Genomic DNA, 54,777 nt, shown 5'->3' on the forward strand with positions numbered 1-54,777 from the left:
AGGACATGCCGCTGACCGAGGCCGCGCAGACCGTGCAGGTGTCGGCCTACCCGGATCACTACGCCCAGTGGGAGCAGCAGGCCGCCGACCTCGTCGCCCAGCACTGGAACAACTGACAGCCTTCCTCCAAGGGGGAACGAAAGGCCGCTGGCCGGCACCCGAAGATCCGGGTGCCGGCCAGCGGCGTCTGTGCGTGCAGGTCTTGGACAGTTACCGTCCCGCCGGAACAGAAACTGTCCACGATTCACGTTGCCGCCCCCGCCCGGGGCGGCGATCGTGCGGTTTCGGTCGGCGCGGAAGGCACAAAAGAGGGCAGGACGACGACACCAAGTGCAAGATCGCGAAGCCGGGCGGGTGCAGCGGCGGGGCGCGGGTGGTGGGGGTCACGGTGGGGTGGGGAAGGCGGGGGAGGGGTAACGTGTTGAGTCGGGTGTCGGTGTGATCAGTGTCCCCGGGCCTCACCTAAATAGCCTTCGCGGAATACCGTTCGGCTGGAGCCGCGTCGCGCCACTCGCCGAGAGGCGACCTGCACACCGACACTCTCGGTGCCGCCCCCGCGCCCCTTCCGGGCCGGGGGCGGCACTGTCCGTACCGCCGGGACGGGGGCGGCGCCGCTCGGTTCGGCTCGCGTACGGCGGTCCGCTCACCTATGTTCGAGGGGTCGGGCTCCGAGGGCCGGGGGAGGTGTCGCGATGGGTCTGCGGACCTTCATCGAGGGGTGGCCGGTCTATCGGCAGCTCACCGGCAGCGACCCGTTGGGCCGGGGTGCCGCCGCGCAGTCGGCCCGCTCGGCGGAGCTGACCGCGCGCACGGAGACCGCCGACGGCGTGGCCCGGTCGGTGTGTCCGTACTGCGCGGTGGGGTGTGGGCAGCGGGTCTTCCACGCCGACAACACGGTCACCCAGATCGAGGGCGACCCGGACAGCCCGATCTCCCGGGGGCGGCTCTGCCCGAAGGGCTCGGCCAGCAAGAGCCTGGTGACCAGTCCGTTGCGACAGACGACGGTGCGCTACCGCCGGCCGTACGCGACGGAGTGGGAGGACCTGGACCTCGACGTCGCGGTGGACATGATCGCCGACCGGATCATCGCCGCGCGGGCGCAGACCTGGGAGGACTCCGACAGCGAGGGCCGGCCGCTGAACCGGACCCTGGGCATCTCCAGCCTGGGCGGGGCGACGCTGGACAACGAGGAGAACTACCTCATCAAGAAGCTGTTCACCGCGATGGGGGCCCTCCAGATCGAGAACCAGGCACGTATTTGACACTCCGCCACCGTCCCCGGTCTGGGGGCCAGCTTCGGTCGCGGTGGCGCGACGGATTTCCAGCAGGACGTCGCCAACGCTGACGTCATCGTCATCCAGGGCTCCAACATGGCCGAGGCCCACCCGGTGGGCTTCCAGTGGGTGATGGAGGCCAAACGGCGCGGCGCCAAGGTGTTCCACGTCGACCCGCGGTTCACCCGAACCAGCGCGGTCGCCGACACGTACCTGCCGATCCGCGCGGGCACCGACATCGCGTTGCTGGGTGGGGTGGTGAACCACATCCTGACCCACGAGCTGGACTTCCGGGAGTACGTGCTGGCGTACACGAACGCGGCGACGATCGTCAGCGAGCGTTTCGCCGACACCGAGGACGGCGACGGTTTCTTCTCCGGGTTCGACCCGGAGACCAACAGCTACGTGCAGGACAGCTGGCAGTACGAGGGCCACGAGGACGACTCGGGCAGCGGGCACACCGCCGACGAGCGGGACAGCGCGGCCGGCATGCGGCACGAGTCGCACGGCGCGCAGGTGGCCGGGCAGGTGCGGCGGGACGAGACGTTGCGGCATCCGCGCTGCGTCTACCAGATCCTGAAGCGGCACTTCGCCCGCTACACGCCCGAGATGGTGGAGCGGGTCTGCGGCATCGACCGGGAGAAGTTCCTGGAACTGGCCCGGGCCTGGACGGAGAACTCCGGCCGGGAGCGGACCGGCTGCCTGATCTACTCGGTGGGCTGGACGCAGCACAGCGTCGGAGTGCAGTACATCCGCACCGGGGCGATCATCCAGTTGCTGCTGGGCAACGTGGGCCGGCCCGGCGGCGGCGTGCTGGCGCTGCGCGGACACGCCAGCATCCAGGGTTCGACGGACATCCCCACCTTGTTCAACCTGCTTCCCGGCTACCTCCCGATGCCGCACCACGCCGACCACCCGACGTTCGACGAGTGGGTGGACAGCATCCGCCATCCCGGCCAGAAGGGGTTCTGGGGCAACGCCCGGGCGTACGCGGCGAGCCTGCTGAAGGCGTACTGGGGTGACGCGGCGACGCCGGAGAACGACTTCTGCTACGGCTACCTGCCCCGGATGACCGGCGACCACGGCACCTACCAGCAGGTGTTGAACATGATCGACGGCAAGGTGAAGGGCTACTTCCTGCTCGGGCAGAACCCGGCGGTCGGCTCGGCGCACGGCCGGGCGCAGCGGCTGGGCATGGCGAACCTCGACTGGTTGGTGGTCCGCGACCTGTTCATGATCGAGTCGGCCACGTTCTGGCGGAACGGCCCCGAGGTGGCCACCGGCGAGATCGTGCCCACCGAGTGCCGGACCGAGGTGTTCTTCCTGCCGGCGGCGTCGCACGTGGAGAAGGAGGGCACCTTCACCCAGACCCAGCGGCTGCTGCAGTGGCGGGAGAAGGCCGTCGACCCGCCGGGCGACGCCCGCTCCGAGCTGTGGTTCTTCTATCACCTGGGCCGCCGGCTGCGGGAGAAGCTGGCCGACTCGGCGCACCCCCGGGACCGGGCGCTGCGCGACCTGGCCTGGGACTACCCCACACACGGTCCGCACGCGGAGCCGCGCGCCGAGGCGGTGCTGCGGGAGATCAACGGGTACGAGGTGGCGACCGGCCGCCCGTTGTCGACGTTCGCCGAGGCGCGCGACGACGGGTCGACCGCGGTCGGTTGCTGGATCTACGCCGGGGTGTACGCCGACGGCGTCAACCAGGCGGCCCGGCGCAAGTCCCGGCACGAGCAGGACTGGGTGGCCGCCGAGTGGGGTTGGGCCTGGCCGGCGAACCGCCGGACGCTCTACAACCGGGCCTCGGCCGACCCGGAGGGCCGCCCGTGGAGCGAGCGCAAGCGCTACGTGTGGTGGGATCCGGAGAAGGCGGAGTGGACCGGGTACGACGTGCCGGACTTCGAGAAGACGAAACCGCCGACGTACCGGCCGCCGGAGGGCGCCGCCGGCCCGGAGGGGATCGCCGGGGACGACCCGTTCGTGATGCAGGGCGACGGGAAGGGCTGGCTGTACGCGCCCAGCGGCGTCCTGGACGGTCCGCTGCCGACGCACTACGAGCCGGCCGAGTCGCCGGTGCGCAACCCGCTGTACCGGCAGCAGGCCAACCCGACCCGCAAGGTGTACGCCCACCCGGTGAACTCGGTGAACCCGAGCCCGCCGCAGGAGCACAGCCAGGTCTTCCCGTACGTGTTCACGGTCAGCCGGCTCACCGAGCACCACACGGCCGGCGGGATGAGCCGCACGGTGCGTCCGCTGGCGGAGTTGCAGCCGGAGATGTTCGTGGAGGTGTCCCCGGAGTTGGCGGCCGAGGTCGGCCTGGCGCAGTTGGGGTGGGCGCACCTGGTCAGCGGCCGGGCCGTCATCGAGGCGCGGGTGCTGGTCACCGACCGGCTCACCCCGCTGCGGGTGGACGGGCGGGTGATCCACCAGGTGTGGCTGCCGTACCACTTCGGTTTCCAGGGGTTGGTCACCGGCGACTCGGCCAACGACCTGTTCGGCATCACCCTGGATCCGAACGTGCTCATCCAGGAGAGCAAGATCGGCACCTGTGACGTGCGGCCCGGCCGCCGCCCGACCGGGCCGGCCCTGCTCGACCTGGTGGCCGACTACCAGCGGCGGGCCGGCATCGTCGCGGGCCGGCCGGGGCCGGCGGTCACCCCGGGCGCGCCGCCCCCCACCCGCGCCGCGGACCCCACCGGGTCCGACCCCACCAGGGCCGACGGCACCGGCACGGACCACGGCGACCGGGAGGGCCGCGATGCTTCCTGACCCGAACAGCCTGTACGGGCCGTTGGACCCGGCGCCGGAGGCCGGCTGGTCCGCCGCGCCGCCCCGGATGGGCTTCTTCACCGACGCCAGCGTCTGCATCGGCTGCAAGGCGTGCGAGGTGGCCTGCAAGGAGTGGAACGGCGTCCCGGATTCGGGCTTCGACCTGCTCGGCATGTCGTACGACAACACCGGCGCGTTGACCGCGAACTCGTGGCGGCACGTGGCGTTCGTCGAGCAGCCCCGCCCGGCCGGGCACCGCACGCCGCCGTTCGCCGGCACCCCGACCGGCGGGTCGGTGAGCGCGGCGTCGGCGGCGGTGGCCGCGGGCACCGCGGGCCCGACCGGTACCGCACCCGGGCTGCTGCCGGGCGCGCCGGAGCCCGCCGCCCGGATGGGCGCCGCCCGCACCGGCGAGGACACGGGGCCGGGCACCGACGACCGGGCGCCGGAGTTCCTCGGCATGCCCGGCGCCGCGCCGCCGGGCCGGGGCACCGGCGCCGAGGGCCGCGCCGACTTCCGCTGGCTGATGATGTCCGACGTGTGCAAGCACTGCACGCACGCGGCGTGCCTGGACGTCTGCCCGACCGGGTCGTTGTTCCGCACCGAGTTCGGCACCGTGGTGGTGCAGGAGGACATCTGCAACGGCTGCGGCTACTGCGTATCCGCCTGCCCGTACGGGGTGATCGACCAGCGGAAGGGCGACGGCCGGGCGTGGAAGTGCACGCTGTGCTACGACCGGCTCGGCGCGGGCATGACACCGGCCTGCGCGCAGGCGTGCCCGACCGAGTCCATCCAGTACGGCGTCGTCGACGAGCTGCGGGAGCGGGCGGCGGCGCGGGTGGCGACCCTGCACGAGCGGGGAGTGCCCGAGGCTCGTCTCTACGGCCACGACCCGAACGACGGCGTCGGTGGTGACGGCGCGTTCTTCCTGCTGCTCGACGAGCCGGAGGTGTACGGCCTGCCGCCCGACCCGGTGGTGACCACCCGGGACCTGCCGAGGATGTGGCGGCGGGCCGGGCTCGCCGCCCTGGCCATGGCGGCGGCGACCGTCGCCGCGTTCGCGGGAGGTTCCTCGTGACCGGCGCGGGCGGCGGGCCGGCCCCGGGTCGGCGCGGCCGTGGCCGGCGCGGGGGCGAGGACCTGGCCGTGCCGGAGGCCGAGTTCACCTCCTACTACGGGCGGCCGATCCTCAAGCCACCGGTGTGGAAGTGGGACATCGCCGCCTACCTGTTCACCGGCGGGCTGGCCGCCGGCTCGTCGCTGCTGGCGGCGGGCGGGCAGCTCACCGGCCGTCCGGCGCTGCGCCGCGCGGGCCGGGCCACCGCGCTGGCCGCGGTGAGCGCCAGCGCGGCCTTCCTGATCCGGGACCTGGGCCGCCCGGAACGCTTCCACCACATGCTGCGGGTCGCCAAGCCGACCTCGCCGATGTCGGTCGGCACGTGGATCCTGTCGGCGTACGGGCCGGCGGCCGGGGTGGCGGCGGTCGCCGAGGCGGCGGTGTGGCTGCCCGAGCGGGGACCGTTCGGCCTCGTCCGGCGAGTGCTGCCGCCGGTGGGGCGGGCCGCCGGGCTGGCCGCCGCGGCCACCGCGCCGGCCCTGGCCACGTACACCGGGGTGCTGCTGGCCAGCACCGCCGTCCCGTCGTGGCACGAGGCGTACCCGGAACTGCCGGTCATCTTCGCGGGCAGCGCGCTGGCCGGCGGCGCCGGTGTGGGTCTGATCGCCGCGCCGTGCGCGCAGGCGGGCCCGGCGCGGCGGATGGCGGTGGCCGGCGCGGCGCTGGAACTCGTCGGGTCACACCGGGTGGAGACCCGGCTGGGGCTGCTCAGCGAGCCCTACCGGGTCGGCACGGCCGGTCGGCTGCTGCGCGCCGGCCGGCTGCTGACCGCCGCCGGGGTGGTCGGTGGGCTGCTCGGCCGGCGCAGCCGCGCGGTGTCGGCGCTGTCCGGGGCGGCGTTGCTGGCGGCGTCGGTGGCCACCCGGTTCGGCATCTTCCACGGGGGGGTCGCCTCGGCGAGGGATCCGAAGTACACGGTGGTCCCGCAACGGCAGCGGCTGGCGGAGCGTCGCGCCGCGGCCTGACCGGCTCCGTGGGCGGGCGCCCCGGCGTTGTGATCCAATGTCGGGCGGAGGCGTTCAGGCGGCTGGTGCCCCTCCCGGTCTTCAACACCGGTGTGGTCCGGGACCCGGGCCAGGCGGGTTCGATTCCCGTCCGTCTCCGCCAACGATGGTGGGGGACACGTGACAGGCGACCCACGGCGGCGGGTGCCGCGCACCGACGGGCTGCTGGCCGAGCCACGGCTCGCCGCCGCCGCGGCCACCCTCGGCCGGGACCGGGTGCGGGCCGCCGTCCGGGCCGCCCAGGACCGCGCGCGACGCGGTGAGATCACCCCGGAGGACGTACGCGACGTCGCGCTGGCCGCCCTGCCCGCGCCGGCGCCCCGGGTGGTGCTCAACGCGACCGGGGTGGTCCTGCACACCAACCTGGGTCGGGCGCCGCTCTCGCCGGCGGCCGTCGCCGCCGTGGTGGCCGCCGCCGGCCACACCGACGTGGAACTCGACCTGCGGACCGGCCGCCGGGCCCGGCGCGGCCGGGACGCCCTCGACGCGCTCGCCGCCGCGGTGCCCGACGCGGGCGCGGTGCACGTGGTCAACAACGGCGCCGCCGCGCTGGTGCTGGCCGCCACCGCCCTGGCCACCGGCCGGGAGATCGTGGTCAGCCGCGGCGAGCTGGTGGAGATCGGCGACGGGTTCCGCCTGCCGGACCTGCTGGAGAGCACCGGGGCCCGGCTGCGCGAGGTGGGCACCACCAACCGCACCACCCTGGACGACTACGCCGCCGCCGTCGGGCCGGGCACCGGTTTCGTGCTGAAGGTCCACCCGTCGAACTTCCGGATCACCGGCTTCACCGCGGCGGTTCCGGTGGCGGCCCTGGCCACCCTCGGCGTGCCGGTGGTGGCGGACATCGGTTCCGGGCTGCTGGTCGCCGACCCGCTGCTGCCCGACGAGCCGGACGCCGCGTCCACCCTGCGGGCCGGGGCGGCCCTGGTCACCGCCAGCGGCGACAAGCTGCTCGGCGGCCCGCAGGCCGGGCTGCTGCTCGGCGCCGCCGACCTGGTGCGGCGCCTGCACCGGCATCCCCTGGCCCGGGCGCTGCGGGTGGACAAGCTGACCCTCGCCGCGTTGGCCGCCACCCTGGCCGACCCGGCCACGCCCACCCGGGCGGCTCTGCACGCCGACGCCGGGCTGCTGCGGGAACGCACCGGACGGCTGCGCGACGCGCTCGCCGCCGACGGGTGCAAGGCCGAGGTGGTGCCCGCGGTGGCCGTCGTCGGTGGCGGTGGCGCGCCCGGGGTGGACCTGGACTCGTGGGCGTTGAGCCTGCCCGAGCGGTACGCCGAGCCGCTGCGCACCGGCGACCCGCCGGTGCTCGGCCGGGTGGCGCGCGGCCGGCTGCTGCTGGACCTGCGGTGCGTGCCGGCCGACGCCGACGCCACTCTGCGGGCGGCGGTGCTCCGGGTGCCCGGGGACGGCTGACGTGCTGGTGGTGGCCACCGCCGGGCACGTGGACCACGGCAAGTCGACGCTGGTCCGCGCCCTCACCGGGATGGAACCGGACCGGTGGGCCGAGGAACGCCGCCGGGGCATGACCATCGACCTCGGGTTCGCCTGGACGCGCCTGCCGTCGGGCGGCACCGTCGCGTTCGTTGACGTGCCGGGGCACGAGCGGTTCGTGCCGAACATGCTCGCCGGTGTCGGGCCGGTGCCCGCCGCGCTCGTGGTGGTCGCCGCCGACGAGGGGTGGATGCCGCAGTCCACCGAGCACCTGGCGGCGCTGGACGCGCTCGGCGTCGCGTACGGGCTGCTGGTGGTGACCCGCGCGGACCTGGCCGATCCCGGCGCGGCGCTGGCGGCCGGCCGGGAGCGGCTGGCGGCCACCACGCTCGGCGCGGTCGACGCCGTCGCGGTGAGCGCGGTGACCGGGGCCGGCCTGCCCGGGCTGCGGGAGGCGCTGGACCGGCTCGCCGCGCGGCTGCCCGCCCCGCCGGTCGACGCGCCGGTGCGGCTGTGGGTGGACCGCGGCTTCACGGTGCGGGGCAGTGGCACCGTGGTGACCGGCACCCTCGGCGTCGGCCGGCTGCGGGTCGACGACGAACTGGAGGTCAGCGGCACCGGGCAGACCGTGCGGGTCCGTGGCCTGCACGCGCTCGGTCGCCCGCACGACGCGGTCGCGGCGGTGGCCCGGGTGGCGGTGAACCTGCGCGGCGTCCCCCGGGACGCGCTCGGGCGCGGTGACGCGCTGCTCAGCCCCGGCCGGTTCGGCCGCGGCGACCTGCTGGACGTCCGGGTGCACGGCGATCCGGTCGGCGACCTGCCGGCCACCCTGATGCTGCACGTCGGCTCGGCGGCCGTGCCGGTGCGGGTGCGACCGCTCGGCGCGGACACCGCCCGGCTGCGGCTGGCCCGGCCGCTGCCGCTGCTGACCGGTGACCGGGTGCTGCTGCGCGACCCCGGGCGGCACCACGTCGCCGGTGCGGCGACCGTGCTGGACGTGGCCCCGCCGCCGCTGACCCGCCGGGGCGCCGCGGCGGCCCGGGCGGCGGTGCTGGCCACCCTGGACGGCCGGCCCGACCTCTCCGGTGAGTTGCGCCGGCGGGGGCTGGCCCGGGCGGCCGACCTGGCCCGGATGGGCGTGCCGGTCAGCGGCGTGCCGGTGGCCGGCGACTGGTACACCGACCCCGGGCACTGGCGTGACCTGGGCGTGCGGCTGACCCGTGAGGTGACCCGGTACGCCCGCGCGCACCCGCTGGAGCACGGTGTGCCGACCGAGGCGTTGCGCCGGCACCTCGACCTGCCCGACCGGGCGCTGGTCGAGGCGCTGGTCCGGCCACCGCTGCGCCTGCACGCCGGCCGGGTCACCGCGACCGCGGGCGACGCGCTGCCCGAACCGGTGGCCCGCGCGGTCGCCCGGATCCGCGCCGCGTACGCCGACCAGCCCTTCCGGGCCCCGGAGGCCGCGCACCTGGCGGACCTGGGGCTCGGTCCCCGGGAGATCGGCGCGGCGGTACGGGCGGGGGCGTTGCTGCGGCTGGCCGACAACGTGGTCCTGCTGCCCGGGGCGGTCGACGACGCGGTCCGCGTCCTCGCCGCGCTGCCGCAACCGTTCACGCTCAGCGCCGCCCGGCAGGCCCTCGGCACCACCCGGCGGGTGGCGGTGCCCCTGCTGGAACTGCTGGACCGGCGCGGCGCCACCCGCCGGTTGCCCGACGACGCCCGCGAGGTGGTGGGCCAGGGGCGACCGACGGTGCGCGGCTCTGCCAGGCTGGGCCCATGACCCTCGATGCCTCACCGCCGTCGCTGTTGTCCCGGGGCCGGGCCGTGCTGGAGATCGCGGTCCGCTTCGGGCTGCCGGTGGTGTGGCTGGTGTGGGCGGTGCTGTCCTGGTGGGTCACGCCCCGCGAGGTCGACACCGCCGACCTGGAACGGGACCTGGCCGCCGATCGGGTGGTGACCTGGCAGCGCGCCGAGGGGTGGAGCGACGACGAGTTCCTCTGGGCCCGCCGGCAACCCGAACCACGACCTTATCCGCGCGGCGACGTGATCGCGTGGACGGCGTCGAACGGGCAGACCCGCTGGACCACCATCGACCCGGTCGTCGGGCCGCTGCCGGACGCCGACCCGTACTCGGCCCGGCTGGCCGACGCCGACCCCTGGTCGACCAGGCAGGGGCTCACCCACCGGCTCACGGCCGTCGTCGGGGGGCTGGGCAGCGTTCTCGCGGTGGTCTGGCTCGCCCTGTTGGTCGGTGGGCCGAAGCCGGCCGCCGGCACCCGCTGGTTCTGGTGGTGGCTGGGGCTGCTGCCGTACGGCCTGGGCATGCTCGCCTGGGTCGACCGCGAGTGGTGGCGGCGGCGGCAGAAGCCGGCGCACGACCGGTACACCGGGTGGTTCGGTCTCGGCTGCCTGGTCGGCGTCTCGATCGTGGTGTCCCTGCTGCTGCTCGCGCTGCGGGCGGTGCTGGGCGGGTGGGTCGTGCCGGTCTAGCCGGCGGCACCGTGCAACCCGCCCCGGTGACCCGGGTCGTCGCCTAGCGTGGCGGGCATGGACCCTTCGGCGGTCTGGCGGGACCGGCAGCACCGGTGGCGGATCGAGGCGTACCGGGCACCGGATCTGCGGTTCGCGATCTTCGCCACCAACGGCACCACCGAGTCGGCGCCGCTGTGGTTGTTCGGGATGTCCGCGCTGGCCCGGTGGCTGATGAGCCACCAGATCTCGCTGGACGACCTGGAGACCGACTGAAGGTGCACCCGGACGGGGGACAGCACCTCAGAACCGCCCCGGCCGGCGCCCGGTGGCCCCTACCGTGCGGTACGTGAGGGACCGAGGCGTACGTACCTTCCTGACCGTGCTGGCCGGGCTCGCGGTGATCTACTTCGGTACCACCGGCCGCAGCCCGGACGAACCCGGCGGCGTGACCGGTGGACTCGTGGTGCTCGCCCTGCTGGCGGCCCTGCTGGTCTGGTACCTGACCAAGCCGGGGGACAAGTCCACCAACTGACTCCTCAGGCGCTGGCGGCGCGGGTGACCTCGCCGGCGGACTCCTCGCCCAGCGCCACCCGCACCAGGGCGGAGGCCAGCCGGCCGAACTCCGCGCCGTCCACCAACCCGGCCAGCCGGTCCGGCGAGCCGGGCAACCCGAGGCGTTTCGCGCCGGCCAGCGCCCGCTTGTCGGCGAATGGGCGTACGTCCGGCCAGACCGACTGCGCCTCGCGCAGGAAGATGTCCGCGCCGGTCGGGCCGATGCCGGGGAACTCGGTCAGCGGGCGGCGCAGCCGGGTCGGCTCGCCACCGGCCTCCCGGTGCAGCCGGCGCAGGTCACCGTGCCAGCGGTCCAGGCACAGCCGGGCCCCGGTGCCGAGCATCGTCGCGGTCCGCTCGTCGTAGCGGCGGTAGTTGCCGCGGCCGAGGGCGTCCACCCGGTCCTGCCAGCTGGCCGCCTCCATCGCCTGTGGCGTGCGGTAACCGGCCGCGAACAGTTCCCGGGCCGCGGCCACCGCGACGCACGCCCGGATCCGGGTGCTCAGCAGGGTGGTGAGCACGAGCAGCTGGTACAGCGGTCCCGGCCGGTCGGCGAGCCGGATCCCCGCCTCCTCGGCGTAGGTCCGTCCCCGCCGCTCCAGCAGCACCCGCGCGGTCGCCCGATCGTTGCCCACGGTCCGGGTGTACCCACCCCGGGCCCGGCTAGCCCTGCCCGCCCGACCCGCATGCGCCCGGCGGCGACGGGTACGCGGCACCGGAGGCGGCGCGCAGCCGCCGGTCACCGGAGGAGGAGACAGCCGTGACGAACCCGCAGCAGCAGGAGTTCCGGCGCAACGCCAAGGGTGCCACCAGCCAGGACAGCAAGGGTCCGAAGCCGACCGGCCACCCGCTCAACCGCGGCAGCTCGCACGGCGACGACGGCCGTCCGGTGCCCCGGGGGCAGGTGTCCCCGTACGGTCCGGCCGGGGAGCCGGTCGCCGAGGACGAAAGCCGGGGCTGACCCGACACGGTGGGCGGGCGCGGCCCGGGGTCGACCCCGGGCCGCGCCCGCCCCGTCGGTCACCGGCGCAACCGGTTCCAGGTGGCCGCGGCGGCCAACCCGTACGCCAGGTGCGGCACCAGGTCGGCCAGCCAGTCGACCCTCCGCCAGGTGCGCGGGTCGGTCACCCCCAGCACCGTCATCGACGCGTCGGTCATCGTCATCACGCCGCCGCCGAGCACCGCGCCGGCCATCGCCAGCGGCATCGGGCGGCCCCGGGTCAGCGCCGCGAAGCCGATCCCAGCGCCGATGCCCAGGCCGTAGCCGAGCAGCGGGCCGAGGCCCGAGCGGCGGGTGGCCGCCCGGTCGGCGGGCCCCAGGTCCACGTGTGCCAGCCGGGCCATCCGGCCGACGGTCTCGTCCGGGGCGCTGCTGGCCGGGCGGGCCCGGGCCACCATGTCGAGGTAGCCGACGATGTTCAGGGCGGTGCTGCCGACCGCGCCGGCGATCACCCCGTCGGTCAGCCGGCCGGCGTTCACTTCGGGTCGCCGGGTTCGCGTTCGCCCTTCGGGCCGTACGTCCGCTCACCACGTACCACGCCCCGCTGGCCCCGGTCCTCCTGGAGGATCCGGTTGGCCACGTCGTCGGCCTTGCCGTCCGGAACCCGCCGTCCCGAGCCGTCGATGGCGTTGCGGATGCGGGCCCGCTGCTTGTCGTACGCGTTGCTGCCCGGCCGTGGTCCTGGCATCACTGCCTCCTCGGTCGCTCACCGTTGACGTACCGGGCCTCGTCTACCCGTGCCGGGGCCGGTCAACCCGCTCCGGCGGGTCACGGGCGCGCGCGGGTGTCAGCTCGGGGCGCGGACCACCGCCACCGGGCAGTCGGCGTGGTGCAGCACCGACTGGCTCACCGACCCCAGCAGCAACCCGGTCAACTCGCCCCGCCCCTGCCCGCCGACCACCACCAGCTGGGCGTCCCGGGAGACGTCGGCGAGCGCCCCGGCCGGCCGGCCGCGCACCGTGCGCCGGTGCACCGGAACGTCCGGCCACCGCTCGGACAGTCCGGCCAGCGACTCGGCCACCAGCCGGTCCTCCTCGTCGCGCAGCTGCGTCTCGTCGTACACCAGGGGTTGCATGTCGCCGGGCCCGCCGGAGCCGGGATGCCGGTAGGCGTGCAGCGCGACCAGTTCCACGCCGCGCAGCGACGCCTCCTCGATGGCGAACTCGGCGGCCAGCCGGGACAGCTCGGAGCCGTCCACCCCGACCACCACCGGCGCACCGGCGCGGTCGGCGCCGCGGGCGACCAGCACCGGACAGTCGGCGTGCGCGGCGACCTGCACCGCGACCGAGCCGACCACCAGGGCGGAGAAGCCACCGAGGCCACGATCGCCGAGGACGATCAGCGCGGCGGTCGGCGTCTCGCCGAGCAGCACCGCCGCGGCCTCGCCGTCGATGATCTCGCCGGTGACCCGGATGCCCGCAACGGTGGCCTCGGCCTCGGCGACCGCCGCGGTGACCACCTGTTCGGCCTGGTGGCGCAGTCCGCCGCCGGGCGGGCCGTCCGGCGGGGGTTCCACCGGCACGCGCAGCAGGGGCCAGATGAAGCCGTGCACGATCCGCAACGGCCGGTTACGGTGGGCGGCTTCGACGGCGGCCAGGCGGACGGCCCGCAGCGCCTGCTCCGAGCCGTCCACGCCGACCACCACCGCCGCGCCGTCCGCCGAGTTCACCGGCCCACCTCCCGCCGCCCAGTATCGCCGCCGCCGGACGTGCGGCGGGGCGATACCGCGCAGGACGCCGGGTCGGTACGCTGGCCCGGAGCCACGCGGAGGGAGCGTTGTCGATGGATGATCCGGCCGCGCCGAGCACCGCACGGATGATCGACTTCTGGTTGGGCGGGGAGCACCACTTCCCGGTCGACGTGGCGGCGGCACACGCGTTCGAGGGGGCGTACGGGCCGTGCGCGCCGGTGTTCCGGGACCTGCGGGCCTTCCTCGGCCGGGCGGTACGGGCGATCGCCGCGCAGGGTGTGGAGAGCTTCCTCGTCTTCGGCGGCGGGGTACCCACGATGGGCAACGTGCACGAGGCGGCTCCGGAGGCGAGGGTCCTCTACACCGACGTGGACCCGGTGACGATCCGGCTCGGGCAGCAGATCCTGGCCGGCAGCGACCGCGCCGGCTACGGCTTCGGTGACGCCACCGACCTCGGCACGATCGATCCCGCGCAACTGCACCGGTTCGTGCCGGGCTGGGGGAGGAGTCCGGTCGGGGTGGTGTTCCTCGGCCTGGCGGCGTTCCTCGACGACCCGACCCTGGCCCGTACGCTGGACGAGTTGTACCAGGCCACCGCGCCGGGCAGCCTGCTCGCGATCGACTTCGACACCGAGGAACTGGCCGGTTGGCCGGCGGCACTGGCGATGATGGGGCCGGCGTTCCGGATGCGGTCGCCGACGGCGTTCCGGCCGCTGCTGGGGCGCTGGACACCGACGGCCGACGGCATCGTCCCGGTCGCCACCTGGCGGCCGGACGGCCCGCCGGCCGAGGTGCCGGACGCCTTCCACGGCGGGCTCGCCGTGCGCGCCGACGACTGAGCCGCCGGCCCGGTCGCGGTCGGTGTTCCTGATGGGGTACGCCTGCGGCGCCCGGACCGGGCCTCCGTATGATGCTTGCCGTACAGCAAGTGTTGTCGGGGGGGAACATGGTGGACGCAACCGGTCAGGTGTCCCGCGCGCTGCGCGCGGCGCCGCCGGACCAGGTGGCGGAGGCCGCCGACCGGGCGATCCGGTCCGTGCTGGGCGCCCTGCGCACGGAGGTGTTCCTCGCCGACTACCGGATCACCGGCCTGTGGCCGGTGCGCGACGGCGGCCTGCCCGACGACGTCCTGCTGGCCTGCCGCGGGGTGGCCCAGCGCTGTTTCTCCAGCCAGCTACCGGTGCGGGAGAGCGTGGCGGGGCGCTGGCGACTGTTCCTGCCGCTGTCGGTGTGGGGGGAGCGGCTCGGCGTGCTGCTGGTCGAGCTTGCCGACGAGCCGGACGACGTGATCATGGGCCAGGCCGCCGACGTCGCCGGGGATCTGGCGATGGCGCTGCGTGCCGCCGACCGGGAGACCGACCGCTACCGGCGGGCCCGCCGCCGGGATCGGCTCAGTATGGCCGCCGAGATGCAGTGGGAACTGCTGCCCGGGCGCGGTGTCACGCTCGGCGCCTTCGAGCTGGCCGGTCAGCTCGAACCGGCGTACACCGTCGGCGGCGACCATTTCGACTGGTCGGTCGACGCCGACCGGCTCACCGTGACCGTCCTCAACGGAGCCGGCATGGGCCTGTCCGCGGCGCTGCTGACCGCCGTCACGGTCAACGCGCTGCGCAACGCCCGCCGGTCCGGAGGCAGCCTGGAGGAGCAGGCCGAGCTGGCCTCGGACACGATTTTCTACCAGCACCGGGGCGAGCGTTTCGTGGCCACGCTGCTGCTGGAGGTGGACACCCGTACCGGCCGGGTGCGGGCCGTGGACGCGGGCTCGCCACGGCTGGTGCGGGTGCGCGGCGGCACGCTGGCACCGATCGAGCTGGAGCAGCAGCTGCCGCTGGGCATGTTCGCCGAGACCCGCTACGACGTGCAGGAGTTCGACCTGGCCCCGGGCGACCGGCTGTTCGTGGTCAGCGACGGGGTGTGGGCGGCCGACCCGGACGGCCGCGGCAGTTACGGCGAGCGGGCGATGGCGCGGGCGATGCGCGCGACGCGGTTGCAGCCGGCCGGCGAGGCGGTTGGTACGGTGATGCGCGAACTGCACGCCTACCATGTGGACACCGATCTGCGCGACGACGCGGTCGTGGTCTGTCTGGACTGGCGTGGTCCCGGCGGACGCGACGACGGGTGATCCCCGCGTTCGGGCCGGCGGCTGATGACGAGCGGGACAAGCGCAGGGGACACCGGGTGGAGCGAGCTGCGAATCTGCCGGCGGCGATCGACGCGGCCGCCGAGGCACTCATCGGCGTGCTGGACTCCGCGGTCTCCCGGCACCAGCTCGCCGTGTCACCGACCCAGTTGCGGGTGCTGTCCCTGCTCAGCGGCCGACCGGAGACGAACGTCAACCGGTTGGCCGAGCTGCTGGATGTCGTACCGTCCTCGGCGAGCCGGCTCTGTGACCGCCTGGAGGCGATCGGGCTGCTGCGCCGGGTGGCGGATCCCCGGGACCGGCGGGAGGTGCGGCTGGTGCCCACCGCCGCCGCCGACGCCCTGCTGCGCGACGTGCGGGAACGGCGGCACGCGGCGTTGCGGGCGGTGCTGGACCGGATGCCCGGTCGCGTGCAACAGGAGCTGCTGCACGCGCTGGTGTCGTTCGGGCGGGCCGCCAGCGACGGCGCCGAGGCACAGCCGGCGTCCCCGGCCCGTACCGCCTGAGCCCGGCCCCGCACTGCCTGAGCCCGGCCCCGCCGATCCCGGTCACTCCTATCACCCGTCTCACCCGTCTGCCCTAGCGTCCTAGGATGCCCTACCGGTGGTGAGCACCAACACCGGAGCCCACCGCACCGGCGCACGAGCACCCAGGTCACCGACGGAAGCCCGATATAGTGGCAGCGCAACTCGTCCCGCCGGTGATCGACTCGATCGCGGGCCGGGTCCGGGGAGGGTCCCGTCCCGGGGCCGCAGGGGGAGCCGGCGCCAGCCGGCAGGACAGTGCGCACATCCCTCCGCCGCGCCCGTCTCGGCCGGGCGCCGGAGCGTGTCGCGGAGGAGGTTCGGTGTCTCGTCGGCCGGCTCGGGAGGAGCGCCCGCAGGCCAGTGGCGAGACCGGTTCCGCACCGGTCGGTGACCAGGTGCTGACCCTGCCGAACGCGATCAGCTTCGTCCGGCTGCTCGGCGTGCCGCTCTTCCTCTATCTCCTGCTCGTCGCCCGCGCCGACGTGGCCGCGATCGTGGTCCTCGCGGTGGGGGGCACCACCGACTGGGTCGACGGCTGGATCGCCCGCCGGCTGCGTCAGGTGAGTCGGTTGGGCGAGTTGCTGGATCCGCTCGCCGACCGGCTCTACATCCTGGCCACCCTGGTCGCGTTCACCGCCCGGGAGGTGGTGCCGTGGCAGTTCACCGTGGCGCTGCTGGCCCGGGAGTTGCTGCTACTCGGCTCGTTGTCGGTGCTGCGCCGGTACGGGTACGGGCCGCCGCCGGTGCACTACGTGGGCAAGACCGCGACGTTCCTGCTGCTGGCGGCCTTCCCGCTGCTGCTGCTCGCGGCGGCGGTTCCCGCGGCGGCCGTGGTGGCCGGCGCGATCGGCTGGGGCCTGGCCTGGTGGGGGCTGGTTCTCTACTGGGTGGCCGGCGCGCTGTACGTGGTGCAGGCTGCCCGGCTGGTGCGCGCGGTGCGCGGGGCGGGGGCGGCGGCATGACGGAGACGCCGGGTGAGGGCCGTGGTCGGAGTGACCGGGTGTACGCGCCGGACTTCCTCACCGAGCTGTTCCGCAACCCGCTGGACCCGGGGTACGCCGACGCGGCTGCCCGTCGGCGGGAGCGGCCGGAGCGCGGGTGGCGACGGTGGTCGGGCCGGCCGCTGAGTCTGGTCGTGCTGGTCGTGCTGGGTTTCCTGTTCGCGGTGGCCTACCGGCAGACGATGGCGGACGAGCCGGGGCGCAGCCAGGTGCGCTCCGGGTTGGTGGCGCAGATCAAGCAGCGGGAGACCGAGACCGACCGGCTGTCCGAGCGGGCCGAGCGGCTGCGCGCGGAGGTGGCCCGGCAGCGGGCCGCGGCGCTGGGTGGCTCGGAGGCGGCGCGGTTGCGCACGCTGGAGGCCGGTACGGGTCTTGGTCGGGTGCGTGGGGACGGTGTGGTGGTGCGGCTGGCCGATGCTCCGCAGGGCCAGGACGTGGTGCAGGGTGGGGATGTGGGGCCGTCCCGGGTGCTGTACAGCGATCTGCAGGTGGTGGCGAACGACCTGTGGAGCGCCGGCGCGGAGGCGATCGCGATCAACGGCCAGCGGTTGACGGCGATGTCGACGATCCGGTCGGCGGGGCAGGCGATCCTGGTGGATTACCGACCGGTGACCGGGCCGTACGAGGTGTCGGCGATCGGGCCGGAGGAGATGCGGGAGCGGTACGACGGCAGTCGCAGTGCGTTGACGATGCGGAAGGTGGCCGAGGAGACGGGGTTGTCGTTCGGTGTGCGGGACGCGGAGGACCTCGCCCTGCCGGCCGCTCCGGAGCCGCGGCTACGCTACGCGGAGCCCTCGGTCAGCCCGAGCCCGTCGCCGTCGGGTGGGGGCCGTTCGGTCAGTCCGGGGCCGTCCCGTTCGGGGACGTCGCCCAGCCCCTCCGGAGGTGGTTGATGATCGCGGTGTTGGCGCTGGTCGCCGGTGTGGCGTTGGGGTTGTGGTTCGACCCCACGGTTCCGGCGGCGTTGCAGCCGTACCTGCCGATCGCGGTGGTGGCCGCGTTGGACGCGGTGTTCGGTGGGGTGCGGGCCAAGCTGGACCGGATCTTCGACGACAAGCAGTTCGTGGTGTCGTTCATCTCGAACGTGCTGGTGGCCGGCCTGATCGTTTATCTGGGTGACCAGTTGGGCGTGGGTGGTCAGTTGTCCACGGGTGTGGTGGTGGTGCTCGGGGTGCGCATCTTCGGCAACGTGGCGGCGATCCGCCGGCACCTGTTCCGGGCGTAGGTTGAGGGTGATGAGCAGCGAGGAGCACACCGAGACGGGTACCGGCTGGCCGCAGCCGGCGGGTCCGGTGCGTCCGTCGGGGCCGGCGGGTGAGCCGGATCCGCGTCCGGACGCGCCGGATCCGGACGAGTTGAGTCCGTTGGCGCCGGAGCGGTCGGAGCCGTCGGAGGCGCCGTCGGGCGATGACGGGGCGACGGTGGATCTGAGTCGGATGGCCGGCGGGTCCGCGGCGCTGTCGCCGGGGTCGGGTCCGGTGGACGCGGACGGGTCGCGTGCGCCGGACGGGCCGGTGGGGTCGGATGAGCCGGTCGACGGTGCGGCGGCCGGGTCGGGTGCGGGGCGGTTCCGGTTGAGTTCGGCCGGGGTGATGATCGCGGTGCTGCTGGCGTTGTTGGGTTTCACGCTGGTGGTGCAGTTGAAGACGACGTCGACGGATCCGACGGCGGTGGCGACGCGGCAGGAGGACCTGGTCCGCATCCTGTACGACCTGAACTCGCGGGAGGTTCGGCTGCGGCAGGACATCTCGGCGCTGGAGGACAGTCAGCGGCAGTTGCAGTCGGGTGAGCAGGGTCGTCAGGCGGCGTTGGAGGAGGCGACCCGGCGGGCGGACGAGTTGGGGATCCTGGCCGGTACGTTGCCGGCGACGGGTCCGGGCTTGGCGGTGCGGTTCGAGGGGGGCGCGAACGGGGTGCCGGCGTCGAAGGTGCTGGACGCGGTGCAGGAGTTGCGGGGCGCGGGCGCGGAGGCGATGCAGATCTCCGGTGGGGATCGGGCGTCGGTGCGGATCGTGGCGTCGACCTACTTCCTGGACGGTGCGGACCGGTCGTTGGTGGTGGACGGGCGTCGGCTGACGGGTCCGTTCACGATCACGGTGATCGGTGATCCGGCGACGATGCGTACGGCGCTCAACATTCCGGGCGGGGTGGTCGCGTCGGTGGCGGGCGTCGGCGGTACGGTGATCGTCGAGGATCGTGAGGTGGCCGAGGTTTCGGCGCTGCACGCGCCGATAAAGCTGGAACACGCCCGTCCGGTCTCCTGACCGGCGCGGCCGGCACCGGTGTGGTTTCGCCGGTGCACCGATGGATGAAGGACGCGTCTGGTGATTCCTGAGGATCTGCGGTACACCGCCGAGCACGAGTGGGTGACCGGTGGCGACGGTGGCACTGTCCGGGTGGGCATCACGCATTTCGCGCAGGACGCCCTGGGTGACATCGTGTTCGTGCAGTTGCCGGACGTCGGTGCGGTGGTGGCGGCTGGTGAGTCGTTGGGTGAGATCGAGTCGACCAAGAGTGTGTCGGAGATCTACGCCCCGTTGGCTGGGACGGTGTCGGCGCGCAACGAGGCGCTCGGCGACGCTCCCGAGGTGATCAACACGGATCCGTACGGTGCGGGTTGGTTGGTGGAGATCACGCCGGATGACCCGACGGCGGTCGATGGGTTGTTGTCCGCGGGTGCGTACCGGGAGCTCACCGAGAGCTGACGTGTCCCGCTTCCGGTGCGGGGGGTGTTCCCGCGCGTCCGGTTGCCCTGCATTTCGGCGCTGGCTAGGCTCGCCCAGTCGACCGAGAAAACCATGTGTGTTGTGCGTTGCGGAATTGCCTTCCCTGGCACGGGGAGCCAGCCGCCGGGTGGTGTGCCCGGCGGCCATACCCGCCATTGTCCCGACGCCGACCGAAAAGATCCGTGAGGTGGTCCCATGACGCGCCCAGGCGACGAGTTCCCCCCGCTCGACGTCACTTCGACGCTCAATCTCGGTTCGCTGGACGAAGTGCTGGAGGGGCCGGACACCGATGTGGTGCCGAGCCGGATGTCCGGTTCTTTGCCGCCGGGTATGGCGTTGCTGGTGGTTCGCCGGGGCCCGAACGCGGGTGCCCGGTTCCTGTTGGACCATGATGTGACGACCAGTGGCCGGCACCCGGACAGTGACATTTTCCTGGATGACGTGACGGTGTCGCGGCGGCACGCGGAGTTCCATCGGGATGGTGGGACGTTCACGGTGCGGGACGTGGGGAGCCTGAACGGGACCTACGTGAACCGGGAGCGGGTCGAGGCGGCCACGTTGAGCAATGGTGACGAGGTTCAGATCGGTAAGTTCCGAGTGGTGTTCATCGCCGGTCCGCGCCCGGAGGAGGAGGCCGGCCGGGGGTGAACGAGCCTGCGGCGTCCACTCCGCCGGGTTCGGCCCGGGTGCGTCCGCTGATGAGTATCGGCGAGGTGCTGGCCGAGTTGCGGGTGGATTTTCCGGACACGACGATTTCGAAGTTGCGGTTCCTTGAGGCCGAGGGTCTGGTGGAGCCGCAGCGGACGGCGGCGGGTTATCGGAAGTACTCGTGGGATGACGTGGCGCGGTTGCGGTTCGTGCTGTCCGCGCAGCGGGATCAGTATCTGCCGTTGCGGGTGATCCGTGAGCAGTTGGCGGATTGGGACGCGGCGGGGGAGTCGTCGGCGGGTCGGCAGCGGCCGATGTTGGTGGCGGTGGGTCCCGCTGGTGAGGTGCCGGGGCGGTCGGCGGAGGAGTCGGCCGAGTCGTCGGAGGTGCGGCTCGGCCGGGCTGATCTGGTGGCGCGTAGTGGTGTGGACTCGGCGACGTTGGGGGAGTTGGAGCGGCTCGGTGTGGTGGTGGCGGATCCGCCGGGTTGGTACGACGCGGATGCGTTGATCATCGCGCGGGCGGTGGCGGGTCTGGCGGCGTACGGGTTGGAGCCGCGGCATCTGCGGGGTTATCGGACGGCGGCGGATCGGGAGGTCGGTCTGTTCGCGCAGTTGGTGGCGCCGTTGGTGCGGCAGAGTGATCCGGCTGCGCGGGCGCGGGCGGCGGAGACGGCGCGGGAGTTGGTGGCGTTGTCGCAGCAGTTGCACGCGGCGTTGGTGCGGGTGGGGTTGCGGTCGACGTTGGGCCGGTGAGGTCGGTGTCGAGTGGAAAGATCTGCTCCGGGAAGCGTGCCGTAGGCTTGCCGGGGTAACCCCTTTCTGGCGCGGGCGTGGTGCAGGTAGCGCATGGGACGGCCGTGTCGCGGTCCGTGTACCGTGCAGGGAAAGGGCGCGGTGCGTAGGTTGACGACGACACGGAGGCGGCGGTGCGCGAGCTGAGCGTGGTCGGAGTTCGGGTGGAGCTGCCCAGCAACCAGCCGATCGTCCTGCTCAGGGAGGTCGAGGGCGACCGCTATCTGCCGATCTGGATCGGGGCGGTGGAGGCGACGGCGATCGCCTACGAGCAGCAGGGGGTCAAGCCGGCCCGGCCGTTGACTCATGATCTGCTGCGGGACGTGTTGGCGGCGTTGAAGGCGCCGTTGCGGGCGGTGGAGATCACCGAGTTGAAGGAGAACGTGTTCTACGCGGACCTGTTGATCGGTGACGGGGTGCGGGTGTCGGCGCGGCCGAGTGATTCGATCGCGTTGGCGTTGCGGGTCGGTGCGCCGATTCGTTGTGCCGAGGAGGTCCTCAGTGAGGCGGGGATCGTGATTCCCGATGAGCAGGAGGACGAGGTGGAGAAGTTCCGGGAGTTCCTGGATCAGGTTCGTCCGGAGGATTTCGCGGGCTGAGTGGTCGCCCGGTTCGTCGGGTGATCTTCGCTCGTGCTCCACGGCGTGTCGTGTCTGTTCCTCCGCGGTAACGAGTGAGGGCGGCGATAGTGTTGCCGTGTCGAGGGGTGCACGTCCCGGAAACGACGTGTCACCGCACGGGCGGGGAGGTTGTCCGGATGCACGAGCCGCGAGATCCGGGTGTGGGCTGGGACGGTGCCGGTGTGTCGCCGGGTGCGTCGACCGGTGCCGATGATGTGGGTTACCGGGGTGTGACGGCTTGCCACGCGGTGGGGATCTCCTACCGGCAGTTGGACTACTGGGCGCGTACGGCGTTGGTGGTGCCGAGTGTGCGGGACGCCTCGGGTTCGGGGACGCAGCGGTTGTACTCGTTCCGGGACCTGGTGGTGTTGAAGGTCGTGAAGCGTCTTCTGGACGCGGGGGTGTCGTTGCAGAACATCCGCAAGGCGATCGAGGCGTTGCGGTCGCGTGGGGTGGAGGATCTGGCCGGCATCACGTTGATCTCCGATGGCACGACGGTGTACGAGTGCCGGTCGCCGGAGGAGGTGGTGGACCTGTTGCAGGGGGGCCAGGGGGTGTTCGGCATCGCCATCGGTGGAGCGTTCAAGGAGATTCAGGGTTCGTTGTCGCATCTACCGTCGGAGCCGGCGGCGGCGCCGGCGGTCGAGCCGGTGGCGGAGTCGGTGGGTGACGAGTTGGCGGCGCGTCGGGCGCGGCGTCGGGCGGGCTGATCGTCGGTTGGTCCATCAGCCGGGCGCGGACGCGCCCGGCTTTTTGGTGTGTCGGGGATGACGGTGTGTGGTGCCGTGGTGTGGGTGTGGTGGTGTCCGGGTGTGGTGGGTGGGCTGGTGGGTGGCCGGTCGTGGTGGGGGTGTGGTGGTGTCGTCGCTGGTGGTCACAGCCTGCCCAGCGATGGGATTCCCGCGTCCGGGGTAGGTGTCCATCGGGGACGGTGCGCTCGGCCGGGTGGGGGTGACAATCACCGAGGGTGTTCCTGGGGTCGCCGAAGGTCGACAGTGGTCGTCCACGTTATCACTCTTCGTGTTGGACCGTTGTCGGGAAGCCGATAGGGCGGTCATGCCTGCCGGCGGCGGACACGCTATGGTCCGACACGCGGTCGCCTCGGTGCCGGCGTTTGCCCGGTGTGCCGTCAGGCCGCACACCCCTCCCGCGCCGACCCCGCGCGCCCCCTTCACCCCGGAAGGAACGACCGTGACGGTTACCGAAGAAACCGCCCCCCTCTCCCACTTCGAGCGCATCGGTGGCACCAAGTCGGTCAAGGCGGCCGTGGACCTGTTCTACGACAAGGTCCTGGCCGACCCGGAGCTGGCCGGCTACTTCACCAGTGTGGACATGGCCGGTCAGCGCCGGCACATGGTGCTGATGCTGACGGTGGTGCTGGGCGGCCCGAACGAGTACACCGGTCGGTCTCTGGCCGAGGCGCACCAGCCGTTGAACATCCCGCTGGAGCACTACGTGAAGGTGGGTGGGCACCTGACCGCCACGCTGACCGAGTTGGACGTGCCGGCGGACATCCTCGCCGACGTGCAGGCGGTGCTCGGGCAGGTGCAGGACCAGGTGGTGTCCGGCGGGGACCCGGCAGGCGTCTGAGCGTGGACGTCGCCCGGCTCAAGCAGAGCTGGTCCCTGGTCGCCGAGCACGGCGACCAGGTGCCGCTCTACTTCTACTCGACGCTGTTCCTCGCCCATCCCGAGACCCGGCAGATGTTCCCCACGAACATGGCCGGTCAGCGGGACCGGCTGGTCACCGCGCTCGGGCACATCGTGTCGAACGTGGACCAGGTGGACCGGCTGGTGGGGTTCCTGCAGGACCTCGGCGCCGACCACCGCAAGTTCGCCGTCCGGGCGGAGCACTACCCGGCGGTGGGTGAGGCGTTGCTGGCCACGTTGCGGCATTTCCTGGCCGAGCAGTGGACCGACGAGCTGGCGCAGGACTGGGCCGCCGCGTACGGGCTGGTGGCGCAGGTGATGACCGAGGGCGCGGCGGCCGCTGAGGCGGTCAATCCACCGTGGTGGGTGGCGGAGATCGTCGGGCACGAGCGGCGCGGTTTCGACGTGGCGGTGCTGACGTTGCGGCCGCAGTACCTGTTGCCGTTCGCGCCGGGCCAGTCGGTGGGCGTGTCGCACCCGTCGGTGCGGTCGTGGCGGTACTACTCGCCGGCCAACGCGCCGCGTGCGGACGGGACGCTGGAGCTGCACGTGCGGTCCGCGCCGGGTGGCGTGGTGTCGTCGCGCCTGGTGTACGGCAGCGCGGTCGGTGACCAGCTGCACCTGTCGGCGCCGGTGGGTGACCGTCTGACGTTGCGTTCGGCGGGACCGGAGGATCTGTTGCTGCTGGCCGCCGGCACCGGCTGGGCGCCGGTGAAGGCGCTGGTGGAGCAGGTCGCGGCGGAGGGTTCCCGGCGGGCGGTGGATCTGTATCTGGGTGCCCGGTCGCGTGGGGAGTTCTACGACGACGAGGCGGTGGACAAGTTGGCGTCGTCGTACCCGTGGTTGACGGTGACCCGGGTGGTGGGCGCGGACCTGAACCGGCCGGGGGAGTTCACGCACGCGGTGGACCGGGCGTTGGTCGACGGGGACTGGCGGTCGCGGCACGTGTACGTGTGCGGTTCCGACGACATGGTGTCGCATGCGGTGGCGGCGCTGAACCGGGCCGGCTACCACGCCGGTCAGCTGCATTTCGAGGGCCTGGGCAAGCACTGGTACGGGCCGGCGTGGCGTACGGCGGTGCAGCAGGCCGCCCTGGACAACAACCCCGGAGGTAACCGGTGAGCGGCAACGAAGGGCAGGCCAGATGAGCGCGGCCCCGATCGGTCGGTATGACGGGATCCCGGTTGCCGGTGGCGTCCAGGTGCGGATGACCGCCGACCGGGTCCGGCGGTGGGAGTTCGGTGCCGCGTCGTTCACGCGGCGTGGCTACGACCCCAACGACGTGGACCGGTTCCGGATGCAGGTCGCCGACGAGTTCGACCTGATGGCCGCGCAGGTCGGTGGGCTGCGGGCGGAGAACGAGCGGCTCAACAACCAGTTGGAGCTGCACCGTCACGGTGTGCTGCCCAGCGCGCCGGCGGCGTCGATGCCGGCGGCGAAGGAGGTCAACCTGCTGTCGGCGGCGCAGCGGGAGGCCGAGCAGATCATCGCGCAGGCGCACGACTATGCGCGGCGGGTCGCCGAGTACGCGCGGGTGCAGTACGAGAGCTACGTGCGGGCGGCGGCCGAGGAGGCGCGGCAGGAGGCGGAGCGGGCGGTGCAGGAGTACCGCAGCAGCGCCGGGCCGGCGTTCGACGACGGGGTGGCCGCGCGGGAGGCGCTGCGGATCTACGGCGAGATGATGATCTCGCACATGCAGGCCGCGGCCCGGCACCTGGACGACGGCAGTGAGCACCTGTCGCGGACGATGGAACGGTTGAGCCGGGAAACCGCCACCGCCGCGCCGGCGGTGGCCGGTGCGGCGCAGGGCGCGCTGCCCCGGCACGGTCAGCGCTGACCCGCCGGCCGCCTGAGCCCCGTCCGGCCACCGGCGGGGCTCAGGCGGCGGTGACGGCGGCGGCGATGGGGGTGTTCCCGCCGACGAGTTCCAGGGTCTGTCCGGCGGTGTCCGGGGCGTACAGCAGGGCCACCAGGACCCGGGCGACGTCGGCGCGGGTGACCGCGCCGGGGGTGACGGCGGGGGCCAGGGTGATCCGGCCGGTGGGGTCGTCGTCGGTGAGCCGGCCGGGCCGCAGGACCGTCCAGCGCAGGTCCGCGCGGCCGGTGAGGTCGTCCTCGGCGGCCTTCTTGGCCCGCAGGTACGCCGCCCACGCCTCGTCGGTGCCGGCGGCCGGTGGCTGGTCCACGCCCATCGAGGAGATCAGCAGGTAGCGGTGGACACCGGCGGCGCGGGCGGCGTCGGCGAGCAGCGCGGCGGCGCCCCGGTCGACGCTGTCCTTGCGGTCCGCGCCGCTGCCCGGGCCGGCGCCGGCGGCGAACACCACCGCGTCGGCCCCGGCGAGGTGGCCGGCGACCTCGTCGACGGTGGCGTGTTCCAGGTCGCAGACGACCGGGTGGGCGCCGGCGGCGGTGAGCGCGGCGGCGTGGTCGGGGTTGCGGATCAGGCCGACGGCGGTGTCGCCCCGGCCGGCGAGTTCCCGGTGCAGCAGTCGGGCGATCTTGCCGTGTCCTCCGGCGATGACGACGCGCATGCCGTCAACCTAGCCCGGTGGCACCCGGTCCACCCGGCGAACGCCAGGGGCGTCCGGCTACCCGGCCCGCCCGGTGCGGGCTTGCGGCAACCGGGCCCGGTCCCCGCTGGTCGCGCCGCCGGCGGGCGGACCGGCAATCCGGTCCGGGGAGCCCGGTGGGGCCGGTGTTCGCCGACGGGGGTGTCGGTGAGGCAGCATGGGTCGGGTGACGGAGACGATCGACGCGCTGGCCGGCCTGGTCGCGGGCGGCGGCGCGGTCGTGTTGAGCGGGGCGGGCCTGTCCACCGAGTCGGGCATTCCGGACTACCGGGGGCCGAGCGGGGCGGCGCGGCGACACACCCCGATGACGTATCAGGCGTTCACCAGGGACGCCGACGCGCGGCGTCGCTACTGGGCGCGCAGCCACCTGGGCTGGCGGTTGATCGCGCGGGCGGCGCCGAACGACGGGCACCGGGCGGTGGCCCGGTTGCAGCAGGGCGGCCTGGTCGACGGGGTCATCACGCAGAACGTCGACGGGCTGCACACCGCCGCCGGCAGCGCCGGGGTGGTGGAGTTGCACGGCCGGCTCGACGAGGTGGTGTGTCTGGACTGTGGCAACGGCACCTCGCGGGAGGAGTTGGACCGGCGGCTGCGGGAGGCCAACCCCGGGTTCGAGGGTCACGTCGACGCGGTCAATCCCGATGGTGACGTGGATCTCGCCGACGAGGCGGTGGCCCGGTTCCGGACGGTGGACTGCACGTTCTGCCGGACGGGGATGCTGAAACCGGACGTGGTGTTCTTCGGCGAGACGGTGCCCGCGCCCCGGGTGTCGCGCTGCTTCGCGATGGTGGAGCGGGCGCGGCTGCTGCTGGTGCTCGGGTCGTCGTTGACGGTGATGTCGGGTCGCCGGTTCGTGCTGCGGGCGGCGAAGCGGGGCATTCCGGTGGTGATCGTCAACCAGGGGCCGACCCGCGGTGACGGGTACGCGGCGTTGACCGTGGACGCGCCGCTGGGTGAGTTGTTGCCGGAGTTGGCCGACCGGGTGGTCGGGTCCGCCGCGGCCTGCCCGGCCGGGGCGGGCGTGGTGCCGGCCGCCGCGAGCACGGTCGCCGGGTAGCGCACGGGGGACGACGAGCGCGGGAATCCCGGTCGCTGGTAGCGTTGACGCCGCCGGTATCACCCACGTGGGAGAGACCACCCCCGTCGCCGGGGGCGGCGCCGAAGGGGCAAATCCTCCCCGGAACCTCTCAGGCAAAAGGACCTCGTGGGCAGGCACTGTGGAGCGCCCCGGCGCGACAGAGGGGGAGGCCGACCGTGTCGACCTCGCCCCCGCAGGAGCGCCGCTGATGACCACTGAGCAGTTCGCCGCCCGCCACATCGGGCCCGACCCGGCCGACGAGCGCCGGATGCTGGAGGCGGTCGGCTACGGCTCGGTCGACGAGCTGATGGACGCCGCGATCCCCGAGGTGATCCGCTGGCACGGCACCCTGGACCTGCCAGCGCCGGCCACCGAGCAGGAGGCCCTGGCGGAGCTGCGGGCGCTGGCCGACCGCAACACGGTGGCCGTGTCGATGATCGGCCTGGGTTACCACGGCACGCACACCCCGGCGGTGATCCGCCGTAACGTGCTGGAGAACCCGGCCTGGTACACGGCGTACACGCCGTACCAGCCGGAGATCAGCCAGGGCCGGCTGGAGGCGCTGCTGAACTTCCAGACGATGGTCACCGACCTGACCGGGCTGGCCACCGCGAACGCCTCGATGCTCGACGAGGGCACCGCGGCGGCCGAGGCGATGACCCTGGCCCGCCGCGCGTCGAAGAGCAGGAGCCCGGTGTACGTGGTCGACGCCGACGCCCTGCCGCAGACGATCGCGGTGATCCGCAGCCGGGCCGAGCCGCTGGGCATCGACGTGCGGGTGCTCGACACCGGGCGCGACGCGCTGCCGGCGGAGTTCTTCGGGCTGCACGTGCAGTACCCGGGGGCGTCCGGTGCGGTACGCGACCACACCGCGCTGGTGGCGGCCGCGCACGCCGCCGGTGCGCTGGTGACGGTCGCGGCGGACCTGCTGGCCCTGACCCTGCTGCGACCGCCGGGGGAGATCGGTGCCGACATCGCCGCGGGCACCACCCAGCGGTTCGGGGTGCCGATGGGCTTCGGCGGGCCGCACGCCGGCTACCTGGCGGTGCGCTCGGGCCTGGAGCGGATGCTGCCCGGCCGGCTGGTCGGGGTGTCCCGCGACGCCGACGGCAACCCGGCGTACCGGTTGGCGTTGCAGACCCGGGAGCAGCACATCCGGCGGGAGAAGGCCACCAGCAACATCTGCACCGCGCAGGTGCTGCTGGCGGTGATGGCCGGCATGTACGCCGTGTACCACGGCCCGGACGGGCTGCGCGGGATCGCGGAGCGTACGCACCGGATGGCGGCGCGGCTCGCGGCCGGGCTGCGCGTCGGTGGCGTCGAGGTCGCGGACGTCGCGTTCTTCGACACCGTCGCGGCGACGGTGCCGGGGCGGGCGGCCGAGGTGGTCGCGCGGGCCGCGCGGCGGGGGGTGAACCTGCGGCTGGTCGACGCCGACCGGGTGGGGATCTCCTGCGACGAGACCACCACGGCGGCGCACCTGGAGGCGGTGTGGGCGGCGTTCGGCGTCGAGGTCTTCCACGGCGACGCGGATGTGACGTTGCCGGCGGGGCTTCGGCGCGGCAGTGACTTCCTGACCCACCCGGTGTTCGGTACGCACCACTCGGAGACGGCGATGCTGCGGTACCTGCGGCGGCTGGCGGACTTCGACTACGCCCTGGACCGGGGCATGATCCCGTTGGGGTCGTGCACGATGAAGCTGAACGCGACCACCGAGATGGAGCCGGTCAGCTGGGCGCAGTTCGCGCACGTGCACCCGTTCGCGCCGGCGGAGCAGACCGCCGGTTACCGGGAGCTGATCGCCCAGTTGGAGGGGTGGCTGGCCGAGGTGACCGGCTACGACGCGGTCAGCGTGCAGCCCAACGCCGGGTCGCAGGGTGAACTGGCCGGGCTGCTGGCCATCCGGGCGTACCACCGCAGCCGCGGGCAGGAGCACCGGGACGTGTGCCTGATCCCGTCGTCGGCGCACGGCACCAACGCCGCCAGCGCGGTGATGGCCGGCATGCGGGTGGTCGTGGTGGGTTGCGACGTCGACGGCGACATCGACCTGGCCGACCTCGACGCGAAGATCGACAAGCATCGGGACGCGCTGGCCGCGATCATGGTGACGTACCCGTCGACGCACGGCGTGTACGAGGCCGGCATCGCGTCGCTGTGCGCGAAGGTCCACGACGCCGGCGGGCAGGTGTACGTCGACGGGGCGAACCTCAACGCGTTGGTCGGGTTCGCCAAGCCCGGCCAGTTCGGGGCCGACGTGTCGCACCTGAACCTGCACAAGACGTTCTGCATTCCGCACGGCGGTGGCGGGCCGGGGGTCGGGCCGGTGGCGGTGCGGGCGCACCTTCAGCCGTTCCTGCCCGGTGACCCGGGTGCGGGGCACGACGACGACCGGCCGGTGATCTCCGCGGCCCGGCACGGTTCGGCGGGGATCCTGCCGATCCCGTGGGCGTACCTGCGGATGATGGGCGCCGAGGGGCTGACCCGGGCGACCGGGGTGGCGGTGCTCGCGGCGAACTACGTGGCGGCGCGGCTGCGGTCGCACTTCCCGGTGCTGTACGCGGGCAACAAGGGCCTGGTCGCGCACGAGTGCATCCTGGACCTGCGTCCGTTGACCAGGGCGACCGGGGTGAGCGTGGACGACGTCGCCAAGCGGTTGATCGACTACGGGTTCCACGCGCCGACGATGTCGTTCCCGGTGGCCGGGACGCTGATGGTGGAGCCGACGGAGAGCGAGGACCTGGCCGAGCTGGACCGGTTCTGCGACGCCATGATCGCGATCCGGGCGGAGATCGACCAGGTGGGGTCGGGGCAGTGGCCGGCGGGGGACAACCCGCTGTCCAACGCGCCGCACACCGCGGCTCTGGTGACCGCCGACGAGTGGCCGCATCCGTACCCGCGGTCGGTGGGCGCGTACCCGGCCGGGGTCGACCGGGCCGGGAAGTACTGGCCGCCGGTGCGTCGCGTCGACGGGGCGTACGGGGACCGGAACCTGGTCTGCTCCTGTCCCGCGCCGGAGGCGTTCGAGGACTGAACGGCGGTGTCGTGGCGCCGGGGCGGGCGGTGGTGCCGCCCCGGCGTGACGTCGACCTGCGGATGGGCCGTCCCGACCGGGGGACTAGCCTGTGGTCGACGCGAACATTCGCTGACGCTGCGTGGTGGCTCAGGCGACCAGAGCGTGGCGGGCGGGCCCGCGGTGCGGGGCGATGGTCCGGCCGTCGGGGAGCAGTTCGCCGGTGTCCTCGAAGGCGATGACACCGTTGCAGAGCAGGCTCCAGCCCTGCTCAGGGAAGCAGGCCAGGACGCGGGCGGCTTCCCGGTCGGTGGATTCGGCGGAGGGGCAGGTGGGTTGGTGCTGGCACATCGGGTTCTCCGGACTGTGGGGGCACTGTGTCATGGTTCACATGACCAGTGACGCACAGTACCAAGCGAAGGCGTGCCGCATCGACCACGTGTACGGGTGGTTCGGGGGAAATCCACTGAACGGACGAGGGAGAATGGGCCAGACGGCGTGGAAACGCTCCCAAAGGTCGTGACCGAGGTGCCGGCGGCACCCGCGCGCTGTCGCCGGGGGCTCGTCGAGCGGGCCCGCCTGCAGTGGCGGCCGGCCGACGGCGGTGATCCCGCCGTGCACGTGCAGGAGTTCCTGGCCGCCCACGGCCTGCCGCTGCACGACCTCGCCCGCCCGGCCGGCCGGCACGACCCGACCGGGCCCTGCGGCGCGTCGGTGTACGTCTCCGCCGCCGCCGGGGCGGCCCTGGCCGGCGGCCCGGCCGGCGCGCCGAGCCCGGTGCCGGCGCTACCCGAGGTCGCCGTCGTCGTCTACGGCCACGCCGACGCGCCCGCGCCGGGCACCGCCGCCGGCGGCTGGTGGCTCGGCGACTGGACCGAGAGCTGGACCCCGGCGCAGCACGCCGACGCCGTCCGCGCGGTACGCGAGGCCATCGGCCGCGGAGACGTCTACCAGGTCAACGTCGTGGGGCACGCCGCCGCCCGGTACACCGGCGACCCGCTGCCCGCCCTGGCCCGCCTCGGCGCGCTGCCCGGCGCCCGCTACGGCGGCACCCTCACCGGCGCCGGTTGGGCCATCGGCTGCGCCTCCCCGGAGACCCTCGTCGAGGTGCGCGCCGGGCGGCTGGTCACCCGGCCGATCAAGGGCACCCGCCCGGCCACCCCCGCCGGCCGCGGCGAACTGCTCGCCTCGGCCAAGGAACGCGCCGAACACGTGATGATCGTCGACCTGGAACGCAACGACCTCGCCCGCGTCGCCCGCACCGGCTCGGTACGGGTCGACGAGCTGTTCGCCGTCCGCCGCTGGTGCGACCTGTGGCAGGCCGAGTCGACCGTCTCGGCGACCGTCGCCGACGGCCTCGGACTGGCCGACCTGCTGCGCGCGGTCTGCCCCGGCGGGTCGGTCACCGGCGCGCCGAAACTCGCCGCGCTGGACCGGATCGCCGCCGCCGAACCGGTCGGTCGGGGCGCCAGCATGGGTGCGCTGGGCTGGGTGTCACCCGGTCACGTCGACCTCGGCCTGACCATCCGCACCGCCGCCGCCGACGGCGACCGCCTGCACGTGTGGGCCGGCGGCGGCATCACCTGGGGCAGCGACCCCGACGCCGAGGTCGCCGAGGCGGCCGCGAAGAGCGCCCCGATCCGCGCCGCCCTGCGCACCCCCCGCTGACCCGACCCCTGCGCGCGATCGCGGCGCGGGGGTCAGCGGTGGCCGGCGAAGCCGGCCACCGCGGCTCGGACGCGTGCGGCCATGCCGTGGCCGCTGCCGTGGCCGGCGGCCTCCAGCAGTTCCAGGCGCGCGTCGGGCCACGCCTGGGCGAGCCGCCACGGCACGTCGACCGGGCTGGAGATGTCCCGCCGGCCGTGCAGGAGCACGCCCGGCACACCGGCCAGGCCGGCGGCGCCGCGCAGCAGCTCCCCGTCGGGCAGGAACCCGGCGTGCCGCCAGTAGTGGGTGACCAGCCGCGCCGAGGTCATCCGGAACACCGGATCGGCGAAGCGGGGGTCGGGCCGGTGACCGGGGACGGTGCCGACGTGGGTGTCGTCCCAGGCGCACCAGTCGCGGGCCGCCCGTTCGCGGACCGCCGGGTCGGGGTCGTGCAGCAACCGGGCGTAGGCCGACACCAGATCACCGTCGCGGTCGGCGGGCGCGACGCCGTCGCGGAACCGGGCCCACTCGGCGGGGAACAACCGCCCCATGTCCCGGGTGATCCACTGGACCTCGCGGCGGGTGGTGGTGACCACGCTGAACAACACCAGCGCGCTGACCCGGCCGGGGTGGCGTTGGGCGTAGGCCAGGCCGAGGGTGGAACCCCAGGACGCGCCGAGCACCAGCCACCGGTCGACGCCCAGGTGCACGCGCAGCCGTTCCACGTCGGCGACCAGGTGCCCGGTGGTGTTGGTGGCGAGGCTGACCGCCGGGTCGGCGACGTGCGGGCGGCTGCGACCGCACCCACGCTGGTCGAACAGCACCACCCGGTCCCGGGTGAGGTCGAACGGGGCCAGCCAGCCGGGTCCGCAGCCGGAGCCGGGGCCGCCGTGCAGCACCACCGCCGGCCGACCGGCCGGGTTGCCCCAGCTCTCCCAGTAGACCTGCTGGCCGTCGCCGACGTCGAGCAGGCCGTGCGCGTAGGGCCGGGCCATGGCGGTGTCCTCCCCGCGAACCGGATACAACAGCGCTGTTACATTAGCGCGGTGCGCGACGAGCAGCCGGCGGGGGAGGCGGTGGGGACGCTGCTGCGGCACGTCCTGGAGGTCCTGGACCGGGACGTGGCCGCCGTCTACGCCGAGCGGGGCCTGCCCGACTACCGGCCGCGGTTCTCCCCGCCGCTGCGCGCCCTGGACGCCGCCGGGCCACTGCCGATCCGGGACCTCGCGGCCCGGATCGGGGTGACCCACTCCGCGGCGAGCCAGACCGTCGCCCAGCTGGCCCGCGCCGGCCTGGTGGAGCTGCGCGCCGGCGCCGACGCCCGGCAGCGCGTCGTGCACCTGACCGGTCGGGCGCACGCGCTGCTGCCGCTGGTACGCCAGGAGTGGGCGGCCACCGCGATCGCGATGCGCGAGCTGGACGACGAGCTTCCCGCCGCGCTGGCCGACGTGCTGCACGCCGTGCTCGACGCGGTGGCCCGCCGGCCGCTGCGTACCCGGATCGCCGACGCCGGCCTGCCGACCCACGGCCACCACCGGTGACCGGGGCGCGGGGTCATCCGGCGAGGTGCCGGTAGCGGCGCACCGACAGCGGCAGGAACACCGCGACCAGCAGCAGCGGCCACGCCACCGCCAGGATCACCGCGTGCTCGGCGGCGAACGACCCACCACCCGAGCCGGGGTTGCCGAACAGCTCCCGGCAGGCGGTCACGGTCGCCGACAGCGGGTTCCACCCGGCGACCGCACCGAGCCAGCCGGGCATGCTCTCGGAGGCGACGAACGCGCTGGAGGTGAACCCGAGCGGCCAGACGAGGATCTGCAGCACCACCACCGACTCGGGTCGGCGCAGCACCAGCGCCAGGTGGATCCCGACCCAGATCAGCGCGAAGCGCAGCAACAGGAGCAGCCCCACCGCGCCGGCCGCCGCCGGCAACCCGGCCCGCGGGTGCCAGCCGACGGCCCACCCGCAGGCGAGCATCACCGCCAGCGCCACGGCGGCGTGCAGCAGGTCCGCGGCGGCACGCCCGGTCAACACCGCCGACGACGCCATCGGCAGCGACCGGAACCGGTCGGTCACCCCACGGGCGAGATCGGTGGCCACCGCCGCGTAGGTGGCCTCGACGCCGAACACCATCGTCATGGCGAACATGCCGGGCAGCAGGAACTCCCGGTAGTCGCCACCGCCGGGCACGGTCATCGCGCCGCCGAGCAGATAGCCGAACATGACCACCAGCAGCACCGGGAACAACAACCCGACCAGCACCTGCGCGGGCTGACGCACCCAGTGCGCGAGGGCCCGCCCGGTCAGCACGACACCGTCGGCCATCGCCCACCGCCACCGGCTCACATCGCCAGGCGCCGCGCTGCCGAGCTGGACGGTCCGCTCGCTCACGCCGCCACCTCGCCGCGCTCGGCGCCGGTCAGGCGCAGGAAGACCTCGTCCAGGGTGGGGCGGCGCAGCACCACGTCGGTCGCGGCGATGCCGGCGTCGGCCAGTGCCGGCAGGATCGCCGCCAGCGCCCCCACCCGGTCCTGCACCGGGACGCTGACCCGCAGCGTCGCGGCGTCGACCGCCGCGGCGGCCCCGGCGGCGGCTCCGGCCACCCGGGCCGCGGCATCCAGGTCGGCGGCGCGGGCCAACGCCACGTCCACCCGGTCGCCGCGCAGGGCGGCCTTCAGCTCGTCCGGGGTGCCGGCGGCCACGACCCGCCCGGCGGCGACGACCGCCAGCCGGTCGGCCAGCTGGTCGGCCTCCTCCAGGTACTGGGTGGTCAGCAGGACGGTGGTGCCGGCGGCGGACAGCTCCCGTACGTAGTCCCACACCTCGGCCCGGGCACGCGGGTCCAGCCCGGTGGTGGGCTCGTCCAGGAAGAGCACCGGCGGGTCGTGCACCAGGCCGGCGGCCAGGTCGAGGCGACGGCGCATCCCACCGGAGTACGTGCCGGCGGGCCGGTCGGCGGCCTCGGCCAGGCCGAACCGGTCCAGCAGTCCCGCCGCCACCCGCCGGGCCCGCGCGGCGTCCAGGTGGTGCAGCCGGCCGAACAGCACCAGGTTCTGCCGGCCGCTGAGCACCTCGTCCACCGCGGCGTGCTGACCCACCAGGCCGATGCGCGCCCGGACCCGGTCCGGCTGCCGGCCCACGTCGAACCCGGCCACCCGCGCCCGGCCGGCGTCGGCGCGCAGCAGGGTGGTGAGGATCCGCACCGCGGTGGTCTTGCCCGCCCCGTTGGCGCCCAGCAGCCCGCACACGCTGCCGGGCGGGACCCGTAGGTCCAGTCCGGCCAGCGCCACCGTCGCGCCGAAGCGCCGCCGCAACCCGTCGGCCTCGATCATCGTGCCCACCCCCCAGAAAGAACGTACGTCGTACCGTACACCGTACGGTACGACGGACGGTAGGGTGAGCCCGTGACGACCGAGTACAGCGGCACCGGCGACCCCGCCCGCAGCCTCGCCCTGCTCTGGCGCACCCGCGAACGCACCAGCCGCAAGGGCCGCCCCGACCTGTCGGTCGACCGGATCGTCCGCGCCGCCATCGACGTCGCCGACACCGAGGGCCTCGCCGCGCTGTCCATGCGCCGCGTCGCCGAACGCCTCGGCGTCGGCACCATGAGCCTCTACACCTACGTGCCCGGCAAGGGCGAACTGCTCGACGTCATGCTCGACACCGTCCACGGCGAGGACCCACCGGAGGACACCCCGGCCACCGGCGGCTGGCGACAACGCCTCGAAGTGATCGCCCGACAGAACTGGGACCGCTACCTGCGCCACCCCTGGCTGCTACAGGTCGCCACCACCCGCCCACCACTGGGCCCCCACCTCATCGCCCGCTACGAACACGAACTGCGCGCCGTCGACGGCATCGGCCTGACCGACCTGGAGATGGACGCCATCGTCACCCTCGTCGGCGGGTTCGTCCACGGCGCCGTACGCAGCGCCGTCGAGGCCGCCCAGGCCGCCGCCCGCACGGGCATGACCGAACAACAGTGGTGGCAGGCCCACGCCCCGTACCTGGAGAAGGCCCTGGACCCCCGCCGGTTCCCCCTGGCCGCCCGCGTCGGCACCACCGCCGGGCAGGAATACCAGGCCGCCGCCGACCCCGACCGCGCCTTCACCTTCGGCCTCGCCCGCATCCTCGACGGCATCGAAACCCTCATCGGCGACCGCGCGCACCACCGCGGGACGGAACGATAATCTTGCCGGCATGACCATGCGGCCCATCAGGATCATCGGCGACCCGGTCCTGCGCACCCCCACCGAACCCGTGACCACCTTCGACGCCGAGCTGCGCGCCCTGGTCACCGACCTGATGGACACCCTGCTCGGCGCACCCGGCCGGGCCGGCGTCGCCGCACCACAGATCGGCGTCAGCGCCCAGGTGTTCGTCTACGACGCCGACGGCCACCGCGGCCACATGGTCAACCCGACGCTGGAGCTGTCCGACGACCTCGACGACGACGACGAGGGCTGCCTGTCCATCCCCGGGCTCTACTTCCCGACCCGCCGCGCCCTGCACGCCACCGCCCACGGCTTCGACCAGCACGGCGAACCCCTCACCATCGCCGGCAGCGGGTTCCTCGCCCGCGCCCTGCAACACGAGACCGACCACCTGCACGGCCGGCTCTACGTCGACACCCTGCGCGGCGACGTACGCCGCAAGGCCCTCCGGGAAATCCGCGCCGGCCGCTTCGACTCACCCAGCAGACCCCGCTGACCCCACCGCTCACCCGTCGAGAGGTTCGATGACCCGTCTGCAGGCCGGCCGCGCCGCGCACTCGACCCCGGCAGCCGCGGCCCGGTACCGCACCGACCACCGTACGCGCGGCGGCCACCGCCGCCCGACCCCCCACGGCCGGTGACCGCCGTGACCCGCGACGACCGGCAGCACCCGCCCGCACCACCGGACACCTCCGGCGGGGTACGGGCGAGCTACGACGCGGTGGCGGCCCAGTACGCCGCGCGACTCGGCGACGAACTCGGCCACAAGGCACTGGACCGCGGCCTACTGCACGCCTTCCTCGACCTGACCAGCGGGGGACCGATCGCCGACCTGGGCTGCGGACCGGGCCACATCACCCGCTACCTGGCCGCCCGACACCCTGACGTCACCGGCATCGACGTGTCACCACACATGATCGACATCGCTCGCGCGGCAGCACCGGACGTCACCTTCACCGTCGCGACGCTGCTCGACCTGCCCGCCGTCGACGGAGCCTTCGACGGTCTGGTCGCCCTGTACTCGATCATCCACCTCACCGACGCCGACCGGAACGCGGCCTTCCACGAATTCGCCCGCACACTGCGCCCCGGCGGCTGGCTACTCCTCGCCTTCCACACCGACGCACCCGGATTCCCCAGCGGGACCGCCAACCACCTCACGACGCTGTTCGACACCGCCGTGGACCTCACCTTCCGATTCCTCACCCCCGACACGGTCGTCGACGGCCTGGCGACCGCCGGCTTCACCATCGCCGCGACCACCATCCGGCAACCAGTCCCCACCGAATACCCCAGTCGCCGCTGCTACCTGCTCGCCCAGCGACACCAGTGACCACACCACGTGACCGGCACCCGACCCCACCGGCCCGGCCGCGCCGCACCGCTCACCCGGCCAGCCACTGGTCGTAGCCCAACCTGCCCACCAACGCGAACACCACCACCAGCAGCACCACCCGCACGAAACCCGCCCCCCGGCGCAACGCCATCCGCGCCCCCAACGCCGCACCCGCCACGTTGCACACCGCCATCGCCAGACCCAACCACCACCACACGTGACCCGCCGCCGCGAACACCACCAGCGCCCCCAGGTTCGTGCCCGCGTTGACCACCTTCGCCATCGCCGAACCCCGCACGAAGTCCGCGCCCACCAGCGCCGTGAACGCCACCACCAGGAACGTGCCGGTACCCGGCCCGATCAACCCGTCGTACAGCGCGATCACCACCCCGGCCAACGCCACCACCGCGACCATCCGCCACCGGGTCCGCCGCCACGGCATCGCCACCACCCCCAGCCGGGGCCGCAACACCACGAACAGCGCCACCGCCACCAACACACCCAACACCACCGGCCGGTACGCCGACGCCGGCACCGCACCGGCCAACGCCGCACCCACCCCCGCGCAGCACACCGCCAACCCCGCCGACGGCCCGGCCACCGCCCAGTCCAGCCGGGTACGCCGCGCATACGTCACCGCCGCCGTCGACGTCCCCGCGATCGCCGCCAGCTTGTTCGTGCCCAACGCGGTCGCCACCGGCATCCCCGGCGCCGCCACCAGCAACGCCGGCAGCAGCAACAGACCACCACCACCGACCACCGCGTCGACCCAACCGGCCAACGCGGCGGCAGCGAGCAGGGTGGTCAGCGAGAACGGGTCCACGGGCGGCCATTCTTCCCACCCCCACCACACCCGCGAGACGTCCTGTGGCCAGCCTCACCGGCCCCGACGCCGCCGCAACCACACCCCGATGCCACCGACGGCGACGAACACCAACATCGAACACAGCAGCACCCTCACCATCCGGCAACCATGCCACGGCGACGTAAGGTGACACGGTGCGCCTGGCCACGTTCAACCTGCTGCACGGCCGATCCCTCACCGACGGCCTGGTGGACCCCGACCGGCTCGCCACCGCCGTCACCGCCCTGGACGCCGACGTCCTCGCCCTCCAGGAGGTCGACCGCGACCAGAGCCGCAGCGGCGGACTCGACCTGACCGCCATCGCCGCCCGCGCCCTCGGCGCAGGCGAACACCGCTTCGCCGCCGCCGTCGTCGGCACCCCCGGCGTACGCTTCCGCCCCCTGCGCCACGACGACGACGGCCACGGCGAACCCTGCTACGGCATCGGCCTGGTCACCCGCCACAAGGTCACCTCCTGGCAGGTCACCCGCCTGCGACCGGCACCGGTCCGCTCCCCGGTCTACGTACCCGGCCCCGGCGGCGGCCTCATCCTCCTGCGCGACGAACCCCGCGTGGTCCTCGCCGCCGTCCTGGACACCCCCCGCGGCCCGCTGACCGTCGCCGCCACCCACCTGTCCTTCGTGCCCGGCTGGAACGTCCACCAACTCCGCCAGACCGTCCGCGCGCTACGCACCCTGCCCGCCCCACGGATCCTGCTCGGCGACCTGAACCTGCCCGCCGGACCGGCCAGCCTGGTCAGCGGCTGGCACCCACTGGGCCGCCGCCCCACCTACCCCGCCGGACAACCCCGCGTGCAACTCGACCACATCCTGGCCGACCGCCACGGCCTCGACCAGCTCCCACCGGTCACCGCCGTACGCACCCCGCTGTCCACCATCTCCGACCACCGGCCCCTACTGGTCGACCTCGGCTGACCCCACCGCCCGCCGCGCCGCCCGCACCGCGTTCCGGAACAACATCGCCACCGTCGTCGGACCCACCCCACCGACCCGCGGCGTGATCGCACCCGCCACCCGCGCACACGACTCGTCCACATCAGGCAGCAACCGCCGGCCCGCGTACCGCACCCCACCACCGACGACCACCGCTCCCGGACGCACATGCTCCGGCCGCACGATCCCCGGCACCCCGGCCGCCGCCACCAGAACCTCCGCCCGCCGCGTGTACCGCGGCCAGTCCGCCACCCCGGTGTGCACCACCGTCACCGCCGCGTTCGCCGTCGGCCGCTTCTGCGCCAACAACATCGCCAACGGCCGACCCAACGTCGCACCCCGCCCCAGCACGACCACCTCCCGACCGGACAACGGCACCCCGTGGTACGCCAACAACGCCTCGATCCCCGCCGGGGTGCACGGCAACGGCCCCGGCAACCCCAACGCCAACCGCCCCATGTTCACCGGGTGCATCCCGTCGACGTCCTTGTCCGGATCCAGCACCTGCAACGCCCGGTCGTAGTCCAGACCCACCGGAACCGGATGCTGCACCAGCACCGCGTGCACCCCCGCGTCGGCGTTGAAGTCCGCCAACACCCGGCACAGATCCGCCTGCGACGCCGACGCGGGCAGGCGCACGTGCGGGGACGCGAAACCCAACTCCGCCGCCTGCCGCTGCTTGATCCGGATGTACCCGGCACTCGCGTCGTCGTCGCCCACCAGCACCGTGGCCAGCGCGGGAACCACCCCGGACGCCCGCAACGCCGCCACCTCGTCGGCCACCTCGGCCAGGATCTGCCGCGCCACCGGCGCACCGGGCAACAACCGGGCCCCGGACCGCGCCACCGTCGTCGAATCGGAAACAGACATGCCACCACCTCGCACGCGGGAGACCCAGGCGGTCGACCTCCCGCGACGAGCTCCCCGATGGTGGTCGCCATCCCCGTGCCGCCAGTCGCGCGCACCCCCAGCCTGCCACGCCCACCGCCCACCCGGCCCGCCCGACACCCGGCGCGGGCCGGAACTCAGCCCGGAGGACCGACCGACAGCACCGCCCGCAACACCGCGTCGCGGGCCCCGAGGAACCGCCGTACCCGCGCCAACCGGCCCGCCCGCGCCGCCATCGCCGCCATCCGCTGCGTCGGCCGCCGCCGCAACCGGTCGTAGTCGGCCAACGCCGACGGCACATCCGCCGACCGTGTCAACGCGTCCACCAACGCCACCGCGTCGATCAACGCCTGACACGCGCCCTGCCCCAGATCCGGCGTCATCGCGTGCGCCGCGTCACCCAGCAACACCGACCGACCCCGCACGTACGACGGCAACGGCGTCACCATGTGCACGTCGTGGTGCAGCACCCCCGCCGCGTCCACCCGCTCCAGCAACGCGGGGATCGGATCGTGCCAGTCACCGAACCACCGCCGCAACGCCACCAGATCACCCTCCGCCGGCCGGAACCCCTCCGGCGCGGCCACCGCCGCGTACCAGTTCGTCACCCCGGACGCCTGCGGCGTCAACCCGAACTTGCGCCCCCGACCCCACGTCTCGCCGCCGGCCGGCACGTCCATCGCCACCGTGCCCCGCCACGCCGTCACCCCCGCGTAGCGCAACGGAAACCGGTCACCGAACATCGCCGCCCGGGTCGCGCTGCGGATGCCGTCCGCGCCGACCACCACGTCGTACGCCGGCAGCAACGCCGCCGGATCAGCCACCGTCGCACCGAACCGCACCACACCGGCCGGCAGCGCCTCGGCCAGCAACCCCAACAGCGCCGGCCGGGACAGCAGCCGTACCCCCTCGCCATGGCGGCGGCGCATCCGCTGCACGTCGATCGTGCCGATCACCGAACCGTCCGGCCGGCGCATCGCACCGTCGGCCTGCGGAAGCCCCCGCTCCCGCGCGACGTCACCCAGCCCCAGCCGGTCCAACGCCCGCAACGCCGACGGCCAGATCCCCAACCCGGTGCCGACCGCGGGCAGCGCGTCCGCCCGCTCGAACACCGTGACCGCCCACCCGGCCCGGTGCAGCCCACCGGCCAGGGCGAGCCCACCGACACCGCCGCCCACGATCGCCACAGAACCACGCATGACCCCACCGTACTACGCCTGTAGTCCAGAAAACTACTGCTGTAGTGTCCGATGCGTGGACGACCGCCAACGACAGATCCTCGACGCCGCCATCACCGTCCTGGGCACCCGCGGCCCCCGACACCTCACCCACCGCGCCGTCGACGACCAGGCCGGCCTGCCCACCGGCTCCACCTCCAACCGCTACCGCACCCGCGAAGCCCTCCTCGCCGGCGTCCTGGACCGCGTCCTCGACGCCGAGGCCGCCACCTGGAACCGCCTCGCCACCGACCTGCACCACCCGATCCACCCGGACACCTTCGCCACCGTCGTCGGCGCCCTCGTGCACCACCTCGCCCACGACGGCCGCGTCCTCACCCTCGCCCGCCTCGCCATCTTCGGCGAAGCCGCCCACCAACCCGCCCTGCAACGACGGATCGCCCACGGCCAGGCCACCCTCGCCACCTGGGCCACCCCCGTCCTGGCCTCCCTCGGCGCCCACCACCCCACCCGAGCCCTACGCCTGCTGCTCGCCCTCATCGACGGCCTGCTCAACAACCAACTCGCCAACCCCGACCCCGCGTTCGACCCCACCACCGCGATCGGCACCGTGCTCCCGGCCATCCTCACCGGTCACGAAACCTGACCAGCCCCCAACAACCCCGCCAACACCCGATGTGTACGGTTCGACCGCACCGCCGCCCGCTGCTGAACCGCCGTCACCTCGATGTACGTCTGCGACGACGCCAACGACGCGTGCCCCAACAGCCGCATGATCTCCGCCGCGCTCGCCCCGTCCTCGGCCAATCGGGTCGCGAACGTGTGCCGCAACGCGTGCAACCGCGCACCGGCCGGCACCCGGTCGGAGATGCCCGCCCGCCGGTAACAGGAATCCACCAGGTACTGCAAACCACCCCGACGCAACGGCTCGCCCCGCCGGTCCACCAACAACGGCGAAGCCGGCCGTACGCTGCGCGCGGAGAACCGCCGCGCCCGACTGTCCAGGTACGACGCCAGCACCCGGTCCAGCTCCGGCTCCACCGGCACCACCCTCGGCCGCCCGCCCTTACCGGCCACCTCCACCCGCCGCTCACCGGCCCGACCGCCCAGCGACGACACCCGCAACGCCAACAACTCCGACAGGCGCAACCCCGCGCACAACGCCAACGCCAGCACCGCCACGTCCCGCTCCGGCCACGGATCGCGCTGCCGACCGTCCTCCCGGGCGACCGCGGCGAGCAGCCGCTCCGGAGTGTCCGCCCCCCGCAACGGCTTGGGCTGGGGGAGCGGGGCACGCGGGCGCCCCACCGCCGGCATCGGATTGCCGGCGACCACCCCGTCGGCCACCAGGAACGAGAAGAAGCTGTTCCACGTCGACCACGCCCGGTGCACCGACGCCGCCGCCCGGGTCGCGGCGAAACGGGCGAACGCGGCGCGGAGAACCCGGGGGGACAGGGCGTGCACCGCCAGCGCGTCGAGGGGGAGGGGAGGGGTGGTCTCCTCCGCCGCCAGGCCGGCGACGATCCGCAGGTCCCGCCGGTAGGCCGCGACGGTGTGCGGGGAGGGCTTCCGGGTGGCCAGGGAGGTCAGGAACTCCTCGATCAGTCCGCCTACCGATTCGTCCTGTTTGTCATGCATAAGGGATATTATGCATGATTCTCAGGTATGCGGGCCGGTGGCGGGGGAGGACGGGTCCTGCGATCGTCGGTGCATGTCGACGCCCGTGCACATCGTGGACCACGACCCCCGCTGGTTCGCGGAGTTCCGTGACCTGGGCGCGTGTCTCCGGGCAGCGCTCGGCGACGTCGCCCTCCGGATCGACCACATCGGCTCCACGTCGATCGCCGGTCTGGCCGCCAAGCCGGTGATCGACGTGCAGGTATCGGTGCGGTCGTTGGCGCCGGTCGACGCGTACCGCCCGGCGCTGCTGGCCCTCGGCCTGATCCACCGGGCGGACAATCCCGACCGGACCCGGCGCTACTTCCGGGAGGCACCGGGCGCGCGGCGCACCCATCTGCACGTACGCCAACTCGGCAGCTTCGGACAGCAGATCCCGTTGCTGTTCCGCGACTACCTGCGCGGCCATCCCGCGGCGGCCGGCGAGTACGCCACGGTCAAGCGGCGTTGCGCCGCGGAGTTCCGGCACGACCGCGGCGGATACGTCCAGGCCAAGGCGTCCTTCGTGTGGGAGGTCATCCGCCGCGCGGACGGCTGGGCGCAGCGTGTCGGTTGGACACCGGGTCCCAGCGACGCCTGACCCCCGATCGGGGACGGGCGAGTGACGCTACTTTACATAATGTGCATTATCGAACCTTGCGATGAGTCGAAGTAGACGAGAAGACTCATCGGAGTTGTGTGATTCCAGAGCCAGTAAGGGTTGCGCGGTCTGCGGTGCCGGCGCCGGACTTACCGGCTGTTCGTTCTCATCAGATGAACGATTCGTTCGTCGTGGAGGGATCGCGGTGGCCGGTGGCAGCAACGTGGCAGGAGTCGCTTCCCAGTTGTTCGTGGTCGGCACGTCTGGCCCTGCTGCGGCCTGACGAACAGATGTTTGAAGGGGTGTCACTTCTTGATCCGCGAGGCATCATAAGACGTGTCTGACCAACCTGGTCCAACGCGGCCAGATCCAGTTCTCTACCCTGACGTCGCTCGCGCGGGCAGCCTAAACCACATCCTGCAAGCCGAGTTCGATGGAATTGCCCCGCTCCTGCGAGCACTTCCCGAATCGTCACCCGGTTGGCGGTTCGTGGGAGCGAGAGTGAAGGACGGCGAGCGCAGCGCCACGGCACTCGTGGGCAGTCGTGAGCGGGTCTTCCTCATGCAGTTCTGGGCACGCGGAGTCTGCATGGCGCGGGGCAACACCGACGACCTGCACGCGGTCGCCGGCGCGATGCGGACCTGGCAGTCCGGGGCGCGAGTCCGGGAACTTGGTTCCGAGTGGCCGTTTGTTACATTCAGCCCCCTCGCCGCGGCCCACGAACGCGGTGAGGCAGCCGAGTGCACCTGGCGGCGGTACCACGAAAACGCCCGTCGGGCTCCGCAACTGCTCCGCCTGCACTCCTTCATCACCGTGGCCATTCACGAGCCGCGACTGCGCCAACTGATGCCCTTCACTAGCCACTGGAACCTCGGCTTCAGCAGAACCGTTGGCTATCCCTATAGCGGCGATTGCCCCTGGGTCGAACCACTGGACGGCGATCGGTACCGGGTAACGGCAGCAGACCGCCGACGCGAGTTGGGAACCGCTGATGCTGCCCGCAGCGTCGCCCTGGTCCTGGCTGAGCTGCCGGATCGATGACCGAGGACAGCCGCCGAGTGGATTCAGAAGATCGTCCTGCCCGCAACCACTACATTCATCGAGCTTCAATGCATCGGGTTACCAGTTCGCCGGAGCCGATGCCGGTGCACGGTGGCCGAGGTTCCGGGCAGTGACGATCGCGGTGTGACTGCCGGCGCGGGGCGCGCGGGAAACCGTGGCTCACCAGAACGGACCGGCCACTGTCTCGGTGGATGAACGGCTTCGGCTGGCCGTACCCGGATCGGCACCGCCCCCGCCGATGAGCGACTCGATGTCGGCGACGTCGGATTGTCGGCGCGGGACGGCGCGATGTAGACGACGATGTGGCGAGCGTGCGGCGCCGCTACTCCCCTGCGCCGACGTAGGCCGCCAGGTGCTGTCCGGTGAGGGTGGAGCGGGCGGCGACGAGATCGTGCGGGGTGCCCTCGAAGACGATCCGGCCGCCGTCGTGGCCGGCGCCGGGGCCGAGGTCGATGATCCAGTCGGCGTGTGCCATGACCGCTTGGTGGTGTTCGATGACGATGACCGATTTGCCGGATTCGACGAGCCGGTCGAGCAGGCCGAGCAGTTGTTCGACGTCGGCCAGGTGCAGGCCGGTGGTGGGTTCGTCGAGGACGTACACGCCGCCGTCGGTGCCCATGTGGGTGGCCAGCTTGAGCCGCTGCCGCTCGCCGCCGGAGAGGGTGGTCAGCGGCTGGCCGAGGCTGAGGTAGCCGAGGCCGACGTCGGCGAGTCGGTGCAGGACGGCGTGGGCGGCCGGGGTGCGGGCGTCGCCGGTGCCGAAGAACGTTTCGGCCTCGGTCACCGACATGGCGAGTACCTGGCTGATGTCGCGGCCGCCGAGGTGGTATTCCAGCACCGATGCCTGGAAGCGTCTGCCCTCGCACTCCTCGCATGCGGTGGCGACGCCGGCCATCATGGCCAGGTCGGTGTAGATGACGCCGGCGCCGTTGCAGGTGGGGCAGGCGCCTTCGGAGTTGGCGCTGAACAGGGCCGGTTTCACGCCGTTGGCCTTGGCGAAGGCCTTGCGGATCGGGTCGAGCAGTCCGGTGTAGGTGGCCGGGTTGCTGCGCCGTGAGCCGCGGATCGCCGCCTGGTCGATCGAGACGACGTCCGCGCCGGCGGGGATGGATCCGTGTACGAGTGAGCTCTTGCCGGAGCCGGCCACGCCGGTGATCACGCAGAGCACCCCGAGGGGGATGTCGACGTCGACGTTCTGGAGGTTGTTGGTGGTGGCGCCGCGGATCTCCAGGGTGCCGGTGGGTTTGCGTACGGTGTCCTTGAGGGCGGCCCGGTCGTCGAGGTGGCGGCCGGTGGTGGTGTCGCTGGTGCGGAGTCCTTCGACGGTGCCCTCGAAGCAGACGGTGCCGCCGGCGGTGCCGGCCCCGGGGCCGAGGTCGACGACGTGGTCGGCGATCGCGATGGTTTCCGGTTTGTGTTCCACGACGAGCACCGTGTTGCCCTTGTCGCGCAGCCGCAGCAGCAGGTTGTTCATGCGTTGGATGTCGTGCGGGTGCAGGCCGATGGTGGGTTCGTCGAAGACGTAGGTGACGTCGGTGAGTGAGGATCCGAGGTGGCGGATCATCTTGGTGCGTTGTGCCTCGCCGCCGGAGAGGGTGCCGGAGGGCCGGTCGAGGGAGAGGTAGCCGAGTCCGATCTCGACGAACGAGTCGAGGGTGTGGCGCAGCGAGGTCAGCAGTGGCGCGACGGAGGGCTCGTCGAGGTCGCCGACCCATCGGGCGAGGTCGTTGATCTGCATGGCGCAGGCGTCGGCGATGCTGATGCCGTCGATCTTGGAGGATCGGGCGGCCTCGCTGAGTCGGGTGCCGTCGCACTCGGGGCAGGTGGTGAAGGTGACCGCGCGGTCGACGAACGCCCGGATGTGTGGTTGCAGGGCTTCCTTGTCCTTGGCGAGGAAGGACTTCTGGATCTTGGGGATGAGTCCCTCGTACGTGAGGTTGACGCCGTCGACCTTGACCTTGACCGGTTCCTTGTAGAGGAAGTCGTGCAGTTCCTTCTTGGTGTACCTGCGGATCGGTTTGTTCGGGTCGACGAAGCCGGACTCGGCGTAGACCCGGACGGTCCAGAAGCTGTCGGACTTCCAGCCGGGGATGGTGAAGGCGCCCTCGGCGAGGGACTTCGTGTCGTCGTACAGCTGGGTGAGGTCGATGTCGGTGACGGCTCCGCGGCCTTCGCAGCGGGGGCACATGCCGCCGGTGATGCTGAAGCTGCGGCGTTCCTTGACGGTCTGGCCGCCGCGTTCGATGGTGACGGCGCCCGCTCCGCTGAGCGAGGCGACGTTGAAGGAGAACGCCTGGGGTGAGCCGATGTGCGGCTTGCCGAGCCGGCTGAACAGGATGCGCAGCATGGCGTTGGCGTCGGTGGCGGTGCCGACGGTGGAGCGTGGGTCGGTGCCCAGTCGTTGCTGGTCGACGATGATGGCGGTGGTGAGCCCGTCGAGGACGTCGGCCTCGGGGCGGGCCAGCGTCGGCATGAAGCCCTGGACGAAGGCGCTGTAGGTTTCGTTGATCATCCGTTGGGATTCGGCGGCGATGGTGCTGAACACCAGGGAGCTCTTGCCGGACCCGGAGACGCCGGTGAAGACCGTCAGGCGGCGCTTGGGCAGCTCGATGCTGACGTCCTTGAGGTTGTTGACGCGCGCGCCGTGTACGCGGATCAGGTCGTGGCGGTCGGCGGCGTGCGGCTCGGGCGTCGGGGCGGTGCTCACTGGTGTCTCCGTTCCACGCGGTGCGTGTGGTCGTTCGTCGCTTCGTCCCCGGTGAGGGGGTCAGTCCCGCCAGCGGCCGTCGCGCATCAGGTCGCGGTCGGGTATCTCGTTGACCTCGCGCCAGGCCTGGATGCGGCGTGGGTGGATGCGGAACCAGCGGTAGGGGGTGGTCAGCTCGCGGGGGTCGAAGCCGGTGTGGGTGGCGAAGAGGTCCCCCCGCTCCCGCGGGAGCGCGTCGATGTCGAGGACCTCGACGTCGCCTTCGATCATCGTCACGTCGCGGGTGTGGCCCAGGGCCAGCCGGGTGGTCCCGGTGGCGGCCAGGTTCCGGCCGGTGGGGCTGTCGGCGGGCGTGGCCGCCAGCAGCGTCGCGCCGTCCCAGTGGAAGGACAGCGGTACCAGGTACGGCGTGCCGTCGGTGGCGGCGCTGGCGACCCAGGCGTCGATGTCGTGGGTGAGTCGGTGCTCGGTGTCGTGGCGGCGTTCGGCGCGGGAGCGGGGGGCGGCACTCATCGGTGGGCCGTCAGCGCTTTTCCTGGATGCGGATCATGTTGCCGGCGGGGTCGCGGAAGGCGCAGTCGCGGATGCCGTACGGCTGTTCGGTGGGTTCCTGGACGACCTCGGCGCCGCTGGCCTCGATCTTGGTAAAGGTGCCGTCGAGGTCGGTGGTGGCGAGGTTGATGCCGCCGTAGCTGCCCTTGGCGATCAGTTCGAGGATGGTCTGGCGTTCGGCGTCGGTGATGCCGGGGTCGGCGGCGGGCGGGTGCAGGACGATGGCGGTGTCCGGTTGGTCGGCGGGGCCGACGGTCAGCCAGCGCATCCCCTGGTATCCGACGTCGTTGCGGACGTCGAAGCCGAGGGTGTCGCGGTAGAAGGCCAGGGAGGCCTCCGGGTCGGTGTGCGGGAGGTAGCTGGAGTGAATGGTGATGTCCATGGCGTTCACGCTAGTTGCGGCCGGGTGACCCGGGCTTCTTGATTCCTGACCGGTCGGGTGACCTGCTTGGCCAGGCAGGATGGCATTTCGGGGGCCGCGGCGGCGGTGCGGGCCCGGTAGGTGCTGGGTGGTACGCCGACCAGTTCGGTGAAGCGGGTGCTGAAGGTGCCCAGCGACGCGCAGCCGACCGCGAAGCAGACTTCGGTGACGCTGAGGTCGCCGCGGCGCAGCAGGGCCATGGCGCGTTCGATGCGGCGGGTCATCAGGTAGCGGTAGGGCGATTCGCCGTAGGCGAGGCGGAACTGGCGGCTGAGGTGCCCGGCGGACATGTTCACGCCGCGGGCGAGGGCCTCGACGTCCAGGGGGCGGGCGTACTCGCGGTCGATCCGGTCGCGGACGCGGCGGAGCCGGGCGAGGTCGCGCAGGTGTTGGTCGGCGGCGGTGGGGCTGCTCACCTGGGCGATGCTGCCACGTCGGGGTGGGGTTTCCCAGCGTCGCGGCCGGCCGGGGCGCTGGGGGCGGTGGTGGTTGTCCTAGGTTGGGGCGATGACAGGCGGTGTGATGATCACGACTGCGCGGTTGTCGTTGCGCCGGCCGGGCGGCGCGGACGTGGGTCTGATCTACGCGTTGCACACCGACCCGCTGGCGTGCGCGCACAATCCGGGTGATCTGCTGGCTACCCGTGCGGAGGCGGTGGGTCGGTATCGGGCGTGGGACGCGCACTGGCGGCGGTACGGGTTCGGTTACTGGTCGGTGCTGCGGGATGGGGCGGCGGTCGGGTTCTGCGGGGTGAAGGTGGTGCCGTGGGACTCCGGTGAGGCGCTGAACCTGTTCTACCGGTTCGATCCGGCGGTGTGGGGTGGTGGTCTGGCCTCGGAGGCGGCCACGGCGGTGGTCGGGTGGGTGGCGGCGGGGGTGTCGGGGCGGCCGGTGGTGGCCCGCGTCCGGCCGGACAATGTCGCGTCGGCGCGGGTGGCGGTGCGGGCCGGGCTGCGGCGCGCGCGGTGGCTGGACCGGTACGGCGAGGACGGCCTGGACTGGATCTTCACGTCCGGGTGACCGGGTCGGTGCGCAGGCGGGCGTGCCGGTGCATGTCGTGCCAGCCGTCGGTGTGGTGTCCCTCGCCGCGGGCGGTGCCCTCGGCGGGCCAGCCGGCGCCCTGCGCGACGCGGCAGGAGGCGGGGTTGGCGGTGGAGTGGGACAGTTCCAGGCGGTGCAGCCCGAGGACGTCGAAGGACCAGGTGGTGAGGGCGGTGAGGGCGCGGGTGGCGACGCGGTGGCCGCGGGCGTGGGGCAGCACCCAGTACGCCACCTCGGCGAGTGCGTCGGCGAGGACGATCCGGCGCAGGTTGATCTGGCCGAGTACGCCGGTGTGGTCGGTGACGGCCCAGCCGGCGCCGGTCTCGGCGTGCCAGCGTCGGGGCCAGTCGTCGATCGCCGATTGTCGCGGCCCGCTCCCCCGCCCGTCGGCCCTGAGGTGGTCCGGTCGGCGGGGCGGTGGCGGTGCCGTGGTCTACAGGCCGCCGGCGACGCGTAGGACGGTGCCGGTGGTGTAGCTGGCGTCGGGGCTGAGCAGCCAGGCGATGGCGGCAGCGACCTCGTCGGGTTCGCCGGGGCGGCCCAGGGGGATACGGCCGGCGATGCGCTCGGGGCGGTCGGGTTGGCCGGACAGGGCGTGGATGTCGGTGCGGATGGTGCCGGGGGCCACGGCGTTGACCCGGATGCCGTGCGGGGCGAGTTCCTTGGCCAGGCCGATGGTGAGGCTGTCGGTGGCGGCTTTGACGGCGGCGTAGTGGATGTACTCCCCTGGGCTGCCGAGGGTGGCGGCGGCGGAGGAGACGTTGACGATGGCGGCGCCGGTGTTCATCCGGCGGGCGGCCTGTTGGGCGGCCAGGACGTAGCCGATGAGGTTGACGTCGACCACGTGGCGCAGGTCGGTGGGGTCGAGGTCGACGAACGCGCCGATGGGGCTGGTGACGCCGGCGTTGTTGACCAGTCCGGTGATCTCGCCGAGGGTGGCGGCGGTGTCGAACAAGGTGGTGATCTGGTCGGGTTCGCGGGTGTCGGTGGCGACGGCGACGGCGCGTACGCCGGTGGTGCGCAGGTCCGCCAGGACGGCCTGCGCGGCGGCGTGGTCGCGGCGGTAGGCGATGGCGATGTGGTGGCCGGCGGCGGCCAGCCGGCGGGCGGTGGCCGCGCCGATGCCGCGGCTGCCACCGGTGATGACGGTGACCTGCGTCAATGCGCTCCCCCGTTCCGTCGTGCCGGTCGCGACGTTACCGTGGCCGGCACGGCGGGCGGCAGACGGGAGTGGCCGATGACACGGGCGTTGGTGCTGGGCGGTGGCGGGGTGACCGGGGTGGCCTGGGAGTTGGGGGTGCTGTACGGGTTGGCGGCGCGGGGGGTGGACCTGACCGGCGCGGACCTGGTGGTGGGGACGTCCGCGGGGTCGGTGGTGGGTGCGCAGGTGTGTTCGGGCGTTGCGGTGGCGCAGTTGTATCAGGCGCAGCTGCGGGATCCCGGTGGTGAGGTGGCGGCCCGGTTGGGGTGGCGGGTGGTGGCGCGTTTGCTGCGGGCTGGTGGGTTGACCCGGGACGGGGCGCGGGCTCGGGCGCGGATCGGGGCGATGGCGGTGGCGGCGCGTACGCCGTCGGAGGAGTCGCGGCGGGCCGTGATCGAGGCGCGGTTGCCGGTGCGGCAGTGGCCGGCGCGGCGGTTGCTGGTGACGGCGGTGGACGCGGCCACGGGTGGTTTCGTGGTGTTCGAGGCGGGCTCGGGGGTGTCGTTGGTGGACGCGGTGGGTGCCAGTTGCGCGGTGCCCGGGGTGTGGCCGCCGGTGACGGTGGGCGACCGGCGGTTCATCGACGGGGGGATGCGCTCGGCGGTGAACGCGGACCTGGCGGCGGGCGCGGAGGCGGTGGTGGTGCTGGCGCCGACGTCGGTGGCGTTCGGGCCGATGCCGCGGCTGGCGGCGCAGGTGGCGGCGTTGCGGTCGGCGGGTTCGCGGGTGGTGGTGGTCGCGCCGGACTCGGCGGCGCGGGCGGCGATCGGTCGTAACGTGCTGGACCCGGCGCGGCGGGCGGGCGCGGCGCGGGCCGGGCGGGCGCAGGCCGACGCGGTGGCCGAGCAGGTGGCGGCGGTGTGGGGGTGATCGCCTAGGCTCGCCGCAGCCGATGACGAGGGTGGGGTGGCCGATGCTGGGCGTGGGTGACGTGGTCGAGGACTTCGAACTGCCGGACGAGACGGGGACACCGCGGCGGCTGTCGCAGTTGCTGGCGTCGGGGCCGGTGGTGTTGTTCTTCTACCCGGCGGCGATGACCCGCGGGTGCACGGCGGAGAGTTGCCATTTCCGGGATCTGGCGGCGGAGTTCGCGGCGGTGGGCGCGCAGCGGGTGGGGATCAGCCGGGATCCGGTGGCCAAGCAGGCGGAGTTCTCCCGGCTGCACGGGTTTGACTATCCGCTGCTGTCCGACGTGGACGGTGCGGTGTCGTCCCGGCTCGGGGTGCGGCGGCGGTTGCCGTTGGGGCCGTTGAGCACGAAGCGGGTGACGTTCGTGATCGGCGCCGACGCGCGGGTGGTCGAGGTGATCCACTCCGAAGTGAGCATGAACGAGCACGCCGACCGGGCATTGCGGGCACTGGGGGGTTGATCTTCGCGCTGTCGGTGCCGGCTGGTATCAAGGCAGTAATCAAACAGGTGTACGGAAGAGGGCTGTGATGGCGGGTCAGGGTTTGTCCACCGAAGACGTGACCGGGATCCGGGAGGCCCTTGCGGCGGGGCGTAAGCCGAAGGTGGTGTTCACCTCCTCGGCCGGTCAGATGGCCGGGCAGGTGGGGCAGGTGGTGCAGCTGACCGACCCGGCGGTGTCCGACGAGTACGTGGTGGTGCGGTTCGGCCGCGACGAGTTGCCGTTCTCCCCCGCCGATGTGGCGGTCGCGCCACGTGGTGCGGGGCGCCGGCCGGCCGAGCCGAAGCCGGTGGAGCCCGCGCCGGCCGCGTCGGCGCCGCCGGCGGAGCCGGAGTTCGTGCTGGACCGGGCGCCGGTGCCGGCGCCGCGTCGGGAGGAACCGCCGGTGCCGCAGCAGGCGGAGGCCAAGCCGGCGCGCCGGCCGGTGAAGGCGGCGAAACCGAAGGGGCCGGCGGGTCTGACGGTGACCCTGACGTACGCCGAGGGTGAGTGGACGGTGGCCGCGCAGCAGGGCACCAAGGCGCTGGCGAAGCCGTACGTGGTGAAGCCGGCCGAGGCGCTGCGGATGGTGGCGCTGGTGGACGTGCCGGGTGTGCACGAGGCGGTGGAGCAGATCCTGGCCGCCGAGCGGGCCGAGGCGGAGCAGCAGGCGCAGAAACTGCGGGCGGAGTTGGCGGAGGTGGAGGCCCGGCTGGCGGAGCTGCGCGAGGCCGGCTGAGCGCCCGGGTGCGGCAGGTCGGCTACCGGGTGAAGTAGGCGGCGCTCTGCGGGTCGGCCGGGTAGTAGGACTCGATCGCGATCTCGTCGATCGTGATGTCCATCGGGGTGCCGAAGGTGGTGATGGTCGAGAACAGCCGCAGTTCTCGTCCGCCGATGCGCAGGATCATCGGGATCACCACGTCGGCGTCGACCCGCTGGCCGGTGGTGTCCTCGGGCGCGGGGCCCAGCAGTTCCTCGTAGAGGGCGGTGAGTTCCGGGTCGGGAGCGGCGGCGAGCTGTCGGGAGATCCGGCTGCGGAACACCGCGCGCACGTCGGCCAGGTTGACGACCAGGGGGGCGAGGCCGCGCGGGTCCAGGCCCAGCCGGACCAGGTTGACCGGTGGCCGCAGCAGGTCGGGTGCGACCTGTGCGAAGAACGGGTCGATGGCGCGGTTGGTCAGCACGATGTTCCACCGTCGGTCGAAGACCAACGCCGGATACGGTTCGTGGGCCCGTAGGACCCTGCGGACCGCGTCGAGGGCGGCCGACAGGGCGGAGTCGTCGAGTGGACGCTGTGGGTACCGGGGCGCGAAGCCGGCGGCGAGCAACAGCCGGTTGCGATCCCGCAGTGGCACGTGCAGTTGGTCGGCGAGCCGGAGGATCATGTCGGGGCTCGGCGTGGACTTGCCGGTCTCGACCAGGCTGACGTGCCGGGCCGAGACGTCAGCGGCGATCGACAGGTCGAGTTGGCTGAGTCCCCGGCGCTGCCGCCACTGCCGCAGGAGTTCCCCGACCGTGTGCATGATCATGAGGGTACTCGTTGTCGCGGCGGACGCCATGAAGTGCCAGTTCATCGACAAGCGCACGGGTCGCGGGAGAGGCTTCGGCCCATGAGCACTGCGAACAAGAGCATCGTCCAACGTGCGCTGGGAGGGCTGGTCGCGACGGGCGACGTCGATGCCCTGGCCGCGTTCCTCAGCGACGACTTCGTCCACCACCGCACCGATTCGACGACCTCGACCAGGGCGGAGTGGCTCGCCGCAGTCGGCGCCGCGCTGGGCCCGACCACCGGCATGCGGGTGGAGATCCTGCACCTGCTGGCCGACGGTGACCACGTGGTGGTGCACTCGCGACGCCGGCTGCCCGACCCGGGACCGGAGATCGTGGTCGTCGACATCCTGCGGATCGCCGACGGGCTCATCGCGGAGGCCTGGGAGATCATCGAACCGGTCGCCCAGGCGTCGGCGAACATGACGTGGTGGGAATCCACCCACCACTGACCGGGTCACCCACGGCGCCGGATGAAGGTGGTCGGTTCCGCGGCGGGCGTGCGCTGCCGCGGGACCGGCCGGTCAGAAATAGTCGTGCAGGTGCGCCGGTCCCCCGGCGGCGAGCAGGTCCGCCGCGCGCGGGTCGGCGCCCGGGGTGGGGTGCAGCAGTCCGGCCTCGGCGACGGCGGTCGCGGTCGCGGCGCCGGCGTAGAGCAGCGCGAAGCCGCGCACGCTCAGGCGCAGGTCGGTCTCGCCGTGCCAGCGGCGCAGCTCGCCGTGGCCGTCGGCGACGTCCAGGCGCCAGGTGCCGGTGTTCCATTCGGCGAGCGGGTCGTCGAGGTCGAAGGTGACGGTGCCGCGCGCGTACGGCGGCCAGCCCCGGTCGGCGACGGCGCGGGTGACCTCGACCGGGCGGTGCATCCAGGTGTCCTGCTCGTGCTCGCGGGCGTTCTCCAGCGGCAGGTGGGCGGCGACGGCGTCGCCGGGCAGCAGCGTCAGGCGCAGGGTGGGGGCGACGCTGTGCCAGCTGGCCAGGACACCGACCAGTGCCCGGGAGGCGTCGGCGGTGGTGGCCAGGACGTCCTCGACGGTCAGGACGCTGTCGCTGCCGTAGCCGCGGCCGCGTTGCCAGCCGGCGTAGCCGACCAGGTGGCCGTCGTGTTCGACCAGGGTGAGCCCGTCGTAGGGCAGCTCGTCGCCGTGGTCGAACAGCGGGCCGCGTCGGGTGAGCAGGCCGCAGCGGTGCCGGGTGACCTGCTCGTAGAGGGCGGCGGTGGCGGGCAGGTCGGCGGTCCGGCCGGAGCGGACCGTCAGGTGCGCGGCCGGCCGGTGTCGGGGCAGCGCGGCGGTCGGCAGGTCGACGGTACGCAGGACGCCGGCGACCTCCCAGCCGCAGGCGCGGTAGGGGGCGCCGACGGTGGGGAACAGGGCGCTGACGGCGGCGCCGCGCTCGTGGGCGCCGCGCAGCAGCGCGCCCAGCAGCGCGCGGGCGACGCCCCGGCCGCGCGCCTCGGGGGCCACCGCGAC

General features: G+C 73.3%; 59 protein-coding genes, 1 tRNA gene, 2 pseudogenes and 2 riboswitches (1 of these 64 only partly in view). Of the genes and pseudogenes, 41 read left to right on the plus strand and 21 right to left on the minus strand.

All coding sequences use genetic code 11. The annotated features are described in order from the left end of the window. Window positions 1–692: 692 nt before the first annotated feature. The 9 genes and pseudogenes from fdh to D7223_RS23825 form a co-directional block, all read left to right on the plus strand. Window positions 693–3,939: pseudogene (fdh, locus tag D7223_RS23790) on the plus strand (formate dehydrogenase); the annotation flags it as partial. 90 nt (window positions 3,940–4,029) lie between these two features. Next, window positions 4,030–5,118, plus strand: a complete 1,089-nt coding sequence (locus tag D7223_RS23795) for a 4Fe-4S dicluster domain-containing protein (protein ID WP_120730667.1) — start codon at window positions 4,030–4,032, stop codon at window positions 5,116–5,118. Beyond that, window positions 5,115–6,122: an NrfD/PsrC family molybdoenzyme membrane anchor subunit gene (nrfD, locus tag D7223_RS23800; RefSeq protein WP_238162184.1), complete on the plus strand. Its 1,008-nt coding sequence runs from the start codon at window positions 5,115–5,117 to the stop codon at window positions 6,120–6,122. The genes D7223_RS23795 and nrfD overlap by 4 nt, the downstream gene beginning before the upstream one ends. Before the next feature lie 46 nt (window positions 6,123–6,168). Then, window positions 6,169–6,264 (plus strand) — tRNA-Sec (locus D7223_RS32865). A gap of 17 nt (window positions 6,265–6,281) precedes the next feature. After that, window positions 6,282–7,577, plus strand: coding sequence for an L-seryl-tRNA(Sec) selenium transferase (gene selA, locus D7223_RS23805; RefSeq protein ID WP_120730669.1), 1,296 nt, complete (start codon window positions 6,282–6,284; stop codon window positions 7,575–7,577). A gap of 1 nt (window position 7,578) precedes the next feature. Continuing rightward, entirely contained in the window at window positions 7,579–9,375 is a 1,797-nt protein-coding gene (selB, locus tag D7223_RS23810) for a selenocysteine-specific translation elongation factor (RefSeq protein ID WP_120730670.1), read from the plus strand. Then, window positions 9,372–10,085: a hypothetical protein gene (locus tag D7223_RS23815; RefSeq protein WP_120730671.1), complete on the plus strand. Its 714-nt coding sequence runs from the start codon at window positions 9,372–9,374 to the stop codon at window positions 10,083–10,085. The genes selB and D7223_RS23815 overlap by 4 nt, the downstream gene beginning before the upstream one ends. A gap of 57 nt (window positions 10,086–10,142) precedes the next feature. Then, window positions 10,143–10,340: a hypothetical protein gene (locus tag D7223_RS23820; protein ID WP_120730672.1), complete on the plus strand. Its 198-nt coding sequence runs from the start codon at window positions 10,143–10,145 to the stop codon at window positions 10,338–10,340. 100 nt (window positions 10,341–10,440) lie between these two features. After that, a complete protein-coding gene (locus D7223_RS23825; RefSeq protein ID WP_120730834.1) occupies window positions 10,441–10,599 on the plus strand; it encodes an amidophosphoribosyltransferase in 159 nt (52 codons plus the stop codon). Between the two features lie 4 nt (window positions 10,600–10,603). On the opposite strand, the gene D7223_RS23830 is transcribed toward D7223_RS23825, so the two are convergent. After that, window positions 10,604–11,254, minus strand: a complete 651-nt coding sequence (locus D7223_RS23830; protein WP_120730673.1) for a hypothetical protein — start codon at window positions 11,252–11,254, stop codon at window positions 10,604–10,606. A 125-nt stretch (window positions 11,255–11,379) separates the two neighbouring features. Between D7223_RS23830 and D7223_RS23835 the strand changes: the two genes are divergently transcribed. Next, entirely contained in the window at window positions 11,380–11,580 is a 201-nt protein-coding gene (locus tag D7223_RS23835; RefSeq protein ID WP_120730674.1) for a hypothetical protein, read from the plus strand. A 59-nt stretch (window positions 11,581–11,639) separates the two neighbouring features. Here D7223_RS23835 and D7223_RS23840 read toward each other — a convergent pair whose 3' ends face one another. From D7223_RS23840 to D7223_RS23850, 3 genes are all read right to left on the minus strand, one after another. Beyond that, the gene (locus D7223_RS23840) at window positions 11,640–12,098 is read right to left on the minus strand and encodes a hypothetical protein (protein ID WP_120730675.1); all 459 of its coding nucleotides are present in this window, start codon (window positions 12,096–12,098) and stop codon (window positions 11,640–11,642) included. After that, window positions 12,095–12,307 carry a phosphatidylethanolamine-binding protein gene (locus tag D7223_RS23845; RefSeq protein ID WP_120730676.1) on the minus strand — a complete coding sequence of 71 codons (213 nt, stop codon included), beginning with the start codon at window positions 12,305–12,307 and terminating at the stop codon, window positions 12,095–12,097. Before D7223_RS23845 ends, D7223_RS23840 begins: the two co-directional genes overlap by 4 nt. 99 nt (window positions 12,308–12,406) lie before the next feature. After that, window positions 12,407–13,288 carry a universal stress protein gene (locus D7223_RS23850; protein ID WP_120730677.1) on the minus strand — a complete coding sequence of 294 codons (882 nt, stop codon included), beginning with the start codon at window positions 13,286–13,288 and terminating at the stop codon, window positions 12,407–12,409. A 113-nt stretch (window positions 13,289–13,401) separates the two neighbouring features. Between D7223_RS23850 and D7223_RS23855 the strand changes: the two genes are divergently transcribed. The 15 genes from D7223_RS23855 (at window position 13,402) to D7223_RS23925 (ending at window position 25,251) form a co-directional block, all read left to right on the plus strand. Beyond that, window positions 13,402–14,148 (plus strand): SAM-dependent methyltransferase, encoded by a 747-nt coding sequence (locus D7223_RS23855; RefSeq protein WP_120730678.1) that lies wholly within the window; start codon window positions 13,402–13,404, stop codon window positions 14,146–14,148. 107 nt (window positions 14,149–14,255) lie between these two features. After that, window positions 14,256–15,431: a PP2C family protein-serine/threonine phosphatase gene (locus D7223_RS23860; RefSeq protein WP_120730679.1), complete on the plus strand. Its 1,176-nt coding sequence runs from the start codon at window positions 14,256–14,258 to the stop codon at window positions 15,429–15,431. 56 nt (window positions 15,432–15,487) lie between these two features. Beyond that, window positions 15,488–15,955 (plus strand): MarR family winged helix-turn-helix transcriptional regulator, encoded by a 468-nt coding sequence (locus D7223_RS23865; protein ID WP_120730680.1) that lies wholly within the window; start codon window positions 15,488–15,490, stop codon window positions 15,953–15,955. Between the two features lie 341 nt (window positions 15,956–16,296). Then, complete coding sequence (clsA, locus tag D7223_RS23870; protein WP_120730681.1) at window positions 16,297–16,938, plus strand: cardiolipin synthase ClsA; 642 nt, start codon at window positions 16,297–16,299, stop codon at window positions 16,936–16,938. Next, entirely contained in the window at window positions 16,935–17,870 is a 936-nt protein-coding gene (locus D7223_RS23875; protein ID WP_120730682.1) for a DUF881 domain-containing protein, read from the plus strand. Before clsA ends, D7223_RS23875 begins: the two co-directional genes overlap by 4 nt. Continuing rightward, window positions 17,870–18,202 (plus strand): small basic family protein, encoded by a 333-nt coding sequence (locus D7223_RS23880; protein ID WP_120730683.1) that lies wholly within the window; start codon window positions 17,870–17,872, stop codon window positions 18,200–18,202. The genes D7223_RS23875 and D7223_RS23880 overlap by 1 nt, the downstream gene beginning before the upstream one ends. Window positions 18,203–18,212: 10 nt before the next feature. Beyond that, window positions 18,213–19,241, plus strand: coding sequence for a DUF881 domain-containing protein (locus D7223_RS23885; RefSeq protein WP_120730684.1), 1,029 nt, complete (start codon window positions 18,213–18,215; stop codon window positions 19,239–19,241). A gap of 60 nt (window positions 19,242–19,301) precedes the next feature. Further along, window positions 19,302–19,682, plus strand: a complete 381-nt coding sequence (gcvH, locus tag D7223_RS23890; protein WP_120730685.1) for a glycine cleavage system protein GcvH — start codon at window positions 19,302–19,304, stop codon at window positions 19,680–19,682. Between the two features lie 216 nt (window positions 19,683–19,898). Further along, the gene (odhI, locus tag D7223_RS23895) at window positions 19,899–20,351 is read left to right on the plus strand and encodes an oxoglutarate dehydrogenase inhibitor Odhl (RefSeq protein ID WP_088962138.1); all 453 of its coding nucleotides are present in this window, start codon (window positions 19,899–19,901) and stop codon (window positions 20,349–20,351) included. Window positions 20,352–20,401: 50 nt separating this feature from the next. Next, on the plus strand, window positions 20,402–21,106 hold the full coding sequence (gene ftsR / locus D7223_RS23900) for a transcriptional regulator FtsR (protein WP_186832389.1): 705 nt from the start codon (window positions 20,402–20,404) through the stop codon (window positions 21,104–21,106). A gap of 173 nt (window positions 21,107–21,279) precedes the next feature. Beyond that, on the plus strand, window positions 21,280–21,744 hold the full coding sequence (locus tag D7223_RS23905) for a bifunctional nuclease family protein (RefSeq protein WP_120730687.1): 465 nt from the start codon (window positions 21,280–21,282) through the stop codon (window positions 21,742–21,744). A 158-nt stretch (window positions 21,745–21,902) separates the two neighbouring features. Continuing rightward, a complete protein-coding gene (locus D7223_RS23910) occupies window positions 21,903–22,475 on the plus strand; it encodes a MerR family transcriptional regulator (protein ID WP_120730688.1) in 573 nt (190 codons plus the stop codon). A 481-nt stretch (window positions 22,476–22,956) separates the two neighbouring features. Next, the gene (locus D7223_RS23915; protein WP_120730689.1) at window positions 22,957–23,355 is read left to right on the plus strand and encodes a group I truncated hemoglobin; all 399 of its coding nucleotides are present in this window, start codon (window positions 22,957–22,959) and stop codon (window positions 23,353–23,355) included. Between the two features lie 2 nt (window positions 23,356–23,357). Further along, window positions 23,358–24,536 (plus strand): globin domain-containing protein, encoded by a 1,179-nt coding sequence (locus D7223_RS23920; RefSeq protein ID WP_120730690.1) that lies wholly within the window; start codon window positions 23,358–23,360, stop codon window positions 24,534–24,536. Between the two features lie 22 nt (window positions 24,537–24,558). Continuing rightward, window positions 24,559–25,251, plus strand: coding sequence for a DivIVA domain-containing protein (locus tag D7223_RS23925; RefSeq protein WP_120730691.1), 693 nt, complete (start codon window positions 24,559–24,561; stop codon window positions 25,249–25,251). Between the two features lie 40 nt (window positions 25,252–25,291). Here D7223_RS23925 and D7223_RS23930 read toward each other — a convergent pair whose 3' ends face one another. Beyond that, complete coding sequence (locus D7223_RS23930) at window positions 25,292–25,945, minus strand: NAD(P)H-binding protein (protein WP_120730692.1); 654 nt, start codon at window positions 25,943–25,945, stop codon at window positions 25,292–25,294. Window positions 25,946–26,141: 196 nt separating this feature from the next. Between D7223_RS23930 and D7223_RS23935 the strand changes: the two genes are divergently transcribed. After that, window positions 26,142–27,041 (plus strand): NAD-dependent protein deacetylase, encoded by a 900-nt coding sequence (locus tag D7223_RS23935; RefSeq protein WP_120730693.1) that lies wholly within the window; start codon window positions 26,142–26,144, stop codon window positions 27,039–27,041. A 58-nt stretch (window positions 27,042–27,099) separates the two neighbouring features. Next, window positions 27,100–27,197, plus strand: a riboswitch (glycine riboswitch). A gap of 73 nt (window positions 27,198–27,270) precedes the next feature. After that, complete coding sequence (gene gcvP / locus D7223_RS23940) at window positions 27,271–30,093, plus strand: aminomethyl-transferring glycine dehydrogenase (RefSeq protein WP_120730694.1); 2,823 nt, start codon at window positions 27,271–27,273, stop codon at window positions 30,091–30,093. 129 nt (window positions 30,094–30,222) lie between these two features. On the opposite strand, the gene D7223_RS23945 is transcribed toward gcvP, so the two are convergent. After that, on the minus strand, window positions 30,223–30,423 hold the full coding sequence (locus D7223_RS23945) for a DUF5999 family protein (RefSeq protein WP_120730695.1): 201 nt from the start codon (window positions 30,421–30,423) through the stop codon (window positions 30,223–30,225). Window positions 30,424–30,519: 96 nt separating this feature from the next. On the opposite strand from D7223_RS23945, the gene D7223_RS23950 reads away from it, so the two are divergent. Next, window positions 30,520–31,740: a chorismate-binding protein gene (locus D7223_RS23950; RefSeq protein ID WP_120730696.1), complete on the plus strand. Its 1,221-nt coding sequence runs from the start codon at window positions 30,520–30,522 to the stop codon at window positions 31,738–31,740. Window positions 31,741–31,772: 32 nt separating this feature from the next. Here D7223_RS23950 and pip read toward each other — a convergent pair whose 3' ends face one another. Then, window positions 31,773–32,714, minus strand: a complete 942-nt coding sequence (gene pip / locus D7223_RS23955) for a prolyl aminopeptidase (protein ID WP_120730697.1) — start codon at window positions 32,712–32,714, stop codon at window positions 31,773–31,775. A gap of 51 nt (window positions 32,715–32,765) precedes the next feature. On the opposite strand from pip, the gene D7223_RS23960 reads away from it, so the two are divergent. Continuing rightward, window positions 32,766–33,260, plus strand: a complete 495-nt coding sequence (locus D7223_RS23960; RefSeq protein ID WP_202864689.1) for a MarR family winged helix-turn-helix transcriptional regulator — start codon at window positions 32,766–32,768, stop codon at window positions 33,258–33,260. Window positions 33,261–33,273: 13 nt separating this feature from the next. Here the strand turns inward: D7223_RS23960 and D7223_RS23965 are convergent, their stop codons facing one another. Together D7223_RS23965 and D7223_RS23970 are read right to left on the minus strand one after the other, a co-directional pair. Beyond that, complete coding sequence (locus tag D7223_RS23965) at window positions 33,274–34,044, minus strand: ABC transporter permease (protein WP_186832390.1); 771 nt, start codon at window positions 34,042–34,044, stop codon at window positions 33,274–33,276. Window positions 34,045–34,106: 62 nt separating this feature from the next. Continuing rightward, window positions 34,107–35,051, minus strand: a complete 945-nt coding sequence (locus D7223_RS23970; protein ID WP_120730836.1) for an ATP-binding cassette domain-containing protein — start codon at window positions 35,049–35,051, stop codon at window positions 34,107–34,109. Window positions 35,052–35,123: 72 nt separating this feature from the next. On the opposite strand from D7223_RS23970, the gene D7223_RS23975 reads away from it, so the two are divergent. The 3 genes from D7223_RS23975 to D7223_RS23985 all read left to right on the plus strand — a co-directional run bounded on the left by D7223_RS23975 (window position 35,124) and on the right by D7223_RS23985 (window position 37,266). Then, the gene (locus D7223_RS23975; protein ID WP_120730699.1) at window positions 35,124–35,909 is read left to right on the plus strand and encodes a TetR/AcrR family transcriptional regulator; all 786 of its coding nucleotides are present in this window, start codon (window positions 35,124–35,126) and stop codon (window positions 35,907–35,909) included. Window positions 35,910–35,919: 10 nt separating this feature from the next. Next, window positions 35,920–36,429: a peptide deformylase gene (locus tag D7223_RS23980; RefSeq protein ID WP_120730700.1), complete on the plus strand. Its 510-nt coding sequence runs from the start codon at window positions 35,920–35,922 to the stop codon at window positions 36,427–36,429. A 150-nt stretch (window positions 36,430–36,579) separates the two neighbouring features. Continuing rightward, window positions 36,580–37,266, plus strand: a complete 687-nt coding sequence (locus D7223_RS23985; RefSeq protein WP_120730837.1) for a class I SAM-dependent methyltransferase — start codon at window positions 36,580–36,582, stop codon at window positions 37,264–37,266. Between the two features lie 52 nt (window positions 37,267–37,318). Here D7223_RS23985 and D7223_RS23990 read toward each other — a convergent pair whose 3' ends face one another. Continuing rightward, entirely contained in the window at window positions 37,319–38,092 is a 774-nt protein-coding gene (locus tag D7223_RS23990; protein ID WP_120730701.1) for a sulfite exporter TauE/SafE family protein, read from the minus strand. A gap of 176 nt (window positions 38,093–38,268) precedes the next feature. On the opposite strand from D7223_RS23990, the gene D7223_RS23995 reads away from it, so the two are divergent. Next, a complete protein-coding gene (locus D7223_RS23995) occupies window positions 38,269–39,048 on the plus strand; it encodes an endonuclease/exonuclease/phosphatase family protein (protein ID WP_120730702.1) in 780 nt (259 codons plus the stop codon). Here the strand turns inward: D7223_RS23995 and D7223_RS24000 are convergent. After that, entirely contained in the window at window positions 39,028–39,936 is a 909-nt protein-coding gene (locus tag D7223_RS24000) for a bifunctional 5,10-methylenetetrahydrofolate dehydrogenase/5,10-methenyltetrahydrofolate cyclohydrolase (protein ID WP_120730703.1), read from the minus strand. The genes D7223_RS23995 and D7223_RS24000 overlap by 21 nt on opposite strands. Before the next feature lie 15 nt (window positions 39,937–39,951). Next, a riboswitch (ZMP/ZTP riboswitch) is annotated at window positions 39,952–40,030 on the minus strand. A gap of 61 nt (window positions 40,031–40,091) precedes the next feature. After that, window positions 40,092–41,153 carry an FAD-dependent monooxygenase gene (locus D7223_RS24005; protein WP_120730704.1) on the minus strand — a complete coding sequence of 354 codons (1,062 nt, stop codon included), beginning with the start codon at window positions 41,151–41,153 and terminating at the stop codon, window positions 40,092–40,094. A 55-nt stretch (window positions 41,154–41,208) separates the two neighbouring features. Here D7223_RS24005 and D7223_RS24010 point away from each other — a divergent pair, with 55 nt between their 5' ends. Further along, window positions 41,209–41,778 (plus strand): TetR/AcrR family transcriptional regulator, encoded by a 570-nt coding sequence (locus D7223_RS24010; RefSeq protein WP_120730705.1) that lies wholly within the window; start codon window positions 41,209–41,211, stop codon window positions 41,776–41,778. Here the strand turns inward: D7223_RS24010 and D7223_RS24015 are convergent. Continuing rightward, a complete protein-coding gene (locus tag D7223_RS24015; protein WP_120730706.1) occupies window positions 41,766–42,770 on the minus strand; it encodes a tyrosine-type recombinase/integrase in 1,005 nt (334 codons plus the stop codon). The genes D7223_RS24010 and D7223_RS24015 overlap by 13 nt on opposite strands. Window positions 42,771–42,843: 73 nt before the next feature. Between D7223_RS24015 and D7223_RS24020 the strand changes: the two genes are divergently transcribed. Together D7223_RS24020 and D7223_RS24025 are read left to right on the plus strand one after the other, a co-directional pair. Next, window positions 42,844–43,389, plus strand: a complete 546-nt coding sequence (locus tag D7223_RS24020) for a GrpB family protein (protein WP_120730707.1) — start codon at window positions 42,844–42,846, stop codon at window positions 43,387–43,389. Window positions 43,390–43,890: 501 nt separating this feature from the next. Next, entirely contained in the window at window positions 43,891–44,430 is a 540-nt protein-coding gene (locus D7223_RS24025) for a DUF6193 family natural product biosynthesis protein (RefSeq protein ID WP_120730708.1), read from the plus strand. Window positions 44,431–44,773: 343 nt separating this feature from the next. On the opposite strand, the gene D7223_RS24030 is transcribed toward D7223_RS24025, so the two are convergent. From D7223_RS24030 to D7223_RS24045, 4 genes are read right to left on the minus strand one after another with little or no spacing between them, the layout of a single operon-like run. Then, the gene (locus D7223_RS24030; RefSeq protein ID WP_120730709.1) at window positions 44,774–47,158 is read right to left on the minus strand and encodes an ATP-binding cassette domain-containing protein; all 2,385 of its coding nucleotides are present in this window, start codon (window positions 47,156–47,158) and stop codon (window positions 44,774–44,776) included. 60 nt (window positions 47,159–47,218) lie between these two features. Next, complete coding sequence (locus D7223_RS24035; protein WP_120730710.1) at window positions 47,219–47,671, minus strand: pyridoxamine 5'-phosphate oxidase family protein; 453 nt, start codon at window positions 47,669–47,671, stop codon at window positions 47,219–47,221. A gap of 10 nt (window positions 47,672–47,681) precedes the next feature. Then, window positions 47,682–48,092 carry a VOC family protein gene (locus tag D7223_RS24040; RefSeq protein ID WP_120730838.1) on the minus strand — a complete coding sequence of 137 codons (411 nt, stop codon included), beginning with the start codon at window positions 48,090–48,092 and terminating at the stop codon, window positions 47,682–47,684. A 5-nt stretch (window positions 48,093–48,097) separates the two neighbouring features. Next, the gene (locus tag D7223_RS24045; protein ID WP_420330344.1) at window positions 48,098–48,556 is read right to left on the minus strand and encodes a helix-turn-helix transcriptional regulator; all 459 of its coding nucleotides are present in this window, start codon (window positions 48,554–48,556) and stop codon (window positions 48,098–48,100) included. A gap of 82 nt (window positions 48,557–48,638) precedes the next feature. Here D7223_RS24045 and D7223_RS24050 point away from each other — a divergent pair, with 82 nt between their 5' ends. After that, the gene (locus D7223_RS24050) at window positions 48,639–49,151 is read left to right on the plus strand and encodes a GNAT family N-acetyltransferase (protein WP_120730712.1); all 513 of its coding nucleotides are present in this window, start codon (window positions 48,639–48,641) and stop codon (window positions 49,149–49,151) included. On the opposite strand, the pseudogene D7223_RS24055 reads toward D7223_RS24050, so the two are convergent. Together D7223_RS24055 and D7223_RS24060 are read right to left on the minus strand one after the other, a co-directional pair. Beyond that, a pseudogene (locus tag D7223_RS24055) lies at window positions 49,138–49,527 on the minus strand (GNAT family N-acetyltransferase); the annotation flags it as partial. The gene D7223_RS24050 and the pseudogene D7223_RS24055 overlap by 14 nt on opposite strands. 78 nt (window positions 49,528–49,605) lie before the next feature. Continuing rightward, entirely contained in the window at window positions 49,606–50,334 is a 729-nt protein-coding gene (locus D7223_RS24060; protein WP_120730714.1) for an SDR family oxidoreductase, read from the minus strand. A 75-nt stretch (window positions 50,335–50,409) separates the two neighbouring features. On the opposite strand from D7223_RS24060, the gene D7223_RS34020 reads away from it, so the two are divergent. The 3 genes from D7223_RS34020 (at window position 50,410) to D7223_RS24075 (ending at window position 52,499) form a co-directional block, all read left to right on the plus strand. After that, window positions 50,410–51,243 carry a patatin-like phospholipase family protein gene (locus tag D7223_RS34020; protein WP_120730715.1) on the plus strand — a complete coding sequence of 278 codons (834 nt, stop codon included), beginning with the start codon at window positions 50,410–50,412 and terminating at the stop codon, window positions 51,241–51,243. Window positions 51,244–51,265: 22 nt separating this feature from the next. Beyond that, window positions 51,266–51,742, plus strand: coding sequence for a peroxiredoxin (locus D7223_RS24070; RefSeq protein ID WP_272948755.1), 477 nt, complete (start codon window positions 51,266–51,268; stop codon window positions 51,740–51,742). A gap of 67 nt (window positions 51,743–51,809) precedes the next feature. Continuing rightward, a complete protein-coding gene (locus tag D7223_RS24075; RefSeq protein ID WP_120730717.1) occupies window positions 51,810–52,499 on the plus strand; it encodes a hypothetical protein in 690 nt (229 codons plus the stop codon). 22 nt (window positions 52,500–52,521) lie between these two features. Here the strand turns inward: D7223_RS24075 and D7223_RS24080 are convergent, their stop codons facing one another. Then, the gene (locus D7223_RS24080) at window positions 52,522–53,289 is read right to left on the minus strand and encodes a helix-turn-helix domain-containing protein (protein WP_202864690.1); all 768 of its coding nucleotides are present in this window, start codon (window positions 53,287–53,289) and stop codon (window positions 52,522–52,524) included. Window positions 53,290–53,370: 81 nt separating this feature from the next. Between D7223_RS24080 and D7223_RS24085 the strand changes: the two genes are divergently transcribed. Next, on the plus strand, window positions 53,371–53,760 hold the full coding sequence (locus tag D7223_RS24085; RefSeq protein WP_120730718.1) for a nuclear transport factor 2 family protein: 390 nt from the start codon (window positions 53,371–53,373) through the stop codon (window positions 53,758–53,760). Window positions 53,761–53,832: 72 nt separating this feature from the next. Here D7223_RS24085 and D7223_RS24090 read toward each other — a convergent pair whose 3' ends face one another. Then, window positions 53,833–54,777, minus strand: partial view of a GNAT family N-acetyltransferase gene (locus D7223_RS24090; protein WP_120730719.1) — the 3' portion only. It continues 228 nt past the right edge of the window; 945 of the gene's 1,173 nt are visible here — the last part of the coding sequence; its start codon lies off the right edge, out of view; it ends in the stop codon at window positions 53,833–53,835.

This window comes from Micromonospora endolithica (assembly GCF_003626595.1).
GTDB lineage: Bacteria > Actinomycetota > Actinomycetes > Mycobacteriales > Micromonosporaceae > Micromonospora > Micromonospora endolithica.

Coding starts and splice junctions, on each gene's coding strand:
- D7223_RS23795 (WP_120730667.1), top strand. CDS start 4,030: ATGCTTCCTGACCCGAACAGCCTGTACGGGCCGTTGGACCCGGCGCCG.
- D7223_RS23815 (WP_120730671.1), top strand. CDS start 9,372: ATGACCCTCGATGCCTCACCGCCGTCGCTGTTGTCCCGGGGCCGGGCC.
- D7223_RS23820 (WP_120730672.1), top strand. CDS start 10,143: ATGGACCCTTCGGCGGTCTGGCGGGACCGGCAGCACCGGTGGCGGATC.
- D7223_RS23845 (WP_120730676.1), bottom strand. CDS start 12,307: ATGCCAGGACCACGGCCGGGCAGCAACGCGTACGACAAGCAGCGGGCC.
- D7223_RS23855 (WP_120730678.1), top strand. CDS start 13,402: ATGGATGATCCGGCCGCGCCGAGCACCGCACGGATGATCGACTTCTGG.
- D7223_RS23860 (WP_120730679.1), top strand. CDS start 14,256: ATGGTGGACGCAACCGGTCAGGTGTCCCGCGCGCTGCGCGCGGCGCCG.
- D7223_RS23875 (WP_120730682.1), top strand. CDS start 16,935: ATGACGGAGACGCCGGGTGAGGGCCGTGGTCGGAGTGACCGGGTGTAC.
- D7223_RS23880 (WP_120730683.1), top strand. CDS start 17,870: ATGATCGCGGTGTTGGCGCTGGTCGCCGGTGTGGCGTTGGGGTTGTGG.
- D7223_RS23885 (WP_120730684.1), top strand. CDS start 18,213: ATGAGCAGCGAGGAGCACACCGAGACGGGTACCGGCTGGCCGCAGCCG.
- odhI (WP_088962138.1), top strand. CDS start 19,899: ATGACGCGCCCAGGCGACGAGTTCCCCCCGCTCGACGTCACTTCGACG.
- ftsR (WP_186832389.1), top strand. CDS start 20,402: ATGAGTATCGGCGAGGTGCTGGCCGAGTTGCGGGTGGATTTTCCGGAC.
- D7223_RS23910 (WP_120730688.1), top strand. CDS start 21,903: ATGCACGAGCCGCGAGATCCGGGTGTGGGCTGGGACGGTGCCGGTGTG.
- D7223_RS23925 (WP_120730691.1), top strand. CDS start 24,559: ATGAGCGCGGCCCCGATCGGTCGGTATGACGGGATCCCGGTTGCCGGT.
- D7223_RS23930 (WP_120730692.1), bottom strand. CDS start 25,945: ATGCGCGTCGTCATCGCCGGAGGACACGGCAAGATCGCCCGACTGCTG.
- D7223_RS23935 (WP_120730693.1), top strand. CDS start 26,142: ATGGGTCGGGTGACGGAGACGATCGACGCGCTGGCCGGCCTGGTCGCG.
- gcvP (WP_120730694.1), top strand. CDS start 27,271: ATGACCACTGAGCAGTTCGCCGCCCGCCACATCGGGCCCGACCCGGCC.
- D7223_RS23945 (WP_120730695.1), bottom strand. CDS start 30,423: ATGTGCCAGCACCAACCCACCTGCCCCTCCGCCGAATCCACCGACCGG.
- pip (WP_120730697.1), bottom strand. CDS start 32,714: ATGGCCCGGCCCTACGCGCACGGCCTGCTCGACGTCGGCGACGGCCAG.
- D7223_RS23965 (WP_186832390.1), bottom strand. CDS start 34,044: ATGGCCGACGGTGTCGTGCTGACCGGGCGGGCCCTCGCGCACTGGGTG.
- D7223_RS23970 (WP_120730836.1), bottom strand. CDS start 35,051: ATGATCGAGGCCGACGGGTTGCGGCGGCGCTTCGGCGCGACGGTGGCG.
- D7223_RS23980 (WP_120730700.1), top strand. CDS start 35,920: ATGACCATGCGGCCCATCAGGATCATCGGCGACCCGGTCCTGCGCACC.
- D7223_RS24000 (WP_120730703.1), bottom strand. CDS start 39,936: ATGTCTGTTTCCGATTCGACGACGGTGGCGCGGTCCGGGGCCCGGTTG.
- D7223_RS24005 (WP_120730704.1), bottom strand. CDS start 41,153: ATGCGTGGTTCTGTGGCGATCGTGGGCGGCGGTGTCGGTGGGCTCGCC.
- D7223_RS24015 (WP_120730706.1), bottom strand. CDS start 42,770: ATGCATGACAAACAGGACGAATCGGTAGGCGGACTGATCGAGGAGTTC.
- D7223_RS24020 (WP_120730707.1), top strand. CDS start 42,844: ATGTCGACGCCCGTGCACATCGTGGACCACGACCCCCGCTGGTTCGCG.
- D7223_RS24035 (WP_120730710.1), bottom strand. CDS start 47,671: ATGAGTGCCGCCCCCCGCTCCCGCGCCGAACGCCGCCACGACACCGAG.
- D7223_RS24040 (WP_120730838.1), bottom strand. CDS start 48,092: ATGGACATCACCATTCACTCCAGCTACCTCCCGCACACCGACCCGGAG.
- D7223_RS24050 (WP_120730712.1), top strand. CDS start 48,639: ATGACAGGCGGTGTGATGATCACGACTGCGCGGTTGTCGTTGCGCCGG.
- D7223_RS34020 (WP_120730715.1), top strand. CDS start 50,410: ATGACACGGGCGTTGGTGCTGGGCGGTGGCGGGGTGACCGGGGTGGCC.
- D7223_RS24070 (WP_272948755.1), top strand. CDS start 51,266: ATGACGAGGGTGGGGTGGCCGATGCTGGGCGTGGGTGACGTGGTCGAG.
- D7223_RS24075 (WP_120730717.1), top strand. CDS start 51,810: ATGGCGGGTCAGGGTTTGTCCACCGAAGACGTGACCGGGATCCGGGAG.
- D7223_RS24080 (WP_202864690.1), bottom strand. CDS start 53,289: ATGATCATGCACACGGTCGGGGAACTCCTGCGGCAGTGGCGGCAGCGC.
- D7223_RS24085 (WP_120730718.1), top strand. CDS start 53,371: ATGAGCACTGCGAACAAGAGCATCGTCCAACGTGCGCTGGGAGGGCTG.